Source organism: Mycolicibacterium sp. XJ662 (assembly GCF_053484035.1).
The window spans coordinates 1-57,671 of record NZ_JBEFTL010000016.1 but is presented as its reverse complement, the minus strand read 5'-3'; the positions used below and the strand labels follow the sequence as shown (position 1 = coordinate 57,671).

Annotated in this window: 52 protein-coding genes, 1 tRNA gene and 1 rRNA gene (1 of these 54 running past the window's edge); 36 read left to right on the top strand and 18 right to left on the bottom strand. The window is 64.6% G+C overall.

Annotated elements, in window-relative coordinates; translation table 11 throughout:
• The 8 genes from pknH to ABQE93_RS26245 form a co-directional block, all read right to left on the bottom strand.
• Window positions 1-1,614 carry the 5' portion of a serine/threonine protein kinase PknH gene (gene pknH / locus ABQE93_RS26280; protein WP_003898799.1) on the bottom strand. Its footprint begins 267 nt before the window's first position, so the window shows 1,614 of its 1,881 coding nt (coding positions 1-1,614); the start codon lies at window positions 1,612-1,614; the stop codon falls past the left edge of the window.
• Window positions 1,615-1,954: 340 nt separating this feature from the next.
• Window positions 1,955-3,121: an ATPase/transcriptional regulator EmbR gene (embR, locus tag ABQE93_RS26275; RefSeq protein WP_003406553.1), complete on the bottom strand. Its 1,167-nt coding sequence runs from the start codon at window positions 3,119-3,121 to the stop codon at window positions 1,955-1,957.
• Window positions 3,122-3,431: 310 nt separating this feature from the next.
• On the bottom strand, window positions 3,432-4,130 hold the full coding sequence (locus ABQE93_RS26270; RefSeq protein WP_003898800.1) for a C39 family peptidase: 699 nt from the start codon (window positions 4,128-4,130) through the stop codon (window positions 3,432-3,434).
• Between the two features lie 222 nt (window positions 4,131-4,352).
• Window positions 4,353-4,727, bottom strand: coding sequence for a DUF4189 domain-containing protein (locus ABQE93_RS26265; RefSeq protein ID WP_003406558.1), 375 nt, complete (start codon window positions 4,725-4,727; stop codon window positions 4,353-4,355).
• 60 nt (window positions 4,728-4,787) lie between these two features.
• Complete coding sequence (gene lprA / locus ABQE93_RS26260) at window positions 4,788-5,522, bottom strand: TLR2 agonist LprA (RefSeq protein WP_003406562.1); 735 nt, start codon at window positions 5,520-5,522, stop codon at window positions 4,788-4,790.
• A gap of 212 nt (window positions 5,523-5,734) precedes the next feature.
• Window positions 5,735-6,076: a DUF732 domain-containing protein gene (locus ABQE93_RS26255; RefSeq protein ID WP_003406566.1), complete on the bottom strand. Its 342-nt coding sequence runs from the start codon at window positions 6,074-6,076 to the stop codon at window positions 5,735-5,737.
• Between the two features lie 107 nt (window positions 6,077-6,183).
• Window positions 6,184-8,079 carry a fatty acid ABC transporter ATP-binding protein/permease gene (locus ABQE93_RS26250; protein WP_003406569.1) on the bottom strand — a complete coding sequence of 632 codons (1,896 nt, stop codon included), beginning with the start codon at window positions 8,077-8,079 and terminating at the stop codon, window positions 6,184-6,186.
• Window positions 8,076-9,824: an ABC transporter ATP-binding protein gene (locus ABQE93_RS26245; protein ID WP_015629902.1), complete on the bottom strand. Its 1,749-nt coding sequence runs from the start codon at window positions 9,822-9,824 to the stop codon at window positions 8,076-8,078. The genes ABQE93_RS26250 and ABQE93_RS26245 overlap by 4 nt, the downstream gene beginning before the upstream one ends.
• 146 nt (window positions 9,825-9,970) lie before the next feature.
• On the opposite strand from ABQE93_RS26245, the gene ABQE93_RS26240 reads away from it, so the two are divergent.
• Both ABQE93_RS26240 and ABQE93_RS26235 read left to right on the top strand, forming a co-directional pair.
• Window positions 9,971-10,528 carry a DUF3558 domain-containing protein gene (locus ABQE93_RS26240; RefSeq protein WP_003901123.1) on the top strand — a complete coding sequence of 186 codons (558 nt, stop codon included), beginning with the start codon at window positions 9,971-9,973 and terminating at the stop codon, window positions 10,526-10,528.
• Entirely contained in the window at window positions 10,525-11,067 is a 543-nt protein-coding gene (locus ABQE93_RS26235; RefSeq protein WP_003900308.1) for a DUF3558 domain-containing protein, read from the top strand. The genes ABQE93_RS26240 and ABQE93_RS26235 overlap by 4 nt, the downstream gene beginning before the upstream one ends.
• Before the next feature lie 144 nt (window positions 11,068-11,211).
• Here the strand turns inward: ABQE93_RS26235 and ABQE93_RS26230 are convergent, their stop codons facing one another.
• Complete coding sequence (locus ABQE93_RS26230; RefSeq protein WP_003898805.1) at window positions 11,212-11,718, bottom strand: SixA phosphatase family protein; 507 nt, start codon at window positions 11,716-11,718, stop codon at window positions 11,212-11,214.
• Between the two features lie 321 nt (window positions 11,719-12,039).
• Here ABQE93_RS26230 and ABQE93_RS26225 point away from each other — a divergent pair, with 321 nt between their 5' ends.
• From ABQE93_RS26225 to ABQE93_RS26215, 3 genes are read left to right on the top strand one after another with little or no spacing between them, the layout of a single operon-like run.
• Window positions 12,040-13,191, top strand: coding sequence for a metallophosphoesterase family protein (locus tag ABQE93_RS26225; RefSeq protein ID WP_003911418.1), 1,152 nt, complete (start codon window positions 12,040-12,042; stop codon window positions 13,189-13,191).
• Window positions 13,188-15,815 (top strand): AAA family ATPase, encoded by a 2,628-nt coding sequence (locus tag ABQE93_RS26220; RefSeq protein WP_003898806.1) that lies wholly within the window; start codon window positions 13,188-13,190, stop codon window positions 15,813-15,815. Before ABQE93_RS26225 ends, ABQE93_RS26220 begins: the two co-directional genes overlap by 4 nt.
• Before the next feature lie 20 nt (window positions 15,816-15,835).
• Complete coding sequence (locus ABQE93_RS26215; protein WP_003406598.1) at window positions 15,836-17,422, top strand: GMC family oxidoreductase; 1,587 nt, start codon at window positions 15,836-15,838, stop codon at window positions 17,420-17,422.
• Window positions 17,423-17,438: 16 nt separating this feature from the next.
• Here the strand turns inward: ABQE93_RS26215 and oppA are convergent, their stop codons facing one another.
• Genes oppA through ABQE93_RS26195 form a run of 4 tightly spaced genes read right to left on the bottom strand, consistent with a single transcriptional unit; the run spans window position 17,439 to window position 22,891 of the window.
• Window positions 17,439-19,214 carry an oligopeptide ABC transporter substrate-binding protein OppA gene (oppA, locus tag ABQE93_RS26210; RefSeq protein WP_003900310.1) on the bottom strand — a complete coding sequence of 592 codons (1,776 nt, stop codon included), beginning with the start codon at window positions 19,212-19,214 and terminating at the stop codon, window positions 17,439-17,441.
• A complete protein-coding gene (locus tag ABQE93_RS26205) occupies window positions 19,207-21,045 on the bottom strand; it encodes an oligopeptide ABC transporter ATP-binding protein OppD (RefSeq protein ID WP_003406602.1) in 1,839 nt (612 codons plus the stop codon). Before ABQE93_RS26205 ends, oppA begins: the two co-directional genes overlap by 8 nt.
• Window positions 21,042-21,917: an oligopeptide ABC transporter permease OppC gene (locus ABQE93_RS26200; RefSeq protein WP_003406607.1), complete on the bottom strand. Its 876-nt coding sequence runs from the start codon at window positions 21,915-21,917 to the stop codon at window positions 21,042-21,044. The genes ABQE93_RS26205 and ABQE93_RS26200 overlap by 4 nt, the downstream gene beginning before the upstream one ends.
• On the bottom strand, window positions 21,914-22,891 hold the full coding sequence (locus ABQE93_RS26195; RefSeq protein ID WP_003406613.1) for an oligopeptide ABC transporter permease OppB: 978 nt from the start codon (window positions 22,889-22,891) through the stop codon (window positions 21,914-21,916). Before ABQE93_RS26195 ends, ABQE93_RS26200 begins: the two co-directional genes overlap by 4 nt.
• Before the next feature lie 206 nt (window positions 22,892-23,097).
• Between ABQE93_RS26195 and canA the strand changes: the two genes are divergently transcribed.
• The 6 genes from canA to ABQE93_RS26165 all read left to right on the top strand — a co-directional run bounded on the left by canA (window position 23,098) and on the right by ABQE93_RS26165 (window position 29,020).
• Complete coding sequence (gene canA, locus ABQE93_RS26190) at window positions 23,098-23,589, top strand: beta-carbonic anhydrase CanA (protein ID WP_003406616.1); 492 nt, start codon at window positions 23,098-23,100, stop codon at window positions 23,587-23,589.
• A gap of 93 nt (window positions 23,590-23,682) precedes the next feature.
• The gene (gene cysD, locus ABQE93_RS26185) at window positions 23,683-24,681 is read left to right on the top strand and encodes a sulfate adenylyltransferase subunit CysD (RefSeq protein ID WP_003406618.1); all 999 of its coding nucleotides are present in this window, start codon (window positions 23,683-23,685) and stop codon (window positions 24,679-24,681) included.
• A complete protein-coding gene (gene cysC, locus ABQE93_RS26180) occupies window positions 24,681-26,525 on the top strand; it encodes a sulfate adenylyltransferase subunit CysN (protein ID WP_448438082.1) in 1,845 nt (614 codons plus the stop codon). Before cysD ends, cysC begins: the two co-directional genes overlap by 1 nt.
• 53 nt (window positions 26,526-26,578) lie before the next feature.
• Window positions 26,579-27,064, top strand: a complete 486-nt coding sequence (locus ABQE93_RS26175; protein WP_003406624.1) for an Rrf2 family transcriptional regulator — start codon at window positions 26,579-26,581, stop codon at window positions 27,062-27,064.
• A 57-nt stretch (window positions 27,065-27,121) separates the two neighbouring features.
• Entirely contained in the window at window positions 27,122-28,339 is a 1,218-nt protein-coding gene (locus tag ABQE93_RS26170; RefSeq protein ID WP_010950518.1) for an alpha/beta hydrolase-fold protein, read from the top strand.
• Window positions 28,340-28,387: 48 nt separating this feature from the next.
• Entirely contained in the window at window positions 28,388-29,020 is a 633-nt protein-coding gene (locus ABQE93_RS26165; protein ID WP_003406626.1) for an Rv1289 family protein, read from the top strand.
• 138 nt (window positions 29,021-29,158) lie between these two features.
• Here the strand turns inward: ABQE93_RS26165 and ABQE93_RS26160 are convergent, their stop codons facing one another.
• A complete protein-coding gene (locus ABQE93_RS26160; protein WP_003406627.1) occupies window positions 29,159-30,724 on the bottom strand; it encodes a DUF2254 domain-containing protein in 1,566 nt (521 codons plus the stop codon).
• A gap of 10 nt (window positions 30,725-30,734) precedes the next feature.
• Here ABQE93_RS26160 and ABQE93_RS26155 point away from each other — a divergent pair, with 10 nt between their 5' ends.
• Window positions 30,735-31,049 carry a hypothetical protein gene (locus ABQE93_RS26155; RefSeq protein WP_003406628.1) on the top strand — a complete coding sequence of 105 codons (315 nt, stop codon included), beginning with the start codon at window positions 30,735-30,737 and terminating at the stop codon, window positions 31,047-31,049.
• A gap of 126 nt (window positions 31,050-31,175) precedes the next feature.
• Here the strand turns inward: ABQE93_RS26155 and ABQE93_RS26150 are convergent, their stop codons facing one another.
• On the bottom strand, window positions 31,176-31,511 hold the full coding sequence (locus ABQE93_RS26150) for a DUF732 domain-containing protein (protein WP_003406629.1): 336 nt from the start codon (window positions 31,509-31,511) through the stop codon (window positions 31,176-31,178).
• 358 nt (window positions 31,512-31,869) lie between these two features.
• Window positions 31,870-31,942: transfer RNA gene (locus tag ABQE93_RS26145), tRNA-Arg, on the bottom strand.
• A 113-nt stretch (window positions 31,943-32,055) separates the two neighbouring features.
• On the opposite strand from ABQE93_RS26145, the gene argS reads away from it, so the two are divergent.
• From argS to ABQE93_RS26035, 22 genes are all read left to right on the top strand, one after another.
• A complete protein-coding gene (gene argS, locus ABQE93_RS26140) occupies window positions 32,056-33,708 on the top strand; it encodes an arginine--tRNA ligase (protein WP_003406630.1) in 1,653 nt (550 codons plus the stop codon).
• Window positions 33,705-35,048 carry a diaminopimelate decarboxylase gene (gene lysA, locus ABQE93_RS26135; RefSeq protein WP_003406632.1) on the top strand — a complete coding sequence of 448 codons (1,344 nt, stop codon included), beginning with the start codon at window positions 33,705-33,707 and terminating at the stop codon, window positions 35,046-35,048. The genes argS and lysA overlap by 4 nt, the downstream gene beginning before the upstream one ends.
• Before the next feature lie 3 nt (window positions 35,049-35,051).
• On the top strand, window positions 35,052-36,377 hold the full coding sequence (locus ABQE93_RS26130; protein WP_003406648.1) for a homoserine dehydrogenase: 1,326 nt from the start codon (window positions 35,052-35,054) through the stop codon (window positions 36,375-36,377).
• On the top strand, window positions 36,374-37,456 hold the full coding sequence (gene thrC / locus ABQE93_RS26125; protein ID WP_003406652.1) for a threonine synthase: 1,083 nt from the start codon (window positions 36,374-36,376) through the stop codon (window positions 37,454-37,456). The genes ABQE93_RS26130 and thrC overlap by 4 nt, the downstream gene beginning before the upstream one ends.
• Window positions 37,457-37,559: 103 nt before the next feature.
• Complete coding sequence (gene thrB, locus ABQE93_RS26120) at window positions 37,560-38,510, top strand: homoserine kinase (RefSeq protein WP_003406654.1); 951 nt, start codon at window positions 37,560-37,562, stop codon at window positions 38,508-38,510.
• 152 nt (window positions 38,511-38,662) lie between these two features.
• Entirely contained in the window at window positions 38,663-38,770 is a 108-nt protein-coding gene (locus ABQE93_RS26115; protein ID WP_009936573.1) for a hypothetical protein, read from the top strand.
• Complete coding sequence (gene rho / locus ABQE93_RS26110; RefSeq protein WP_003898814.1) at window positions 38,767-40,575, top strand: transcription termination factor Rho; 1,809 nt, start codon at window positions 38,767-38,769, stop codon at window positions 40,573-40,575. Before ABQE93_RS26115 ends, rho begins: the two co-directional genes overlap by 4 nt.
• Before the next feature lie 150 nt (window positions 40,576-40,725).
• On the top strand, window positions 40,726-40,968 hold the full coding sequence (gene rpmE / locus ABQE93_RS26105; RefSeq protein WP_003406668.1) for a 50S ribosomal protein L31: 243 nt from the start codon (window positions 40,726-40,728) through the stop codon (window positions 40,966-40,968).
• An 89-nt stretch (window positions 40,969-41,057) separates the two neighbouring features.
• Entirely contained in the window at window positions 41,058-42,131 is a 1,074-nt protein-coding gene (prfA, locus tag ABQE93_RS26100) for a peptide chain release factor 1 (RefSeq protein ID WP_003406670.1), read from the top strand.
• A gap of 59 nt (window positions 42,132-42,190) precedes the next feature.
• Complete coding sequence (gene prmC / locus ABQE93_RS26095; RefSeq protein WP_003917449.1) at window positions 42,191-43,105, top strand: peptide chain release factor N(5)-glutamine methyltransferase; 915 nt, start codon at window positions 42,191-42,193, stop codon at window positions 43,103-43,105.
• 15 nt (window positions 43,106-43,120) lie between these two features.
• On the top strand, window positions 43,121-43,774 hold the full coding sequence (locus tag ABQE93_RS26090) for an L-threonylcarbamoyladenylate synthase (protein ID WP_003898815.1): 654 nt from the start codon (window positions 43,121-43,123) through the stop codon (window positions 43,772-43,774).
• 83 nt (window positions 43,775-43,857) lie between these two features.
• Window positions 43,858-45,072, top strand: a complete 1,215-nt coding sequence (rfe, locus tag ABQE93_RS26085; RefSeq protein ID WP_003898816.1) for a UDP-N-acetylglucosamine--decaprenyl-phosphate N-acetylglucosaminephosphotransferase — start codon at window positions 43,858-43,860, stop codon at window positions 45,070-45,072.
• 256 nt (window positions 45,073-45,328) lie between these two features.
• Window positions 45,329-45,814, top strand: a complete 486-nt coding sequence (locus ABQE93_RS26080) for an ATP synthase subunit I (protein WP_003406680.1) — start codon at window positions 45,329-45,331, stop codon at window positions 45,812-45,814.
• Complete coding sequence (gene atpB, locus ABQE93_RS26075) at window positions 45,807-46,559, top strand: F0F1 ATP synthase subunit A (RefSeq protein ID WP_003406681.1); 753 nt, start codon at window positions 45,807-45,809, stop codon at window positions 46,557-46,559. Before ABQE93_RS26080 ends, atpB begins: the two co-directional genes overlap by 8 nt.
• Window positions 46,560-46,607: 48 nt before the next feature.
• Window positions 46,608-46,853, top strand: coding sequence for a F0F1 ATP synthase subunit C (locus ABQE93_RS26070; RefSeq protein ID WP_003406686.1), 246 nt, complete (start codon window positions 46,608-46,610; stop codon window positions 46,851-46,853).
• Between the two features lie 30 nt (window positions 46,854-46,883).
• Window positions 46,884-47,399 (top strand): F0F1 ATP synthase subunit B, encoded by a 516-nt coding sequence (locus ABQE93_RS26065; RefSeq protein ID WP_003898818.1) that lies wholly within the window; start codon window positions 46,884-46,886, stop codon window positions 47,397-47,399.
• A 6-nt stretch (window positions 47,400-47,405) separates the two neighbouring features.
• Window positions 47,406-48,746 (top strand): F0F1 ATP synthase subunit B/delta, encoded by a 1,341-nt coding sequence (locus tag ABQE93_RS26060; RefSeq protein WP_003406697.1) that lies wholly within the window; start codon window positions 47,406-47,408, stop codon window positions 48,744-48,746.
• Between the two features lie 44 nt (window positions 48,747-48,790).
• Window positions 48,791-50,440: a F0F1 ATP synthase subunit alpha gene (gene atpA, locus ABQE93_RS26055; RefSeq protein ID WP_003406699.1), complete on the top strand. Its 1,650-nt coding sequence runs from the start codon at window positions 48,791-48,793 to the stop codon at window positions 50,438-50,440.
• Between the two features lie 6 nt (window positions 50,441-50,446).
• Entirely contained in the window at window positions 50,447-51,364 is a 918-nt protein-coding gene (locus tag ABQE93_RS26050) for a F0F1 ATP synthase subunit gamma (RefSeq protein ID WP_003898819.1), read from the top strand.
• A gap of 39 nt (window positions 51,365-51,403) precedes the next feature.
• Window positions 51,404-52,864: a F0F1 ATP synthase subunit beta gene (gene atpD / locus ABQE93_RS26045; protein ID WP_003406701.1), complete on the top strand. Its 1,461-nt coding sequence runs from the start codon at window positions 51,404-51,406 to the stop codon at window positions 52,862-52,864.
• 13 nt (window positions 52,865-52,877) lie between these two features.
• Window positions 52,878-53,243, top strand: a complete 366-nt coding sequence (locus ABQE93_RS26040) for a F0F1 ATP synthase subunit epsilon (RefSeq protein WP_003406708.1) — start codon at window positions 52,878-52,880, stop codon at window positions 53,241-53,243.
• A gap of 7 nt (window positions 53,244-53,250) precedes the next feature.
• Complete coding sequence (locus ABQE93_RS26035) at window positions 53,251-53,694, top strand: DUF2550 domain-containing protein (protein WP_003406722.1); 444 nt, start codon at window positions 53,251-53,253, stop codon at window positions 53,692-53,694.
• A 39-nt stretch (window positions 53,695-53,733) separates the two neighbouring features.
• Here the strand turns inward: ABQE93_RS26035 and ABQE93_RS26030 are convergent, their stop codons facing one another.
• Together ABQE93_RS26030 and ABQE93_RS26025 are read right to left on the bottom strand one after the other, a co-directional pair.
• Complete coding sequence (locus ABQE93_RS26030) at window positions 53,734-55,068, bottom strand: ISL3-like element IS1557 family transposase (protein ID WP_003900311.1); 1,335 nt, start codon at window positions 55,066-55,068, stop codon at window positions 53,734-53,736.
• Window positions 55,069-55,233: 165 nt separating this feature from the next.
• On the bottom strand, window positions 55,234-55,815 hold the full coding sequence (locus tag ABQE93_RS26025; protein WP_003406839.1) for a cob(I)yrinic acid a,c-diamide adenosyltransferase: 582 nt from the start codon (window positions 55,813-55,815) through the stop codon (window positions 55,234-55,236).
• A gap of 68 nt (window positions 55,816-55,883) precedes the next feature.
• On the opposite strand from ABQE93_RS26025, the gene murA reads away from it, so the two are divergent.
• Entirely contained in the window at window positions 55,884-57,140 is a 1,257-nt protein-coding gene (murA, locus tag ABQE93_RS26020; RefSeq protein WP_003406845.1) for a UDP-N-acetylglucosamine 1-carboxyvinyltransferase, read from the top strand.
• Between the two features lie 271 nt (window positions 57,141-57,411).
• Window positions 57,412-57,671, top strand: a 16S ribosomal RNA gene (locus ABQE93_RS26015); the annotation flags it as partial.

Below are 57,671 nucleotides of genomic sequence, written 5' to 3'. Positions count from 1 at the left end.
CGAAGTCTGCACGAACGCGCGGGCTTTGTCGGCGGTCGGAAAGGCGACGACGGCTTGGTTCACCCAATGTTCGTAGTTGTCGCCCGGCTCGGATGAAATCAAGCCGTTGATGGCGGTGTAGCCGGTGCCGGCATACACCGGATCCTGGCTGGTATACAGCGCGCCCTGGCAGTCCGGCAGGGACACCGTCACCGGCGAAGAGTCCATCGATGTGATCGGTTTGCCCGGCTGCATGGACGACGAGCCCATCACGGCGTTGACTTCTGAGGAGTTCAGCAGTAGGGCGCTAAGGCGCTCCTCCGCAACCGGCTGAGGCGGCTGTACCGGCTTGGGCCGGATGGCGATCCAGATGCCGATGGCGCCCAACACGAGGACGAGCACGACGGCGGCGGCGCCGGCCACTAAGGGCCACGGGTTGGTTTTGCGCGGGGTCTGGGCCCAGGGGCTGGGGCCGCCGGACGGCGGTGCGCCCCAGCCGCCGCCCTGGTAGTACTGCGGGGTGGGAGTGGGTCCGCTGGCCGGCATCGGGCCGCTATTGGGCGCCCAGGACGGCTGGCCGGTGGGGCCAGGCCGCTGTCCGGCAGGCCCCGGCTGGGCCGGGGGCGTGTAGGACGGCTTTGGTGCCGGCTGGACACCCGGCGGGGTGACGGGGGGTGCGGGTGGCTGCCGAGGAGCCATGGCGGTGGCCGGCATGGTCGGAGGCGGGACGGGCTTAGGCGGCGCGGGCAGGGTGGATTCTTGGCTGCGGCGCAGGATGTCGGCGGCGTGGTCTTGGTCGGGGTCGCTGAGCGCTTCGTGGGCGGCCAGGGCCAGGTCGCCGGCGCTGGCGTAGCGGTCTTCGGGCTTTTTGGCCATGCCGCGGGCGACCACCGCGTCAAAGGCTTTGGGGATGCCCGGGCGGATGGCGCTGGGCTGGGGGATGGGTCCCATCAGGTGGGAGCTGACCAGTGTGCCGGCGCTGTCGGCGCGATACGGCGGGGCCCCGGTCAAGCATTCGTGCAGCACGCAGGCCAGCGCGTAGATGTCGGCGCGGTAGGTTACCTCGTCGTTGGAGAACCGTTCGGGGGCCATGTATTTCCAGGTGCCCACCGCGGTGCCTAACTGGGTCAGTTTCTCGTCGGTGGTCGCACTGGCGATCCCGAAGTCGACCAGATAGGCAAAGTCGTCGCGGGTGATCAGAATGTTTTGCGGTTTGACGTCGCGGTGCATCACCCCGTCGGCGTGTGCGGCATCGAGCGCCGAGGCGATCTGGGTGATGATGGCCACCGCGCGCGGTGGGGTCAGCGGGCCGAAGCGTTTGAGCACGCTGTCAAGGTCGGTGCCCTCCACCAGGCGCATCTCCAAAAACATTTGGCCGTCGACTTCGCCGTAGTCGTGGATGGGCACCACGTGAGGTTCCTGCAACCGGCCGGCGATGCGGGCTTCGCGTTTCATCCGCTCGCGAAACACCGGGTCCTTGCTGAATTCCGCGGTCATCAGCTTGACGGCGACGGTCCACTCCTTGACGGTGTGCTCGGCCTCGTAGACCTCGCCCATCCCGCCCCGGCCCAACAGCCGTTTGAGGTGGTAGGGCCCAAACATCGAGCCCACCCGCGAGTCCTGTGCGTCGCTCATCGCTGATCCTCCCAACCAACCCGCTGCCGCCGACACTATCAACAACGGTCAGGTATCACGTCGGCTGCGATCGCCGGGCCCAGCAACCTTGCCAGGCAACAATGACGCTAGGCCTTCGCCGGCTCGACCGCACGAAAATCTGCCACATCTTCGCGGGATGTCGGCGACTGCGGTGGCTGTGCCATTCGCTGGTACGCGCCGCTGTTCGGCTACCGAAAAGTGTTGTGGTAATTGGTTACCGCAGCCCAGCGCCGGCGGCCAGCGCGCGACGTTGCCACGAAAAGCTTTGTGTAGCAGTCATATCCGTGGACATCGGTGTTAAGGGCTTGTGTCCACGGATCTACGTGCCGCCATGCGTCCCCGCGCTGATCTGGAACGTGAATTCATGGTCACAGATGCGAATGTGGTCGCCGTCGTTCAGCGTGACCGCGGAGCGGATTCGCTCGTGCTGCACATGCACGCCGTTGGACGATCGGAGGTCGTTGATGACGTAGTTGGTGCCCGTGTCGACGATGACGGCGTGGTGGCGGCTGACGTTGGCGCTGTCTAGGACGATGTCGTTGTCATGCAGACGCCCGATCCGGGTCGCCGCGGCTTGCAGTGGGTAGCCGCGACCCGAGGCGATGTCGTGCAGGTAGGCCACCGCCTGCTGGCCCGACGCCATGGTGCGCTGATCGAGCACCGTGACGGTGCCGGCAGCGGTGGTTTTGGCGGACTTCTTGGCATCCAGCGGTTGCTGACGCAGAATCCGCTCGTTGAGAGCGCGCAACGTCGGACCGGGGTCGATGCCGAGGTCGTCGGCCAGTGTTGTCTTCACCCGGCGATAGGCGCCCAGCGCATCGGATTGCCGGTCGGAGAGGTAGTAGGCGGTGATCAGCTGTGTCCACAGCGGCTCCCGGTAGGGGTGTTCGAATGTCAGAGCCTCGAGCTCGGCGATCACTGCGCTGGCCCGCCCACACGCGATTTCGGCCTCCGCCTTGGCGGTATGGGCAAGAACCTTGTCTTCTACCAGCGCCGTGGCAAAGGGTTCGACGAACTGGAAGTCGCGCAGGTCATCGAGCACCGGCCCACGCCATTCTCTCAATGCGGCCGACAGGTGGCGGCTGGCTTGTTCGAACCGGCCGGCGGCGGCCGCGTGCACGCCCGCGGTTTTTTCGGCAACAAACCGCCCCAGATCGCAAGTGTTGTCGGGGATGCTGAGCCGATAACCCGGCGGCGCTGCGGCCAACACCACCCGTGGGTCGATCCCGGCGCCACCGAGGAGCTTACGCAGATTAGACACGTAGGAGTGGATACTCGCGCGTGCGCCCGAGGGTGGCCACTCCTCCCAGAGGGCGGTGATTAGGGCGTCGACTCCTACGGGCCTGTTGCGGTTGATGACCAACATGGCTAGCACAGCCCGTTGCTTGGGGGTGCCCGATGGCACCGGGGTGCCGTCGATAGTCATCTGCAATGGTCCAAGCAGGCCGAAGTCGAGCCGCTTCTCCACTGTCGCGCTACCAGCCATTGCGGGTCCTCCGTGGCTTGCGGTGCCAAGGTGCCAATAGGGTGTCGCTACCGGTCATTGTGATACCACGTTTCGCCGATGCGGTAAGAACCCAGGATCTCGGCACGCCGTGCGATGTACCGGGTCGGTGGCCCTTGACAGCGGCATCGGCTGTTTCCATGCGGGTGAAATGCTGGCCCTGTAAAGATGATCGTGAATGTCCCACGGGAATCCTGTTGGTGCTCATCCAAACATGCGATCGGCGGGCAGCCGACCCGGTGTTCTTGCAACGAGTGGCTGCCCGCTGTGGTGATCGACATTCGAGCGCGGTTCAGGTGGTGACGGCCATGAAGTCGTGGCTGGTGGCCCACGCCTCGACGAAGGTTTCCATCGGGATCTGCTCGTCGCGGCCCGTGGGGGTACCGCTGTCGTTGAGGTGAACAATGCCGTTTTCGGTATCGACACCGGTCACCACCACGGCGTGGTCAGACCGCGGGTTGCCGGCACTGTCGGTTTCCTCGACGGGCTGGCCCCAGATCATCTCGGCGTTGATGCTGACGATCACGGCGTGCCCGCTGCCCAGATACTGCTCGAGGGCGGCCATGCCGGTGGCGACTCCGGTGGCTGTGGCGTGGTCCTCGTCGGTGATAACGGCGTCGACGCCGTAATGCGCCAGCAGCGTCGGTATGTCGGCCACGCTGGTACCCATTCCCGAGTTCGGGTGCTCGGCGTCGGCCGGCTTTGTGTAGATGGACCCGGGGTGCACGACGCTGGGTGTCGACTGGGCCACTTTGATGATGGCGCGCTCGGAAGGCTCCCTGCCGGTCACTTGACCGATCACGTCCGCGGCCGACATCAGGACGCAGTCGTCGTATGTCTGCTGGCGCCAGTACTTGGCGGCGGCTGCCGGGTCGCCATACATGGTGCCCGCCGCTGCGTCGGCGGGGCTGGCCAATCCCAGTGCAACGGCACCGGCGGCCAGCGCGAAGGTGGCGGTCTTGAAGGCGGTGGCGATTTTGCTGGTCGTCATCGTCGGTCCTTTTCTCGTTCCGCTATGCGGAGTGGATGTTGAGAAAAGGTTCCGATGGTGACCTTTTTGTTATCTCTAGGAATTCTTGGAGTGATCTGCAGTGGTCAGCCGAGGTTCACCGGTCGCGGGCAGGCCGATCTGCGCGGGCGCAGTCGACAGCGTTGCTACCGGGATGCACGGCGGTACCGACGATCGGTCGGCTGCCTAAGCGGGCGTGCGGGATTAGTTGCAGGCCCAGGTGTCGATGTAGCCGCCGCCGAGCTTGGTCAGGGCGTCCTTCATGGCGGCGGCCAAGGTGGGTCCAACTCCTCCCTGGTATGCCCTATCGTTGGCGGCGACGGCGCCGCAGGCGGTGAAACTGGTGAGCACCTTGCAGTCGGAGTAGCCACACGACTTGACGGCGGTGGCTTCGGCAGCCGCCCGGGTTGGGTAGTCCCACGATCGGCCCCACGAGCCGTTGCCGGAGTAGGCAATTGCGCCATAGACATCGGCGGCATTTGCTGGTGCGGGAGCCAGGGTGACGGTCGTCGCGGCGGCAGTGGCGACGCCGGCGACGGCCACCGCGAACCGTCGCCGAAGAGTAATCATCGTCGTCATTGGTGAGTCCTTTCCGAATGCCGGCGGTGCGGCGGTTTCAACAAGCAATTAGGACGATGGCTAGACCGGTTTGGTGGCGGTGACCTGCTTACCCCAGTCGGACATCGTCAACGTCACCGACGTGTCTTTGGTGGGAGCGATCTGGATCTGGACCAAGTGCGAGGATCCATCCGAAGCGATCCAGACGGTGGTGGGCACCGTTTTGACGTCTTCGGAGGTCAGACGTGAGCCGGCCAGCGTCGCGATGTCGTCAGCAGACGAGTTCCCGGTGATCTTGGTGGTCGCGACACCGTCCGCCTGCTGGCTGCCGGCAACCGACGCGTCCTTGAGGTTAGCCAACAGGTTGGCCAGGCCCTTGTTGGGGTCGAGGAGCACCGACACGTTGTAGATCGAGGCGCCGTTGCCGAAATCGGTGTAGGTGCCGGGCTGGCCTAGGTCGGAGTACAGGTGACCGTCAACATAGACGAACTTCGCGTCTTCGCTCTTGTTGCCGACGAGCAATGTCGCGCTACCGGTGGCAACCGTCTGCGGTGTGTTGGAGATATCGCCTTCGAGCTTGGTCACCCGCAGGTTTGGCACGTCGCCTGTCACCGCAAGTCTGACGTGCATTCCGGTGACCTTGCGCATCGCATCGGTGGCCTGCTTGAGTAGCATGGCCGCATCGCCGTTGGATGCCGTGGCCGCGGTGTCAGACGCTTTGCCGGCGTCCCCTTCGGTTGAGCAGCCGCCGATCGCCAGGACGACGGCGAGTATGGCGGTGGCGGCGGCAACAACGGAACAAGGTGGATGCTTCATCGAAATCTCCTCATGTTGGCCCACAGCTTCGTACTGCATAGCAATCCCGTTGCGGCAGAGTCAACAGCCGACACCGAGTCCGAGTGAGCGCCGCACGGCACCGCGAGTCGAATCGGCCGAATTGAATGGCGTTTCAAACGCTTTCGTTGTCCGGCGGCAAAGCGAATGCGGGGATCCCGGTTGACGGGATCCCCGCATCGGGTGGGCAGCGGCTAGGTGAGCTGGCTGGCGTATTGCGGGCAGTAGGCCTTGGTTGCGTCGACGACGAAGTAGGCTGCCTGCTTAGTGGTCAGGTTGGTTTGGCTGAGGACCTCCTCGGCGATCTCGGTGCCGGTTTCGCCGCTGGCCAGCTTCTTGCAGACCAGCTGGGCTTGCTGGGTGGCCACCTGCGGTGAGGAGAAGGTGACGCCAATGGACTCCATCTGAGCAATGAAGGCTTCGTCTTTGGTGTTGGCGCCGGCGGTGCCGGCGGTGGCGACGGCAAGTCCGATGGCGGCGGCGCCGACTGCAGTGGTGAACGCTGCGATAATGCGAGGCGATAACGGCGATAACATGGTCAAGATCCTTCGCGGTCGGGATTTCCCTGGATGACCTCAGCTTGCGGGGGGCGCCTTGGCGGATTCTCAACAACTTCTTGGTAACCTCGTGGGCCCGCGTCGGGCTAGGCCCGCGTCATCTGGTAATAGACCCCGCGCCGGGCCAACAGCTCGGCGTGGTTGCCGCGTTCGACGATCTGGCCGGTCTGGACCACCAGGATGTGGTCGGCATCGCGAATCGTCGAAAGTCGGTGGGCGATAATGAAACTCGTACGATCCCGGCGAAGCTCGCGCATCGCTCGCTGGATGAGCAGCTCGGTGCGGGTATCGACCGAGCTGGTCGCCTCGTCCAGGATCAACAGCTGCGGGCGGGCAAGAAAGGCGCGGGCGATGGTAATGAGTTGCTTCTCGCCGACGCTGATGCTGCCGCCGTCGCCGCTGACCCGTGTCTGGTAGCCAGCAGGCAGTGTGTTCACAAACCGGTCGACATGGGCCGCCCTGGCGGCTTCTACTATCTCGTCTGTGGTGGCCTCCGGCCGTCCGTAGGCGATGTTCTCCGCGATGGTCCCGTCGTAGAGCCAGGTGTCTTGCAACACCATGCCGATTCGCGATCGCAGCGACTGCCGGCTTACCGAGGCGATATCCACCCCGTCGATCAGGATTCGTCCGGAACCGATCTCGTAGAACCGCATTAGCAGGTTCACCAGCGTGGTCTTGCCGGCTCCCGTCGGTCCGACGATCGCCACCGTGCTACCCGGTTCGGCCACCAGCGACAGGTCGCGGATCACCGGCGTGCCCGGGAGGTAAGCAAAGTTCACGTGCTCAAACTCGACCCGTCCGGTTAGGTTCGGCAGCTCCGGCTCAGGCTCCGGCGACTCCTCGGGCTCGTCGAGCACGTCGAACACCCGCTCCGCGCTGGCCACCCCGGACTGCAGGGCGTTGTACATCCCGGCCAGCTGGCTCAGCGGCATGTTGAACTGGCGGATGTACTGGATGAACGCCTGGATGCTGCCGAGCGTGATCTGCCCGGTGGCTACCTGCAGGCCACCGGCCACCGCGACCGCGACGTAGCCGAGGTTGCCGATGAACGCCGTCGCCGGCTGCACGAGACCAGAGAGGAACTGGGCGCCGAAACCGGCCTGGTAGACGTCGTCATTCAACTCGTGGAACCGTTCTCGTGCGGCCGCTTGGTGGCCGAACGTCTTGACTACCGTGAACCCGCTGTAGGTCTCTTCGAGATGGGCGTTGAGGCGCCCGGTGCTGGTCCAGTGAGCTACGAATAGGGGCTGTGACCGCCGGGTGATCGCGCGTGTCACCAGCAGCGACAGCGGCACCGTCAGCAGTGTGATCAGCGCCAGCAGGCCCGAGATCGACACCATCATGGCCAGCACCGCCACCATGGTCAGAATCGACGTCACCAGCTGGCTGATCGTCATTGACAGCGACGACTGGAGGTTGTCGATGTCATTGGTGACCCGGCTCAGCAGCTCACCGCGCTGTTGTCCGTCGAAGTAGGACAGCGGCAGCCGGTGCACCTTGTCTTCGACATCGGTCCGCAACCTGACCATCGTTTTCTGCACGGTGAGGTTGAGCAGCCGGGCTTGTGCCCAAATCATCAGCGCTGCAGCCAGATACAGCGCCAACGCCAGCGCCAGTGTTCGCTCCACCGCGGCGAAGTCCACACCTTGGCCCGGCACCACGTTCATCCCGGACAGCAGGTCGGCGAAGGTGTTGTCACCACGGGCCCGAGCCGAAGCGACGGCCTGTGCCTTGGTGATTCCCCCCGGTAGCCCTCGCCCGATCACGCCGTTGAACAGCAAATCGGTGGCATGGCCGAGGATCCGTGGAACGATGACGCCGATCGTCGTGCCGGCGATTCCCAGTGTGATCACCGCGATGCTCAGCCGGCGTTGTGGCGCCAGCCGTTTCACCAGTCGGGCTGCCGATCCCCAGAAGTCGCGGGACCGCATGTTCGGGGGCGGGCTTGCGGCACGGGGGCGTGCGCCCGGTGGCGCGGTCACCCTACACCCCCGACCGTGGCGCTCAGCGATTGTGAGGCGGCGAATTCGGCATAGGTGGGGCAATCGGCCAGCAGCGTTTCGTGGGTGCCCGTGCCGACGATCTTACCGTTATCGACAACGATGACCTGGTCGGCCTGAGCGGCATTCGAAATCCGTTGTGTAACAACAATGATGGTTGCATCACCAGATACCTGTCGCAGCGATGCGTGGACTTTGGCGTCGGTGTGCACGTCAAGTGCGGAGAACGCGTCGTCGAACACATAGATGGCCGGACGTCGGATGACCGCTCGGGCTATCGCCAGCCGTTGGCGCTGCCCGCCGGAGAAGTTGACACCACCTTGGGCGACACGCGTCTGCAGCTTGTCTGTTTGTACAAAGCCGTCGGCCGCGGCGACCCGCAGCGCCTCCCACATCTCCTGCTCGGTGACTACCTGGTCTGGGCCCCCGCCGTAGCGCAGGTTGTCCGCGACGGTTCCGGAGAAGAGGTAGCTGCGCTGGGGCACCAGCCCGATCGCTGACCAGAGCCGCTCGGTGTGGTACTCGCGGACGTCGATACCGTCAACCAAGACCGCGCCAGCGGTGACGTCGTAGAGCCGGCAGATCAACGACACCAGTGTCGACTTGCCCGAACCGGTACTGCCGACGATCGCGGTGGTGGTACCGGGCCGCGCAGTCAACGAAATGTCCTGCAGCACCGGGCAGTCGGCGCCAGGATAGGTAAAGGTTGCGCCAGCCAAGCGCACTACGCCCGTGACCCCGTCCGTCGGGAACTTGGGATTGTCGGGGTTACCGAGTGCGGCGGGCGTGGAAAGCACCTCGGTGATGCGTTCGGCGCAGACCGACGCTCGTGGCAGCACGGCCAGCGTCATGGTCGCCATCAACACCGCCATCAGGATCTGGGCGAAGTAGGACAGGAAGGCGATCAGGGAGCCGACCTGCATCTGGCCGCTGTCGATGCGTAGCCCACCGAACCAGATCAGTGCGACGCTGGATGCGTTGATGGTCAGCGTGGTCACCGGCAGCATCAGTGCTTGCCAGTTGCCGGCGCTCAGTGCGGCATTCGACAGCGCCGTATTGGCCTGCGCGAACTTGTCGCGTTCATAGCCTTCGCGGGTGAAGGCGCGGACCACTCGCACCCCGGACAGCTGATCGCGCATCACCCGGTTGATGCCGTCGATCAGGCTCTGCATGCGGCGGAAGAGCGGCAGCATGTGGGAGATGATCCAGTAGTTTGCTACGGCCAGAATCGGAACGCTGACCAGCAGCAGCCATGTCAGCGCGGCCTCCTGGTGGATGGCCATGATGATTCCGCCGACGCACATGATCGGTGCGGTGACCAGCACGGTGGCGGTCATCTGGACCAGGAACAGGATCTGCCGGACGTCGTTGGTGCTGCGGGTCAACAACGTCGGAGCGCCGAATCGGGCGGTCTCGCGTTCCGAGAAGGTGATGATGTGTTCGAACATTGCCGAGCGCAGGTCACGGCCGAAACCCGCCCCGGTCCGGGAGCCCAGATAGACCGCCCCGATCGCGCACAGCACCTGCAATCCGGTCACCCCAAGCATCACCGCACCCAGCCGTACGATGGTGGCGGTGTCGCCCTTGGCGACGCCGTCGTCGACGATTGCGGCGTTGACCGTCGGGAGGTATAGCGAAGCCAGGGTGCTGACCAGCTGCAGCATCATCAGCATCGCGACCAGCCGGCGGTACGGTCGGATGTGCTGGCGCAGCAGGGCCAGGAGCATTGGGTAACTGTCGCACACTGCGCATGCTGCCTACCCGCGCCAGGCATGAGTCTTAGGCCGAAATGCCTGGTTAACTGGCGTGTCGTGGTTGACCCGCGGGCCTGCGGCTACAGTGCATGCTGTGATCGGCAGTGGGAGAGGTAGCGGTGCGGCGTAAGGTGCGGAGGTTGACTCTGGCGGTGTCGGCGTTGGTGGCTTTGTTCCCGGCGGTCGCGGGGTGCTCCGATTCCGGCGACAACAAACCGGGAGCGACGATCCCGTCGACACCGGCAAACGCTGAGGGCCGGCACGGACCCTTCTTCCCGCAATGTGGCGGCGTCAGCGATCAGACGGTGACCGAGCTGACAAGGGTGACCGGGCTGGTCAACACCGCCAAGAATTCGGTGGGCTGCCAATGGCTGGCGGGCGGCGGTATCTTGGGCCCGCACTTCTCCTTCTCCTGGTACCGCGGCAGCCCGATCGGGCGGGAACGCAAGACCGAGGAGTTGTCGCGCGCGAGTGTCGAGGACATCAACATCGACGGCCACAGCGGTTTCATCGCCATCGGTAACGAGCCCAGTTTGGGTGACTCACTGTGTGAAGTCGGAATCCAGTTCTCCGACGACTTCATCGAATGGTCGGTGAGTTTCAGCCAGAAGCCGTTCCCGCTGCCGTGCGACATCGCCAAAGAACTGACCCGCCAATCGATTGCGAATTCGAAATGAGACGTGTCCTGGTCGGTGCGGCCGCCTTGATCACCGCACTGCTTGTCTTGACCGGCTGCACGAAGTCGATTTCGGGTACCGCCGTCAAGGCGGGTGGGGCCGGTGTCCCGCGCAACAATAACTCCCAGGAGCGCTACCCCAACCTGCTCAAGGAATGTGAGGTCCTGACCACCGACATCCTGGCCAAGACCGTCGGTGCCGATCCGCTCGACATCCAGAGCACGTTCGTCGGCGCGATCTGCCGGTGGCAGGCGGCCAACCCGGCCGGTCTGATCGATATCACCCGGTTCTGGTTCGAGCAGGGCAGTCTGAGCAATGAGCGCAAGGTCGCCGAGGGCCTGAAGTACCAGGTCGAGACCCGCGCGATCCAGGGCGTGGACTCGATTGTGATGCGGACGGGCGATCCCAACGGCGCCTGCGGCGTCGCCAGCGACGCGGCGGGAGTGGTCGGCTGGTGGGTCAATCCCCAGGCTCCTGGTATCGACGCCTGCGGGCAGGCGATCAAGCTGATGGAGCTGACGCTGGCAACCAACGCCTAGCGCTGGGCGAGGCGGGAGCGTGGGCGTGAGCGCGCGCAGTTGTACGGCACTAACGGCGTGTCGGGGTACAGACACGCGCGCTCGCGGGTTCGGCTGCCTTCAAAAGGAAGTACGCGGCTGACGGTTTGCGGAGCAAGAGCACCTCTACCGTGGCACGTGAAAGCCGACCAGCGCGGCACACCCCGGTTCGACGTCTGCCCAGTGTCCGGCGACGCGTAGCACGGCGATCCCCGACGTCGGGAACTTCTCCGAGATGCGTTCCGCGACAGCGGCGTCGGTGCCGCTGATGCTGGCCAGGACGATGGCAAGGGCCGACGTCGTTGGCTCGTGCCCGACCACAAGCAGTGTGGTGACGTTGTCGCCAACCCGGTTGATCTCCTCGATCACTGTTCCGGGTGCCGCGCCGTAGAGCCGCTCGGCGTAGCGAGCGGGTGCGTCGATGCCGGTGTGCGCCAAGGTCTGCCGGGCGCGCGTAGCCGTGGAGCACAGCACGGCATCGACGGCCGGCAGGTTGGCGCGCAGCCAGCCACCGGCCAGCCCGGCCTCCCGGATACCCCGCGGCGCTAGCGGCCGGTCATGGTCGGCGATCCCGTCCGGGTACGCAGACTTCGCGTGTCGCATCAGCACCAGGTTGCGGTATTGCTCATTCACTGGGCTGACGTTAGTTCAGTGACGTGCCCGGGATCGCTACGGTTGGTCGTCGTCCTGGTCCCCGCCGCGCTCCGCTGGCATGGGACAGACTTCGTTGCGATCGCCTAGCTCGAGCCGAGGCGTCAGCCATAGGGCGCTGATAGGTAGGGCGAGCATTCTGTGCCCAAAGGATAGGGCTGGCATCGCCCGGGCAAGCACGGGCGGCATGCTGCCCCGCCGGTGAGTCCGCGCCCGGGACCTGCCGGGCGAGGTCCCGCGCCTTGTCGGTGTGCAGACCTACACTCGCTTTGCGTTGACAGCCACGCACTCAGGAGGGATGGGATGCGATTCCTGCACACTGCCGACTGGCAGCTCGGCATGACGCGTCACTTTCTCGCCGGTGACGCCCAGCCGCGATATTCTGCTGCCCGCCGTGACGCAGTCGCTGGACTAAAAGCGCTGGCCGCCGATGTGGGCGCCGAATTCGTCGTAGTCGCCGGTGACGTCTTCGAACACAATCAGCTCGCGCCACAGATAGTCGGTCAATCCTTGGAAGCCATGCGCGTGATCGGCCTTCCGGTCTATCTGCTGCCGGGTAACCATGACCCGCTGGACGCTTCGTCGGTGTACACCAGCACGCTGTTTCGAGCCGAACGGCCGGACAACGTTGTGGTGCTCGACCGAGCTGGCGTCCACGAGGTCCGGCCGGGAGTCCAGATCGTCGCGGCGCCGTGGCGGTCCAAGGCGCCCACCACCGACCCGGTTGCCGAGGTGCTGGCCGGCCTGCCCACAGACGCCGCTATTCGGCTGCTCGTCGCCCATGGGGGTGTCGACGCGCTGGACCCCGACCACGACAAACCGTCGCTGATCAGGCTCGCCGCACTCGACGACGCGCTGACTCGACAGGCGATTCATTATGTGGCCCTAGGTGACAAACATTCGCTTACCCAGGTCGGCAGCAGCGGGCGGGTCTGGTACTCCGGTGCACCGGAAGTCACCAACTTCGACGACGTCGAACCGGACCCCGGTCACGTCCTAGTGGTCGACATCGACGAAAGCGACCCGCGACATCCCGTCACCGTCGACGCCCGTCGCATCGGCCGCTGGCGGTTCGTTACGTTGCACCACCAGGTCGACACCAGCCGGGACATCGCCGACCTGGACCTGAACCTGGATCTGATGACGGACAAGGACCGCACCGTGGTGCGGCTGGCCCTGACCGGTTCGCTGACGGTCACTGACCGCGCCGCATTGGATACCTGTCTGGACAAGTACGCGCGGTTGTTCGCCTGGCTGGGTCTGTGGGAACGTCACACCGACCTAGCGGTGATACCCGTCGACGCCGAGTTCACCGACCTCGGCATCGGGGGGTTCGCCGCCGCGGCCGTCGACGAGCTAGTCGCGACCGCGCGCGGGGGTGACGACGAGTCCGCCGTCGATGCCCAGGCGGCGCTGGCACTGTTGCTGCGGCTCGCTGACCGGGGAGCGGCGTGAAGCTGCACCGGCTGGCCCTGACCAATTACCGCGGCATCGCACACCGTGACGTCGAATTCCCCGATCATGGAGTGGTGGTGGTGTGCGGCGCCAACGAGATCGGCAAGTCCTCCATGGTCGAGGCGCTGGACCTGCTGCTCGAGTACAAGGACCGCTCGACGAAGAAGGAAGTCAAGCAGGTCAAGCCGACCAACGCTGATGTCGGCTCCGAGGTCATTGCCGAAATCAGCAGCGGCCCTTATCGTTTCGTCTACCGCAAGCGTTTCCACAAGCGGTGCGAGACGGAGTTGACCGTGCTGGCACCGCGCCGCGAGCAGCTGACCGGCGACGAAGCGCACGAGCGGGTCCGGACGATGTTGGCCGAAACGGTCGACACCGAACTGTGGCATGCCCAGCGGGTGCTGCAGGCCGCCTCGACGGCCGCGGTGGATCTGTCTGGCTGCGACGCGCTCTCGCGTGCGCTCGATCTCGCCGCCGGTGATGACGCCGCGCTGTCGGGCACCGAGTCGCTGCTCATCGAGCGGATCGAGGCCGAGTATGCGCGCTACTTCACCCCGACCGGGCGCCCCACCGGAGAATGGTCCGCGGCGGTCTCTAGGCTGGCGGCCGCCGAGGCCGCGGTGGCCGACTGCGCGGCGGCGGTAGCCGAGGTCGACGACGGGGTTCGTCGCCACACCGAGCTCACCGAGCAGGTGGCTGAGCTGTCGCAGCAACTACTTGCTCACCAGCTGCGGCTCGAAGCTGCGCGAGTCGCCGCCGAGAAGATCGCCGCAATCACCGACGACGCCCGCGAAGCCAAGCTGATCGCTACTGCCGCGGCCGCGACCAGCGGCGCTTCCACCGCCGCACACGCCGGACGGCTGGGCCTGCTCACCGAAATCGACACGCGCACTGCGGCCGTCGTTGCTGCGGAGGCAAAAGCGCGGCAGGCCGCAGACGAGCAGGCGACGGCGCGCGCGGAGGCCGAGGCCTGCGATGCCGCGCTCACGGAGGCAACCCAGGTATTGACGGCCGTCCGCCTTCGCGCCGAGTCGGCCCGGCGCACCCTCGACCAGCTCGCCGACTGCGAGGAGGCCGACCGGTTGGCCGCCCGGCTGGCCAGGATCGACGACATCGAGGGTGATCGCGACCGGGTCTGCGCGGAGCTGTCCGCGGTCACGCTGACCGAGGAGCTACTGAGTCGGATCGAACGTGCTGCGGCAGCCGTCGATCGCGGCGGTGCACAGCTGGCGTCGATCTCCGCGGCGGTGGAGTTCACCGCCGCCGTCGACATCGAGCTCGGCGTCGGCGATCAACGGGTGTCGCTGTCCGCGGGCCAAAGCTGGTCGGTCACTGCCACCGGCCCCACCGAGGTCAAGGTTCCCGGCGTCCTGACCGCACGGATCGTCCCGGGCGCGACCGCACTCGACTTTCAAGCCAAATATGCTGCAGCACAACAGGAATTGGCTGATGCGCTGGCGGCTGGAGAGGTCGCTGACCTAGCCGCCGCACGCTCCGCCGATCTGTGCCGACGCGAACTGCTGAGCCGCCGCGATCAGCTGACCGCCACTCTGGCCGGCCTGTGTGGCGATGAACAGGTCGACCAACTGCGTTCCCGCCTGGAACAGTTGTGTGCCGGTCAACCGGCCGAGCTCGATCTGGTTTCGACGGATACCGCTACGGCCCGCGCTGAATTGGATGCGGTCGAGGCGGCTCGAATCGCCGCGGAGAAGGACTGCGAGACCCGCCGTCAGATCGCTGCTGGCGCCGCTCGCCGGCTCGCGGAGACATCCACGCGGGCAACGGTTCTACAGAACGCAGCGGCCGCCGAAAGCGCCGAGCTCGGTGCGGCCATGACTCGGTTGGCCTGTGAGCGGGCGTCCGTGGGCGACGATGAGCTCGCCGCCAAGGCCGAGGCCGACCTGCGGGTACTGCAGACGGCCGAGCAGCGAGTGATCGACCTGGCCGACGAGCTCGCAGCTACGGCGCCGGACGCGGTAGCCGCCGAGCTGGCCGAGGCCGCCGACGCCGTCGAGTTGCTGCGCGAACGTCACGACGAGGCCATTCGCGCGTTGCACGAGGTCGGCGTCGAACTCTCGGTGTTCGGCACCCAGGGCCGCAAGGGCAAGCTTGATGCCGCCGAAACCGAGCGTGAGCACGCCGCCAGCCACCACGCGCGGGTCGGGCGCCGGGCCCGGGCCGCCAGGCTGCTCCGCTCGGTGATGGCACGCCACCGCGACACCACCCGGCTGCGCTACGTCGAGCCATACCGGGCGGAGCTACATCGGCTCGGCCGCCCAGTGTTCGGGCCCTCTTTCGAGGTCGAGGTCGATACCGATTTGCGCATCCGCAGCCGCACCCTGGACGACAGAACCGTGCCCTACGAGTGCTTGTCGGGCGGGGCCAAAGAACAGCTTGGCATCCTGGCGCGATTGGCCGGCGCGGCGCTGGTCGCCAAGGAGGACGCCGTTCCGGTGCTGATCGACGACGCGCTGGGGTTCACCGATCCGGAGCGACTAGCCAAGATGGGGGAGGTCTTTGACACCATCGGCGCCGACGGACAGGTGATCGTGCTGACGTGCAGTCCCACCCGATACGGCGGTGTCAAAGGAGCGCACCGCATCGATCTGGACGCCATACAGTGAGCCCGAAACGGGGACATGCGATGGACACTCAGAGCGACTACGTCGTGGTCGGTACCGGCTCAGCCGGGGCGGTTGTGGCCAGCCGGCTTAGCACCGATCCGGCCACGACGGTGGTGGCCCTGGAGGCGGGGCCGCGTGACAAGAACAGATTCATCGGCGTCCCAGCGGCGTTTTCCAAGCTGTTCCGCAGCGAGATCGACTGGGATTACCTAACCGAACCGCAGCCGGAGCTCGACGGCCGCGAAATCTATTGGCCTCGTGGCAAGGTGCTCGGTGGCTCGTCGTCCATGAACGCAATGATGTGGGTGCGTGGATTCGCATCAGACTACGATGAGTGGGCCGCGCGAGCCGGTCCGCGGTGGTCGTACGCCGACGTGCTCGGCTACTTTCGCCGCATCGAGAACGTCACCGCTGCCTGGCACTTTGTCAGCGGTGACGACAGCGGAGTAACCGGTCCGTTGCATATTTCCCGGCAACGCAGCCCAAGATCGGTGACCGCAGCGTGGCTGGCAGCCGCACGTGAGTGCGGATTTGCCGCTGCGCGGCCGAATTCCCCTCGACCGGAAGGCTTTTGCGAGACCGTCGTCACCCAGCGCCGCGGTGCTCGATTCAGTACTGCCGACGCCTATCTGAAGCCCGCGATGCGCCGTAAAAACCTCCGTGTGCTTACCGGCGCCACTGCTACCCGGGTGGTCATCGACGGCGACCGGGCCGTCGGCGTGGAATACCAAAGCGACGGTCAAACCCGCATCGTCTACGCCCGCCGCGAGGTGGTGCTCTGCGCTGGTGCCGTCAACAGCCCTCAGCTGCTGATGCTCTCCGGCATCGGCGACCGCGACCACCTCGCCGAACACGACATCGACACCGTTTACCACGCGCCCGAGGTCGGGTGCAACCTGCTCGATCATCTCGTCACGGTGCTGGGTTTCGACGTCGAAAAGGACAGCTTGTTTGCCGCCGAGAAGCCCGGCCAGTTGATCAGCTACTTACTGCGACGCCGCGGCATGCTCACCTCCAACGTCGGCGAGGCGTACGGATTTGTCCGCAGCCGACCCGAACTGAAGCTGCCCGATTTGGAGTTGATTTTTGCCCCGGCGCCGTTTTACGACGAAGCGCTGGTTCCACCGGCTGGTCACGGTGTGGTATTCGGCCCGATTCTGGTCGCGCCGCAAAGCCGTGGCCAGATCACGCTGCGGTCCGCCGATCCGCATGCCAAGCCTGTCATCGAACCGCGTTACCTGTCCGATCTCGGTGGCGTAGACCGGGCCGCCATGATGGCGGGCCTGCGGATATGCGCGCGGATCGCGCAGGCCCGCCCGCTCAGAGATCTCCTTGGGTCCATCGCGCGACCGCGCAACAGCACCGAGCTGGACGAGGCCACTCTCGAGTTGGCGCTGGCCACTTGTTCGCACACCCTGTACCACCCGATGGGCACCTGCCGCATGGGCAGCGACGAGGCCAGCGTGGTGGATCCGCAGCTGCGGGTCCGCGGTGTCGACGGACTCCGCGTCGCCGACGCGTCGGTGATGCCCAGCACGGTTCGTGGGCATACGCATGCGCCGTCGGTGCTGATCGGGGAGAAGGCCGCCGACTTAATCCGCAGCTGAGCTGGTCGCCGCCGGCTCAGCGTCGCATGAACCCGATGGCGGTGTAGTCCAGGTCTGCCAGACCCGTCGCGCCGAAGTTGGCCAGCGTGCTGCGGACCGCAACGGTGCCGGGCGACTGGGTAAGCGGCAGGCTGAATCCTTCGGCCCAGATCAGCTCGTCGACCTGGTTGGCCAAGGCCCTCGCCTTGCCGGGATCGAGTTCTGCCAGCGTTCGCTCGATCGCGGCGTCGATTTGCGGGCTACCGATCTTGCCGAAGTTGCTTTCCCCGTCCGAAGCGTAGATCTGGGTGAGCGATGACAGCGGAAACGCGTCGCCCACCCAGCCGAACTGTGCGATGTCGAAAGCCCCCACGTTGACGTAGTCGCTGAAGAAACCGCTGCCGGACTTGGCCTGAAGTTCGAGTTTGACGCCGATCTGCGCCAGGGTGTGTTGGGCGATCTGGGCGAACTGCCGGGTGCTTTGTGCGTCGTAGAACAGATCGCGGATGACGAGCTGGCGACCGTCCTTCTCCCGGAACGCGCCGCTTCGCCTCCAGCCCAGGGCGTCCAGCTCCCGTTTCGCTTGTTCCGGGTTGTAGGCGACAACGCCGCTGTTGTCCTGGTAGCCGTCTTGGCCGGCGACGAAGACGTGGTTGTTCAGTGGCACCGGGTCGCTGGTGAGGCCGTATTGGGCGACCCTGGCGATGGTGTATCGGTCGATGCCCTTGGCGATCGCCAGGCGCAGCGCCTTGTCGGCGAGGATCGACCCAGGCGCACCGTTGAGGGTGAAGTGATACCAGCTGGGCCCGGGGGCGCGCCGGATCGAGATGCCCTTGGTGCGCGCCGCGATGGTCAGCTGGTCCAGTGTGCCGACGCCGGTGGCGTCGATTGTGTTGTTCTGCAGCGCCGGCAGCCGGGCGGCATCATCGAGCACCAGGTATGTGATGCTGTCCAGGCGTGGCCGTGCCCCCCACCATCTCGGGTTACGGGTCAACACGATTCGCTGCGCGGTGCGGTCCAGGGCAGACACGACGAACGGACCCGCCGACGGACCGGGCCCATCGAGTTGACCCTTATTGAATGCCTCGGGTGTGGCGGTCATACTGGCCGGCAGCAGCATGCCGTTGCCCGCGAACATACCGCGCCACTCCGCGTACGGCTTGGCGAACGTCACCACGGCCTGCCGGTCGTCGACCCCTCTGGTTACCGACGCCACACGCTCGGCGCCGCTGCTAGAAGCGATCTCGAATGCCTTGTCGGCGCCGCTGATCGCATGAATCTGGCTGGCGATGTCCCGCCAGGTGATCGGGGTCCCGTCGGACCACACCGCCTCGGGATTGATGGTGTAGGTGACCACCTGCGGGGCGGTCCTGGTCAGCTCGATGCTGGTGAAGTAGTTGGTGTCGACCGTCGTCGAGCCGTCCGGTCCGATGATGAACGCGCGCGGCAAGGTGGCTTTCATCATCGCCGCGACCTCGGCGTTGTTGCCGTCGATGTGCAAGATGTTGAAGTTGGGCGGAAAGTCGGTGAGCGACAGGCGAAGATTGCCGCCGTCTTGCAACGTGGCGGGATCCTGCTGATTGATGTCGCTGGTGGTGCCAACCGCGGCCCTGCGGTCCGCAGTGGGCGCGAGTTCGAGTTGGGTACCGGAGGCCGAGCATCCGGTGAGCACCATAGCCACGACGAGCGGTGTTAATAACGCGAAAGCCCAATATCGAGTCTGCGTCCAGGGTCTGGATTTCCCCTGAAACGACGCCCTGAGCGCAGACGCGATGCCCGGGGCGCAGCCTCGTCGCTGGCCACGGTCAGCCACGACGGGCCGGATCCGGTTGCGGTACCGCGCCCAGCAGTCGCCTGGTGTACTCGTGTTTCGGATTGCCGAAGACCTCCTCACTGTCGCCCTGCTCAACAACGGTACCGGCAAGCATGACCGCCACCTGGTGGGCGAGGTGTTTGACCACCGAAAGATCGTGGGAAACAAATAAATATGACAACCCGAACTGCTCTTGGAGGTCGAGCAGCAGGTTGATGATCCCGGCCTGAATGGAGACATCGAGTGCCGACACCGGTTCGTCGAGTGCCAGGATCTTGGGTTGGAGCGCCAGTGCCCGCGCGATGCCGATGCGCTGCTTCTGACCGCCGGAGAACTCGGCGGGATAACGACTGGCGTCGCCGTGGCGCAGTCCGACGATATCGAGCAGCTCGGCGACCCGCGCGTGAGTCTCGTTCTTGCCGAACCCATTGGCCTGCAATGGTTCGGCAATCAGATCGAAGACCGGCAGCCGCGGGTCTAAGGACGCCACCGGGTCTTGGAAGACCACCTGGATGTCGCGGCGCAGCGATCGGCGTTCCGCTGTCCCCAGCGTGGCGACGTCAGTGCCGAGGACTTCGATCGATCCCGATTGCGGCGCAGCCAGCTCCAGGATCTCGTGCAGGGTGGTCGACTTGCCCGAACCGGATTCGCCGACGATACCCAACGTGCGGCCCTGCCGGAGTTCGAGACTGATGCCGTCGACCGCGCGGACCTCGCCGATCGCCCGGCGCAGCACCACGCCCTTGGCCAGCCGGTAGGTTTTGACTAGATGACGTACCCGCACGACCACCGAGGCGTCGCCGAGTGCAGCCGGGCGGGCCTCGGTTTTGACCCGGTAGATGTCGGCGGCGCTGCGCCCGGTGACCAGCTCGGTGCGGATGCAGGCCGCCCGGTGATCGGTAGCGACGTCAAGCAATTCGGGTTCCGCGGTAAGGCATTCGTCGATGACTAGCGGGCAGCGCGGCGCGAACGGGCAACCCGGTGCCAAGCCCGCCAGCGACGGGGGCGCACCCGGTATCGGCACCAGCCGGGTGCCCTGCGCGGCATCCAGCCGGGGGACCGAGCCTAAAAGCCCCACGGTGTAGGGCATCCGGCGATCGCGGTACAGATCATTCACCCCGGCCGACTCGACGACCCGTCCGGCGTACATCACCAGCGCCCGGTCGGCGAACTCGGCCACGACGCCGAGGTCGTGGGTGATGATCAGCACCCCGGCGCCGGTGACGTCGCGCGCCGCCTTGAGGACGTCGAGGATCTGCGCCTGCACCGTGACGTCGAGCGCCGTGGTCGGTTCGTCGCAGATCAACAGGTCGGGATCGTTGGCGATCGCGATGGCGATCACCACGCGTTGGCGTTCGCCACCTGAAAGCTCATGCGGAAACGCACGGGAACGCCGCTGCGGCTGCGAAATACCGACCAGGTCAAGCAGTTCCACCGCACGCCGACGAGCGGCCTTCTTGCCAACACGGGGCTGGTGCACCTCGATGGCCTCGGCGATTTGGTCGCCGACGGTGTAGACAGGGGTGAGCGCAGACATCGGATCCTGGAACACCGTGCCGATCGCCTTGCCTCGAAACCGGGACATCGCGTTGTCGGCAAGCCCCAACAGTTCGGTACCCTGTAGCCGAACCGAACCACGCACCTGCGCGTACTCGGGCAGCAGGCCCACCACCGCCATCGCCGCTGCGGACTTACCTGAACCCGATTCGCCCACCATCGCGACCACCTCGCCGGGCTCGACGCGGTAGCTGATCCCGCGCACCGCGGTCACCGGATCGCCATCGGTCCTGAAGGTGACGGCCAAATCGGTCACCTCGAGCAGGGGGCTCATCGCACACCACGGCGCAGGGATCTGCTGGCTGGGTCCAGCGCGTCGCGCAGGCCATCGCCGGTCAGGTTGGCGCACACCAGAATCAACACCAGGATACTGGCGGGAAACAAGAACACCCACGGGAACGCGGTCGCGGATGCGGTGCCGTCGGCGATCAGGGTGCCCAGCGACACATCCGGCGGTTGAATACCGAAACCAAGGAAGCTCAACCCGGTTTCGGCCAGGATGGCGGCGGCAACATTGAGGGCGGCGTCGATGATCAAGATGGATGCGACGTTGGGCACCACATGGCCGACGATGATCCGGCGGCTGGAGACACCCATATATCGTGCGGCCCTGATGAATTCGCGTTCTCGCAAGCTCATCGTCATCCCGCGCACCATGCGAGAGCTGATCATCCAGCCGAAGCCGGCCAACAACAAGACAAGAAACATGATGTTTGCCGAGTTCTTGGTTCGCGGGGTAACGATGGCGATCAGGATGAAGCTGGGCACTACTAGCAGCAGATCGACCACCCACATCAGTGTCCGGTCCCGCCAGCCGCCGAAATATCCCGAGATCGCTCCAACCGTGGCAGCGATACCAGTCGAGATCACCGCAACGCAAACACCAATCAGCATCGACTTCTGCATGCCACGCAGCGTCTGCGCCAGCAGATCTTGGCCCAGCGCGTTAGTGCCCAGCCAGTGCTTGGTGCCCGGCGGCTGCAGCAATGCGTTGAAATCAAGGTCGTCGTAGGAGTAGGGCAATAGTGGGGGCAGCGCATAAGCGCTGACGAACAGCAGGAGCAGCGCCGCCAGCGACGCCACCGCGGCCCGATTGCGTAGGAACCTGCGCACCACTAGGGTGCGCCGCGAGGCGAATTCCGTCATGACACCCGTACCCTCGGGTCCAAAGCCGCGTAGATCACGTCCGAGAGCAAACCGGCCAGCAACACGACCGCGCCGGAGAACACGGTAATTGCCGCGACGATGTTGGTGTCCTGAGTCGAGATACCGCGGACCATCCATTCACCCATGCCGTGCCAGCCGAAGATCTTCTCGACGAAAACCGCTCCGGTGACCAACCCGGCCACCCCGTAGGCGAACAGCGTGGCCATCGGTATTAGCGCCGTTCGCAGGCCATGCTTGAGTAGGGCCCGTCGTCGGGTCAGCCCCTTGGCGCGGGCGGTGCGAATGAAATCCTGGCCGAGGACATCCAGCATCGCGTTGCGCTGGTAGCGGCTGAACCCGGCGGCGGCCGCCAGCGCCAACGTCAGCGATGGCAGGATCAAATGCTGCAACCGGTCGCCTAGCCGATCCCACACCCCGCCGGCAACGCCGGGTGACGTCTCCCCGGTGTAGTCGAAAAGCTGGATGCCCACTGCCCAGTTGACCCGCAGGGCGCCCAGGATCAACAGGTTGGCCACCACAAACGTCGGTGTGCTCAACACCAGCAGCGCCAGCGTGGTCATGACGCGGTCGCTGAGCCGGTACTGCCGGATGGCACCCCACGCCCCGATCACCACACCGGCCACCGTGCCGAATACCGATCCAACGACCAGCAGCCGCAGGCTGACTCCGATCCGGCGCCCCAGTTCGGTACCGACAGGCTGGCCGGTGATGGTGGTTCCGAAGTCGCCACGGACGGCATGCGATACCCAGTTGGCGTAGCGGGCCAGTATGGGTCTGTCCAAGCCGAGATCGTGTGCCTTGGCATCGATAACCGCTTGCGGTGGGCGCGGACTGCGTTGCATCAGGCTTTCCAGCGGCGAGAACGCCAGCGAGGTCAGGCAGTACGTCAAAAACGACGCCAGCGCCAGCAGCACCAGGTAGTTGAGCAACCGGCGGGCCAGATAGCGCGTCATGCCCAACCACCGCGTCGCATTGGGACAGGGTAGCGAGCCCGGCGATGGCGTGCCGCCAGCGCGCCGGTTGATGGGGTCACCCGTGATCCGGATGGTTCCGCTCGGGCCGATTCTGATGCGTGAAAACTGGGTAACCGGTTGTTAAAATTCACCGCGGCGTCGATCTGAGTAGCAAAGTCCACACCGCGATACCCGAGGAGGCCCGCGTGACGGTTACCGACGACTACCTGGCCAACAACGTGGACTACGCGAGCGGTTTCAAGGGCCCGCTACCGATGCCGCCGAGCAAACACATCGCAATCGTGGCGTGCATGGACGCCCGGCTGGACGTCTACCGCATGCTGGGCATCAAGGAGGGCGAGGCACACGTCATCCGCAACGCCGGATGCGTGGTCACCGACGATGTGATCCGTTCACTGGCCATCAGCCAGCGGCTGCTGGGAACCCGCGAAATCATCCTGCTGCACCACACCGACTGTGGGATGCTGACTTTCACCGACGACGACTTCAAGCGCGCCATCCAGGACGAGACCGGCATCAGACCCACGTGGTCGCCCGAGTCGTACCCCGACGCCGTCGAGGACGTCCGTCAGTCGCTGCGCCGCATCGAGGTCAACCCGTTCGTCACCAAGCACACGTCGCTGCGCGGCTTCGTCTTCGATGTCGCCACCGGCAAACTCAACGAGGTCACGCCCTAGCAGCCCGAGCCGTCAGCCTAGGGCGCACTGGCGCACCGGCAGCCCGCCGAGATGGGGCTGCGTTGACAGCGATAGGGAAGCCTGGTTGCATAGATGGCAATAACCATAAATATGGTCAATCCTACCGGATTTATCAGGTATGAGGACGTGGAACAGGAAGCCATGACCAGCGATGTGACGGTGGGCCCCGCACCCGGCCAGTACCAACTGAGCCATCTGCGCTTGCTGGAGGCCGAAGCCATCCACGTCATCCGGGAGGTGGCCGCCGAGTTCGAGCGGCCAGTGCTGTTGTTCTCGGGGGGCAAGGACTCCATCGTCATGCTGCACCTGGCGCTGAAGGCGTTTCGGCCCGGGCGACTGCCGTTCCCGGTCATGCACGTCGACACCGGTCACAACTTCGACGAAGTTATCGCTACCCGAGACGAGTTGGTCGCCGCGGCCGGGGTGCGGCTGGTGGTGGCGTCGGTGCAGGACGATATCGATGCCGGTCGGGTCGTCGAGACCATCCCGTCGCGAAATCCGATACAGACCGTGACGCTGCTGCGGGCCATCCGGGAGAACCAATTCGACGCGGCATTCGGGGGAGCCCGGCGCGACGAGGAGAAGGCCCGCGCCAAGGAGCGGGTGTTCAGCTTCCGCGACGAGTTCGGCCAGTGGGACCCGAAGGCTCAGCGGCCGGAACTGTGGAACCTCTACAACGGACGGCACCACAAGGGCGAGCACATCCGGGTCTTCCCGCTGTCCAACTGGACCGAATTCGACATCTGGTCCTACATCGGCGCCGAGCAGGTCAGGCTGCCGTCCATCTATTTCGCCCACCGGCGCAAGGTGTTTCAGCGCGACGGCATGTTGCTGGCCGTGCACCGGCACATGCAACCGCGAGCCGACGAGCCGGTGTTCGAGGCCACGGTGCGATTCCGCACCGTCGGGGATGTTACCTGCACCGGGTGCGTCGAGTCGTCGGCATCGACGGTCGCGGAAGTCATCGCCGAAACTGCGGTGGCCCGCTTGACGGAGCGCGGGGCGACCAGGGCTGACGACCGGATCTCGGAGGCTGGAATGGAAGACCGCAAGCGGCAGGGATACTTCTGATGACGACGCTATTGCGGCTGGCGACAGCGGGTTCCGTCGACGATGGCAAGTCCACGCTGATTGGGCGGCTACTCTACGACTCCAAGGCTGTGATGGAAGACCAGTGGGCGTCGGTGGAGCAAACGTCCAAGGACCGGGGCCACGACTACACCGACCTGGCTCTGGTCACCGACGGCCTGCGGGCCGAGCGGGAACAGGGCATCACCATCGACGTTGCCTACCGCTACTTCGCCACTCCCAAGCGGAAATTCATCATTGCCGACACCCCGGGACACATCCAATACACCCGCAACATGGTGACCGGTGCGTCCACCGCCCAACTGGTGATCGTACTGGTGGATGCCCGGCACGGCTTGCTGGAGCAATCCCGCCGGCACGCCTTCATGGCGTCGCTGCTGGGCATCCGCCACCTGGTGCTCGCGGTCAACAAGATGGACTTGCTTGGCTGGGACCAAGAGAAATTCGACGCGATTCGAGACGAATTCCACGCCTTCGCGGCCCGCCTCGACGTGCAGGACGTCACCTCCATCCCAATCTCCGCGCTGCACGGCGACAACGTGGTGACCAAATCCGACCAGACGCCCTGGTACGAGGGACCGTCGCTGCTGTCGCATCTCGAAGACGTCTACATCGCCGGTGACCGCAACATGGTCGACGTGCGATTCCCGGTCCAGTACGTCATCCGGCCGCACACCCTCGAGCATCAAGACCACCGCAGCTACGCGGGCACCGTGGCCAGTGGGGTAATGCGTTCAGGCGACGAAGTTGTCGTGCTGCCGATCGGTAAGACCACCCGGATCACCGCGATCGACGGCCCGAACGGCCCGGTGGCAGAAGCGTTTCCGCCGATGGCGGTTTCGGTGCGGCTCGCCGACGACATCGATATCTCGCGTGGTGACATGATCGCTCGCACCCACAACCAGCCCAGGATCACACAAGAATTCGACGCGACCGTGTGCTGGATGGCCGACAACGCGGTGCTAGAGCCCGGCCGCGACTACGTTGTCAAGCACACCACCCGAACCGTCCGCGCGAGGATAGCCGGGCTGGATTACCGGCTCGATGTCAACACCCTGCATCGCGACAAGACCGCAACGGCGTTGAAACTCAACGAACTGGGCCGTGTTTCGCTGCGCACCCAGGTGCCGTTGCTGCTTGACGAGTACACCCGCAACGCTAGCATCGGCTCGTTCATCCTCATTGACCCCGACACCAACGGAACGGTGGCGGCGGGCATGGTGTTACGCGACGTCTCGGCCCGCACGCCTAGCCCGAACACGGTGCGGCACAGATCGCTCGTCACTGCGCAAGATCGGCCGCCCAGGGGCAAGACGGTGTGGTTTACCGGACTGTCCGGCTCCGGCAAGTCGTCGGTGGCCATGCTGGTTGAGCGGAAGCTACTCGAAAAGGGCATCTCCGCTTACGTTCTGGACGGCGACAACCTACGGCATGGCCTCAACGCCGACCTGGGCTTTTCCATGGCCGACCGCGCGGAGAACCTGCGCCGGCTGTCGCATGTGGCCACACTGCTCGCCGATTGTGGCCACCTGGTGCTGGTGCCGGCGATCAGCCCCCTTGCTGAGCACCGTGCCCTGGCTCGTAAAGTGCACGCTGATGCGGGAATCGACTTTTTCGAGGTGTTCTGTGACACCCCGCTGCAGGACTGTGAGAGGCGTGATCCCAAAGGGTTGTACGCCAAAGCGCGTGCGGGTGAGATCACGCACTTCACCGGGATCGACAGCCCATATCAGCGGCCCAAGAACCCAGACCTACGGCTTACGCCGGATCGCAGCATAGACGAGCAGGCGCAGGAGGTTATCGACCTGTTGGAGTCATCGTCTTAGGCCGGCCTGGTTGCTCTGCTGTCCCTGGCAAGCGGGTGGCACAATCCTGAAGCATGCGGATGTCAGCTAAGGCGGAGTACGCGGTGCGGGCGATGGTCCAGCTCGCCACGGCCGCCAGTGGCACCGTGGTCAAGACCGACGATCTGGCTGCGGCCCAAGGCATACCACCGCAGTTTCTCGTCGATATCCTGACCAACCTGCGCACCGACCGCCTGGTGCGAAGCCACCGCGGTCGCGAGGGTGGTTATGAATTGGCGCGTCCGGGCACCGAGATCAGCATCGCCGACGTATTGCGCTGCATCGACGGACCGCTGGCTAGTGTCCGCGATATCGGACTTGGCGACCTGCCCTACTCGGGCCCCACTACCGCGCTGACCGACGTTTGGCGCGCGCTGCGCGCCAGTATGCGGTCGGTGCTGGAGGAGACCACGCTGGCTGACGTTGCCGGTGGCGCGCTGCCCGAGCACGTCGCCCAGCTCGCCGACGACTATCGCGCGCAGGAGAGCACGCGGCACGGCGCCTCGCGCCATGGTGACTAGCCGCCAGAGCCATCGGCAGGGCCTGCCTGAGCCAGGTGCAACCGAAGGAGTCAACGAATGGTCAGCACACATGCGGTTGTCGCGGGGGAGACGCTGTCGGCGTTGGCGTTGCGCTTCTATGGCGACGCGGAACTGTATCGGCTGATCGCCGCCGCCAGCGGGATCGCCGATCCCGACGTCGTCAATGTGGGGCAGCGGCTGATTATGCCTGACTTCACGCGATACACCGTTGTTGCCGGGGACACGCTGTCGGCATTGGCTGCGCGCTTCTATGGCGACGCCTCCCTATATCCGCTTATCGCCGCCGTCAATGGCATCGCCGATCCTGGCGTCATCGACGTCGGGCAGGTACTGGTCATATTCATCGGGCGTAGCGACGGGTTCGGCCTAAGGATCGTGGACCGCAACGAGAACGATCCCCGCCTGTGGTACTACCGGTTCCAGACCTCCGCGATCGGCTGGAACCCCGGAGTCAACGTCCTGCTTCCCGATGACTACCGCACCAGCGGACGCACCTATCCCGTCCTCTACCTGTTCCACGGCGGCGGCACCGACCAGGATTTCCGCACGTTCGACTTTCTGGGCATCCGCGACCTGACCGCCGGAAAGCCGATCATCATCGTGATGCCCGACGGCGGGCACGCGGGCTGGTATTCCAACCCGGTCAGCTCGTTCGTCGGCCCACGGAACTGGGAGACATTCCACATCGCCCAGCTGCTCCCCTGGATCGAGGCGAACTTCCGAACCTACGCCGAATACGACGGCCGCGCGGTCGCCGGGTTTTCGATGGGTGGCTTCGGCGCGCTGAAGTACGCAGCAAAGTACTACGGCCACTTCGCGTCGGCGAGCAGCCACTCCGGACCGGCAAGTCTGCGCCGCGACTTCGGCCTGGTAGTGCATTGGGCAAACCTGTCCTCGGCGGTGCTGGATCTAGGCGGCGGCACGGTTTACGGCGCGCCGCTCTGGGACCAAGCTAGGGTCAGCGCCGACAACCCGGTCGAGCGTATCGACAGCTACCGCAACAAGCGGATCTTCCTGGTCGCCGGCACCAGTCCGGACCCGGCCAACTGGTTCGACAGCGTGAACGAGACCCAGGTGCTAGCCGGGCAGAGGGAGTTCCGCGAACGCCTCAGCAACGCCGGCATCCCGCATGAATCGCACGAGGTGCCTGGCGGTCACGTCTTCCGGCCCGACATGTTCCGTCTCGACCTCGACGGCATCGTCGCCCGGCTGCGCCCCGCGAGCATCGGGGCGGCCGCAGAACGCGCCGATTAGCCGCACCACGTATACCCCGCGGGCAGGTGGCCGCTGGCCGATAGCCTCATGTGTGTGAGCGTGGGCGAGTCAGTTGCGCAGTCGCTGCAACAGTGGGATCGCAAGCTGTGGGACGTGGCGATGCTCCACGCGTGCAACGCCGTCGACGAGACCGGCAGGAAGCGCTATCCCACGCTGGGCGTCGGCACTCGATTCCGGACGGCGCTACGGGATTCACTCGACATTTACGGAGTGATGGCCACGCCTGGCGTCGACCTGGAAAAGACTCGCTTCCCTGTCGGGGTGAGATCGGACTTGCTGCCGGATAAGCGCCCCGACATCGCCGACGTCCTGTATGGAATTCACCGGTGGTTGCACGGTCATGCTGACGAATCCTCGGTTGAATTCGAAGTAAGCCCGTACGTGAACGCCAGTGCCGCACTCCGCATTGCCAATGACGGCAAAATTCAGCTGCCAAAGTCCGCAATACTGGGTTTGCTGGCCGTTGCCGTGTTTGCGCCGGAGAACAAGGGCGAGGTCATTCCCCCGGACTATCAGCTCAGCTGGTATGACCACGTGTTCTTCATCAGTGTTTGGTGGGGGTGGCAAGACCATTTCCGCGAAATCGTCAACGTCGACCGGGCATCGCTGGTCGCCCTCGACTTCGGCGACCTGTGGAATGGCTGGACGCCAGTTGGGTAATCCTGGTCGCTTGTCGCCCCGCCGGGCTGGGTTAGATTGCCCGGCTCCTCAACCCGCCGTTTCGGCGTGCATCGTCGCCGGGCTAGGTTAGATTGCCCGGCTCCTCAACCCGCCGTTTCGGCGTGCATCGTCGCCGGGCTAGCCGTCTCGGTCAGCGGACCGGATCGTCGACGCCGCCGCCTGCGCGGCGGCTACCTGGCCGAACGTGGACGGCGGCGGCGCTAGAGTCCCGGGGCGCTCGACGACCTCGGTCGCCCGCGCCGCGGCACCGAGAACCATGGCCCGGTCGGATTCGTCCGCGAACTCGCGCTGTGCTGCCCGCACGACCAGGGCAATTTGGGTTTGCACCGCTACACGGCGCGACGGGTCGACGCAGTTCTGGGCGACCGCGCTGAGCAGCTGCAGCAGCGCAGTGAGCACCAGCGGCTCACGCGAGCCGTAGCGGCGGATCTGGGCACATCCGACGTGCAGGTAGGTGGCGAAGCTGGGGTACGGCAGCCAGAAGAGGAGCTCCCCGGCGCGGTCGCGGCGCACGTCGTCCGGCAGCGCCCGCGATGCCAGCACCGACTCCACGGCCGAAAGATGGTGCACGACTTGGATCGCCGTGTACGGGTCGTTGAGTGCGGGCGATAGTGCCCGCAGCGCGATATCCACCATCTGCCGCAATCCGAAGCGGATGTCCTGCTGCAGGGTGCGCTCGAATCCGATGTGCACATGACGTAAGCAGCGTTGCGGGAAGTCAGACCCTGGCGCGCCCGGCGCGGTGCCCCTGCGCCAGCACCAGCCGAGCAGGCCCCCGGCGGTGACGTAATCGCCGACGAAGGTAACCAGCAGCGCCGTATACCGGCTGGCTGCCGCCAATTCGGCGATGTCGTCGACGTCGACGGTTTGTAGGTAACCCGAGTGCGGGGCCAACAGCGGCACCGCATCAGCCGGGGGGCTGGGCGGTGTCTCTACTTGTCGATCCGCCGTATCCGATTCCGGATACAACTGGTCAACCAGCCCCAGCGTGCGCAGCCGCACCTTGTCCATGATCGTGTCTATCTGGATCGAGTGCATGAGGTGGTGCAGGAAGTAGATCAGCGCGGCGATGCTGACGAATGCCAGCGCGAGTGACCCGGTGACCGCGACTTTGGGAATGAACGCCCCGCCGTCGCGGTGCTCCCCGACGGTGTGTAGCCCACCGGTGCTGTAGGCGAAGGTGCAGGCAAAGATCGCCAGCACCACCTGGTTGGGCACATCGCGCAGGAAGGTTCGTAGCAACCGCACCGAGAACTGGCTGGAGGCGATCTGTAGGGACAGCACCGTCAGCGAGAAGACGATGCCGATGGTGGTGATCATCGTGGCCGACACCACGATCAGCACGCCTCGGGCGTCGCCTGGGGTGCCCTGAAACATCAGCTTGTCGATCAGCGTGCCGGATTTCACGGGAATCATCGACAGGACCGCTCCCGACCCCAGACCGATCGCAACGCCGAATGTCGGCAGCACCCAGACTGCGCCCTGTAAGTAATCCAGTATGGCTTTGCGACGGTTGAGCATGCTGGTTGCGGTCACCGAATAAGCATGCACCCATCCGCGAGCACTAGGCGGAACTACGTAACACTTCGATGCGGCAGTAGAAGCATTTTTCCGCTCTCGCTTCGCCGAGCGTGCACTCATGGCGAGTTTCCGGCCGTTAACCCCAAGTGATCGCTGCAACACTTGGCCAGAGGTGTTGGCGCTGCATGGGTTATCAGAAGGGGTTTCGGGGTCGGGGGGATCGGGTGGCCGATGGGGTGCAGGGGAAGTTCTGGAAGGCGCTCGAATCGGGGTTATCGCCGACGGTGTGTCCTGCTTTCCTACCAAGGCCGACTGCAGGCGGATCCGTGGCGTGCCGGTGTTCGACGGCTATACGCGGATGGTCGCCCGGCTGATGGGATCGCTCGCCGTGTTGCGGTCGGTGAGCATTCCAAAGGGCTACCGGGACTTCGGCTTTGGCAGTCTACGTGCGGTGGCGCCGAAAAACTGCCCGGACGTGAGTGGCTGAGGCGGCCCAATTTCGGACTAGGATTTCTGGCCGCTGGAAGTCACTGATGACACCGTACGTCACCCTTGATCGACAAGTGCGGATGTGGGGACCCGTCCGGGGTCCCCACATCGTGGTGGTCGCTGTTTAGCTCGAGGTCACGTACTGCGGGCAGTAGGCCGACGCGGCGTCAACGGCGAACGTCTTGGCGCCCTTGGCGCTCAGACCGGTCGCCTTGGCCACCGCCTTGATGACCGCTTTGGCCGAGTGACCCTCGTCGAGGGCGTCGCAGACGGCGTGCGCGTCCTTGATGGCGCGCGCTGCGCTCGGCGGAGTGATCCCGTCCGCCTGCAGCTGCGCGAGGAACGCTTCGTCGGTCGAGCTTGCGCTGGCGGTCCCGGCGAAGCCGAGTGCGGCCAGGCCCAAAGTGGCGGCAGTCAAGGTGGTGCCAACCATGGAGGCGGCGAAACGGCGAGTGAACATTGATGATCTCCTTGTGCTGATGTCATCGGAGGTTGCGCTGGTTTGCGTGCCCTCAGAATCAGCACCGGGCCTTGACAGATTCTCAATAAATCCTTGGCAATATCGATACCGGTTCGACGGTGTCCCGACAGTGCAAGGAGAACGGTCCGCCATGGCTGTGCCGGAGCGCGTCAGGCGAATGAGACAACACGGAACGTGCACTCGGCGCACCGGGTCGCCAGCAACGCGGCACGCGGGGCGCCCTGGTTCTTACCCCGACGAATTTGAGAGCGAGACCACGAAGCCAACTATGCGGCCGCCCTCGCGGGTGGCGCCGATCACATTGTTGTAGCCATGCGTGAGGCTAGATCAACCCTTGTGCCCCCGGCAGGATTCGAACCTGCGGCCTTCTGCTCCGGAGGCAGACGCTCTATCCCCTGAGCTACGGGGGCGCACGACGACACGTTGCGCCATGGGGCCCCGCCAGAGTAGCGCATCGCGGCTACCCACTGACCACCGCAACGGATTCGAAGCCCAACCACCTCAGCCCATAGGATGGACGTTCGTGACCCCCGCTGACCTGGCTGAGCTGCTCAAAGCGACCGCGGCCGCGGTGCTGGCCGAGCGCGGCCTCGATGCCTCCGCGTTGCCGCAGATGGTCACGGTGGAACGCCCGCGCATTCCCGAGCACGGCGACTATGCCAGTAACCTGGCGATGCAGCTCGCCAAGAAAGTCGGCACCAACCCGCGTGAGCTGGCCGGATGGCTTGCCGAGGCACTGACAAAGGTCGACGGTATCGCCTCGGCGGAGGTGGCCGGGCCGGGCTTTATCAACATGCGGCTGGAAACCGCCGCCCAGGCTAAAGTCGTTACCAGCGTTATCGACGCCGGCCACAGCTACGGTCACTCGCTGCTGCTGGCCGGGCGCAAGGTCAACCTGGAATTCGTCTCCGCCAACCCCACCGGACCGATCCACATCGGCGGTACCCGTTGGGCCGCGGTCGGTGACGCGCTGGGCCGTTTGCTCACCACCCAGGGCGCCGACGTGGTCCGCGAATACTATTTCAACGACCACGGCGCCCAGATCGACCGATTCGCCAACTCCCTGATCGCCGCGGCCAAGGGCGAACCCACGCCCCAAGACGGCTACGCGGGCAGCTACATCACCAACATCGCCGAGCAGGTGCTGCAGAAGGCGCCTGACGCGCTGAGTCTGCCAGACGCAGAGTTGCGCGAGACCTTCCGCGCAATCGGCGTCGACTTGATGTTCGACCACATCAAACAGTCTCTGCACGAGTTCGGTACCGACTTCGACGTCTACACCCACGAAGACTCGATGCACACCGGCGGCCGGGTCGAGAACGCCATCGCCCGACTCCGCGAAACCGGCAACATCTACGAGAAGGACGGCGCAACCTGGTTGCGCACCAGCGCATTTGGTGACGACAAGGACCGCGTCGTGATCAAGAGCGACGGCAAACCGGCATATATCGCCGGTGATCTCGCCTACTACTTGGACAAACGCCAACGCGGTTTTGACTTGTGCATCTACATGCTCGGCGCCGACCATCACGGCTACATCGCCCGGCTAAAGGCCGCGGCCGCCGCCTTCGGTGACGACCCGGCCACCGTCGAGGTGCTCATTGGGCAGATGGTGAACCTGGTCCGCGACGGCCAACCGGTCCGGATGAGCAAACGTGCAGGCACCGTGCTCACCCTCGACGACCTGGTCGAGGCGATCGGCGTGGACGCCGCACGTTACAGCCTGATCCGCTCCTCGGTGGACACCGCGATCGACATCGACCTGGCGCTATGGTCCTCGGCGTCGAACGAAAACCCGGTCTATTACGTGCAATACGCGCATGCCCGGCTCTCAGCGCTGGCTCGCAACGCCGCCGAACTCGCCCTGATCCCGGATACAAACCACCTCGAACTGCTTAACCACGACAAGGAGGGCACGCTGCTGCGCACCCTCGGCGAATTCCCGAGGGTGCTCGAGACCGCGGCCTCCCTGCGGGAACCGCACCGGGTCTGCCGCTACCTGGAAGACCTGGCCGGCGACTATCACCGGTTCTACGACTCGTGCCGAGTGTTGCCGCAAGGCGACGAGCAGCCCACCGACCTGCACACCGCGCGCCTAGCGTTGTGCCAGGCCACCCGTCAGGTCATCGCCAACGGGCTGGCGATCATCGGCGTCACCGCACCGGAGCGAATGTGAACGAGCTGCTGCACTTAGCGCCGAATGTGTGGCCGCGCAATACTACTCGCGATGAAGTCGGTGTGGTCTGCATCGCAGGAATTCCACTGACGCAGCTCGCCCAGGAGTACGGGACCCCGCTGTTCGTCATCGACGAGGACGACTTTCGCTCGCGCTGCCGAGAAACCGCCGCGGCCTTTGGAAGTGGGGCGAACGTGCACTATGCCGCCAAGGCGTTCCTGTGCAGCGAAGTAGCCCGGTGGATCAGCGAAGAAGGGCTCTGTCTGGACGTTTGCACCGGTGGGGAGTTGGCGGTCGCGCTGCACGCTAGCTTTCCGCCCGAGCGAATTACCTTGCACGGCAACAACAAATCGGTCTCAGAGTTGACCGCTGCGGTCAAAGCCGGAGTCGGCCATATTGTCGTCGATTCGATGACCGAGATCGAGCGCCTCGACGCCATCGCGGGCGAGGCCGGAATCGTCCAGGATGTCCTGGTGCGTCTCACCGTCGGTGTCGAGGCGCACACCCACGAGTTCATCTCCACCGCGCACGAGGACCAGAAATTCGGGTTATCGGTGGCCAGCGGCGCGGCCATGGCAGCGGTGCGGCGCGTTTTCGCCACTGATCACCTGCGCCTGGTTGGGCTACACAGCCACATCGGTTCGCAGATCTTCGACGTGGACGGCTTCGAACTCGCCGCGCACCGTGTCATCGGCCTGCTACGCGACGTCGTCGGCGAGTTCGGTCCCGAAAAGACGGCACAGATCGCGACCGTCGATCTCGGTGGCGGCTTGGGCATCTCGTATTTGCCGTCCGACGACCCACCGCCGATAGCCGAGCTCGCGGCCAAGCTGGGTACCATCGTGAGCGACGAGTCAACGGCCGTGGGGCTGCCGACGCCCAAGCTCGTTGTGGAGCCCGGACGCGCCATCGCCGGACCGGGCACCATCACGTTGTATGAGGTCGGCACCGTTAAGGACGTCGATGTCAGCGCCACAGCGCATCGACGTTACGTCAGTGTCGACGGCGGCATGAGCGACAACATCCGCACCGCGCTCTACGGCGCGCAGTATGACGTCCGGCTGGTGTCTCGAGTCAGCGACGCCCCGCCGGTACCGGCCCGTCTGGTCGGAAAGCACTGCGAAAGTGGCGATATCATCGTGCGGGACACCTGGGTGCCCGACGATATTCGGCCCGGCGATCTGGTTGCGGTTGCCGCCACCGGCGCTTACTGCTATTCGCTGTCGAGTCGTTACAACATGGTCGGCCGTCCCGCTGTGGTAGCGGTGCACGCGGGCAACGCTCGCCTGGTCCTGCGTCGGGAGACGGTCGACGATTTGCTGAGTTTGGAAGTGAGGTGACCCGTGCCCGGTGACGAAAAGCCGGTCGGCGTAGCGGTACTCGGTTTGGGCAACGTCGGCAGCGAGGTTGTCCGCATCATCGAGAACAGCGCCGAGGATCTCGCGGCTCGTGTCGGTGCCCCATTGGTCCTGCGGGGCATCGGCGTGCGCCGCGTGACGACCGATCGCGGCGTGCCGATCGAATTGTTGACCGACGACATTGAAGAGCTCGTGGCCCGCGAGGATGTCGATATCGTGGTGGAAGTGATGGGGCCGGTGGAACCGTCGCGCAAGGCGATCCTGGGCGCCCTTGAGCGCGGCAAGTCCGTCGTTACGGCGAACAAGGCTTTACTCGCCACCTCCACCGGCGAATTGGCACAGGCCGCCGAAAGCGCCCATGTTGATCTGTATTTCGAGGCGGCCGTGGCGGGCGCCATTCCGGTCATCCGTCCGCTCACCCAGTCGCTGGCCGGCGACACGGTGCTGCGAGTGGCCGGGATCGTCAACGGCACCACCAACTACATCCTCTCGGCGATGGACAGCACCGGCGCTGACTATGCCAGCGCCCTGGCCGACGCAAGTGCGCTGGGCTATGCGGAGGCTGATCCCACCGCAGACGTCGAAGGCTACGACGCCGCGGCCAAGGCAGCGATCCTGGCATCCATTGCCTTCCACACCCGGGTGACCGCAGACGACGTGTATCGCGAAGGCATCACCAAGGTCACTCCGGCCGACTTCGGATCCGCGCACGCGCTGGGTTGCACCATCAAACTGCTGTCGATCTGTGAGCGCATAACCACCGACGAAGGTTCGCAGCGGGTATCGGCCCGCGTCTATCCGGCCCTGGTACCTCTGTCGCATCCGCTTGCCGCGGTCAACGGCGCGTTCAATGCCGTGGTGGTCGAGGCCGAGGCCGCGGGCCGGCTGATGTTCTACGGCCAGGGCGCGGGCGGCGCGCCGACCGCTTCTGCGGTGACCGGTGACCTAGTGATGGCCGCCCGCAACCGGGTACTCGGCAGCCGCGGCCCCCGTGAGTCTAAATACGCTCAACTTCCGGTGGCACCAATGGGTTTCATTGAAACGCGCTATTACGTCAGCATGAACGTCGCCGACAAGCCGGGCGTCTTGTCCGCGGTGGCGGCGGAATTCGCCAAACGCGAGGTGAGCATCGCCGAGGTGCGCCAGGAGGGCGTTGTGGACGAAGGTGGTCGACGGGTGGGAGCCCGAATCGTGGTGGTCACGCACCTCGCCACTGACGCCGCACTCTCGGAAACCGTTGATGCACTGGACGACTTGGATGTCGTGCAGGGTGTGTCCAGCGTGATACGACTGGAAGGAACCGGCTTATGACCGTCCCGCCGACGGCCACTCACCAGCCGTGGCCGGGAGTGATTGCCGCGTACCGTGACCGGCTGCCGGTGGGTGACGACTGGACTCCGGTGACCCTGCTCGAGGGTGGTACTCCCCTCATCGCGGCAACTAATCTCTCCAAGCAGACGGGCTGCACGATCCACCTCAAAGTGGAGGGCCTCAACCCCACCGGCTCCTTCAAGGATCGTGGCATGACGATGGCGGTCACCGATGCCCTTGCCCATGGTCAGCGGGCGGTCTTGTGCGCATCGACCGGAAATACCTCGGCGTCGGCGGCGGCCTATGCCGCCCGGGCCGGCATCACCTGCGCGGTGCTGATACCGCAGGGCAAGATCGCGATGGGCAAGCTCGCACAGGCGGTCATGCACGGCGCCAAGATCATCCAGATCGACGGTAACTTCGACGACTGCCTGGAACTGGCGCGCAAGATGGCCGCGGACTTCCCGACGATTTCGTTGGTCAACTCGGTAAACCCGGTGCGCATCGAGGGCCAGAAAACGGCAGCGTTCGAGATCGTCGACGTGCTAGGTACCGCGCCGGACGTGCATGCTCTGCCGGTTGGCAACGCCGGCAACATCACCGCGTACTGGAAGGGCTACACCGAGTATCACCAGCTGGGCCTGATCGACAAGTTGCCCCGCATGCTGGGCACTCAGGCCGCGGGCGCGGCGCCCCTGGTGCTCGGCGAACCGGTGAGCCACCCGGAGACCATCGCAACCGCGATCCGCATCGGCTCGCCGGCGTCGTGGACTTCGGCCGTCGAGGCACAGCAGCAGTCCAAGGGCCGCTTCTTGGCCGCCTCCGACGAGGAGATACTGGCCGCATATCACCTGGTGGCTCGTGTCGAAGGCGTATTCGTGGAGCCCGCGTCCGCAGCCAGCATTGCGGGTCTCCTCAAAGCGATCGACGACGGCTGGGTGGCGCGTGGTTCGACGGTGGTGTGCACGGTAACCGGCAACGGTCTTAAGGATCCCGACACCGCGCTCAAAGACATGCCGAGCGTGTCTCCGGTTCCCGTGGACCCGGTAGCCGTCGTCGAGAAGCTAGGGCTGGCCTAGTGGCGATCGCAAGCGCGGCGGAGCCGGGTGCGGCGGGTCGGCACGGTTTGGATTGGGTGGCGATCGCAAGCGCGGCGGAGCCGGGTGCGGCGGGTCGGCACGCATGGTGACTCAAGCATTGTTGCCTTCTGGGCTGGTGGCCAGTGCGGTGGTGGCGGCGTCCAGTGCAAACCTGGGCCCGGGCTTCGACAGTGTCGGTTTGGCGCTGAGTCTCTACGACGAGATCATCGTCGAGACAACAGATTCCGGCTTGACGGTGACTGTAGACGGCGAGGGCGGCGACCAGGTGCCGCTGGGCCCCGAGCACCTCGTGGTCCGCGCCGTGCAGCACGGGTTACAGGCAGCGGGGGTCAGCGCCGCCGGCCTGGCGGTGCGCTGCCGCAACGCCATCCCGCACTCCCGCGGCCTCGGCTCCTCCGCGGCAGCAGTTGTGGGCGGTCTTGCGGCCGTTAACGGTCTTGTCGTACAAACGGATTCGTCACCATCGAGCGATGCTGAGCTGATTCAGTTGGCTTCGGAGTTCGAGGGTCATCCCGACAACGCGGCGGCCGCGGTTTTGGGTGGTGCCGTGGTTTCGTGGACTGACCACAGTGGTGACCGGCCCAACTATTCGGCCGTATCACTGCGGCTTCATCCCGATATCCGCCTGTTCACTGCGATTCCCGAGCAGCGTTCGTCGACCGCGGAAACGCGGGTGCTATTGCCCGCGCAGGTTAGTCACGACGACGCACGGTTCAATGTCAGTCGCGCGGCGCTGCTGGTGGTTGCGCTCACCGAACGGCCCGATCTGCTGATGGCGGCCACCGAAGATCTGCTTCATCAGCCGCAACGTGCCGCGGCAATGACAGCCTCCGCGGAATATCTTCGGCTGTTGCGGCGTCATAACGTGGCAGCAGCACTGTCCGGGGCAGGTCCTTCGTTGATCGCCCTGAGTACAGATTCAGAGTTGCCGACCGACGCCGTGGAGTTCGGAGCCGCAAAGGGATTTGCCGTTACCGAGCTGACTGTTGGCGAGGCGGTTCGCTGGAGCCCGACAGTAAGAGTTCCCGGTTAATCCGCAAGGTTGCGGGGGTTTGCTTGCTTCCGGCCAGGAAGCGGGCTATCCTCGGAGCCGTCCAGCAATCGCAGCATCTGCATACGTACTGCCTTGCCGCTAGGACAGCCACCAATTCTTCTTGTGGACGAGGTTCGCCGTATTCGCCGCTGATGGCGATCACCGTTGCAAAGTCGATGATTGGCGCACTCGGCGATTTGGCTGACTGCAACAAAACCCCGTATGACGTGATCAGCGGGGGAAGGAAAGGAAATCCGTGACCGATACGGACCTCATTACGGCTGGCGAAAGTACCGACGGCAAGCCGTCGGATGCCGCTGCCACAGATCCCCCAGACCTCAACGCCGACGAGCCGGCCGGCTCGCTGGCCACCATGGTGCTGCCCGAACTGCGTGCGCTGGCTAATCGAGCCGGCGTGAAGGGAACATCGGGTATGCGGAAGAACGAACTGATCGCTGCGATTGAGGAGATCAGGCGACAGGCCAACGGCGCCCCAGCCGTTGACCGGTCGGCTCAAGAGCACGACAAGGGCGACCGGCCGCCCAGTTCCGAGGCACCGGCCACCCAGGGGGAACAGACCCCGACCGAACAGATCGATTCCCAAAGCCAACAGGTCCGCCCGGAGCGGCGCAGCGCCACCCGTGAAGCGGGACCCTCCGGCTCCGGTGAGCGTGCGGGCACAGCCGCAGACGACACCGACAACCGCCAAGGCGGTCAACAGGACGCCAAGACCGAGGAGCGTGGCACCGACGCGGGTGGCGACCAAGGGGGTGACCAGCAGGCTTCGGGCGGTCAGCAGGCGCGCGGCGACGAGGACGGAGAAGCGCGTCAGGGCCGGCGCGGACGCCGGTTCCGCGATCGGCGGCGCCGCGGTGAACGATCCGGCGACGGCGCCGAGGCTGAACTGCGTGAGGACGACGTCGTCCAGCCGGTAGCCGGCATACTCGACGTCCTGGACAACTACGCGTTTGTGCGCACCTCCGGCTACCTACCCGGTCCGCACGACGTGTATGTGTCGATGAACATGGTGCGCAAGAACGGCATGCGCCGTGGTGATGCGGTGACCGGTGCGGTGCGGGTGCCCAAGGAAGGGGAGCAACCCAACCAGCGGCAGAAGTTCAACCCGCTGGTCCGCCTGGACAGCATCAACGGCGGATCGGTCGAAGACGCCAAGAAGCGGCCCGAGTTCGGCAAACTGACGCCGTTGTACCCCAACCAGCGGCTTCGTCTGGAAACCAGTACCGAGCGGCTGACCACCCGGGTCATCGACCTCATCATGCCGATCGGCAAGGGTCAACGCGCGTTGATTGTGTCGCCGCCCAAAGCGGGCAAGACAACGATCCTGCAGGACATCGCCAACGCGATCACCAGGAACAACCCGGAATGCCACCTCATGGTCGTGCTCGTCGACGAGCGGCCTGAGGAGGTCACCGATATGCAGCGCTCGGTCAAAGGCGAGGTCATCGCTTCAACTTTCGACCGGCCGCCGTCGGACCACACGTCGGTCGCCGAGCTGGCGATCGAACGCGCCAAGCGGCTGGTGGAGCAAGGCAAGGACGTCGTGGTGCTGCTCGATTCAATCACCCGGCTAGGCCGCGCTTACAACAACGCGTCGCCGGCGTCGGGCCGGATCCTGTCCGGTGGTGTCGATTCCACGGCGTTGTACCCGCCCAAGCGCTTCCTGGGGGCCGCGCGCAACATCGAAGAGGGCGGGTCGCTGACCATCATCGCCACTGCGATGGTCGAGACCGGGTCCACTGGTGACACGGTCATTTTCGAGGAGTTCAAGGGCACCGGCAACGCCGAGCTCAAGCTGGACCGCAAGATCGCCGAGCGGCGGGTTTTCCCTGCGGTCGACGTGAACCCTTCTGGAACCCGCAAGGACGAGCTACTGCTGTCGCCCGACGAGTTCGCTATTGTGCACAAGCTGCGCCGCGTGCTATCGGGCCTGGATTCCCACCAGGCCATCGACCTGCTGATGTCGCAGCTGCGTAAGACGAAGAACAACTACGAATTCCTTGTTCAGGTGTCCAAGACCACGCCAGGGTCCATGGACAGCGACTGATCCGGCGAGACGGCTCGCCGGGAATGTCCGCACGCATCTCGGTGTTTGGGGTGATAGCGGTTGACCTGGCATAATCGATGCTCAACGAGTTGGAACCGGACCAGGTTCTCGGCACGCCACGACGGGCGGCCACCGATCACAGAGGGCAGCATGAAATCTGACATTCATCCGGCATATGAGGAGACCACCGTGGTCTGCGGATGCGGCAATACCTTCCAGACGCGTAGCACCAAGCCGGGAGGTCGTATTGTGGTTGAGGTTTGTTCGCAGTGTCATCCGTTCTACACCGGCAAGCAGAAGATCCTCGACAGCGGCGGCCGGGTGGCTCGCTTCGAGAAGCGGTACGGCAAGCGCAAGGTCGGAGCTGACAAGGCGGTTTCAACCGGCAAATAGCTGGCTTACCGACGCCCGAACTGTGCACCAGCGGTACAGGACGGGCGTCGGTTCGCGTTAGGGTCCGCGCTCGCGGGAAGAAGGTTGACATGACGCAGCCAGTGCAGACGATTGACGTGTTGCTCGCCGAACACGCCGAGCTCGAGCTTGCGCTGGCAGATCCCGCGCTGCACAGCAATCCGGCCGAGGCGCGCAGAGTCGGGCGCCGGTTTGCCCGATTGGCCCCGATCGTCGCAACCCACCGCAAGCTGACGTCCGCGCGCGACGACCTCGAGACCGCGCGCGAGCTGGTGGCTTCCGACGAGTCGTTCGCCGCCGAGGTTGCCGCATTGGAGGCTCGGGTGGGCGAACTGGATGCCCAACTCACTGACATGTTGGCACCGCGTGACCCGCACGATGCCGATGACATTGTGCTGGAAGTCAAATCCGGCGAGGGGGGCGAAGAATCCGCGTTGTTCGCCGCCGATTTGGCCAGGATGTATATCCGCTACGCCGAGCGGCACGGCTGGGCGGTGACGGTGTTGGACGAGACCACCTCGGATCTGGGTGGGTACAAGGACGCGACGTTGGCGATTGCCAGCAAAGCCGACACCCCCGACGGGGTGTGGTCGCGCATGAAGTTCGAGGGCGGGGTGCACCGCGTACAACGGGTCCCAGTGACGGAATCCCAAGGCCGCGTGCATACTTCGGCGGCGGGTGTGCTGGTCTATCCGGAGCCCGAGGAAGTCGGCCAAGTGCAGATCGACGAGTCGGATCTGCGTATCGACGTTTTCCGGTCGTCCGGCAAGGGCGGGCAGGGAGTGAATACCACCGACTCCGCGGTGCGTATCACCCATCTGCCCACTGGAATCGTCGTCACCTGTCAGAACGAACGGTCGCAGCTGCAGAACAAGACGCGTGCGTTGCAGGTGCTGGCCGCTCGGTTGCAGGCAATGGCCGAGGAGCAGGCGCTGGCCGACGCGTCGGCCGACCGGGCTAGCCAAATCCGCACTGTGGACCGTAGTGAACGCATTCGCACCTACAACTTCCCGGAGAACCGGATCACCGACCACCGGATCGGTTACAAGTCACACAATCTCGATCAGGTGCTGGATGGCGATCTTGACGCGTTGTTCGACGCTCTGTCCGCCGCGGACAAGCAATCCCGGTTGCGACAATCATGACCTCCGCGCCGGCGACGATGCGGTGGGGGAACCTCCCGCTTGCGGGGGAGAGCGGCACAATGACCCTGCGTCAGGCGATCGACTTGGCTGCTGCGCTATTGGCCGAAGCGGGGGTCGACTCGGCGCGTTGCGACGCTGAGCAGTTGGCCGCTCACCTAGCGGGCACAGACCGCGGTAGGCTACCCCTGTTCGAGCCGCCCGGCGACGAGTTCTTCGGGCGCTATCGCGACATCGTCACCGCTCGTGCGCGGCGGGTGCCGTTGCAGCATCTCATCGGGACTGTGTCGTTTGGGCCCGTGGTGCTGCATGTCGGCCCGGGTGTGTTTGTACCGCGTCCGGAGACCGAAGCCATTTTGGCCTGGGCCACCGCGCAGTCGCTGCCGGCGCGGCCGCTGATTGTCGACGCATGCACGGGATCTGGCGCGTTGGCGGTCGCATTGGCCCAGCACCGGGCCAACCTTGGACTAAAGGCCCGCATCATCGGCATTGACGACTCCGACTGCGCCCTTGACTATGCCCGCCGCAATGCGGCGGGTACCCCGGTAGAGTTGGTGCGTGCCGACGTCACCACGCCCTGCCTGCTCCCCGAACTCGACGGACAAGTCGACCTGATGGTTTCCAACCCGCCCTACATCCCTGATGCTGCTGTTTTGGAACCTGAAGTAGCGCAACATGACCCGCATCACGCGTTGTTCGGCGGTCCCGACGGGATGACGGTGATATCCGCGGTCGTCGGGCTTGCTGGGCGCTGGCTGCGTCCCGGTGGCCTGTTCGCCGTCGAACACGACGACACCACGTCGTCGTCAACTGTCGATTTGGTCAGCAGCACAAAACTTTTCGTGGACGTACAAGCCCGGAAAGATCTGGCCGGACGGCCGAGGTTTGTGACGGCGATGAGGTGGGGGCACCTCCCGCTTGCAGGGGAGAACGGCGCCATTGACCCGCGCCAGCGACGATGCAGAGCGAAGCGATGAGGAGAAGCGGCGCCATTGACTGAGACGTTCGACTGCGCCGACCCCGAGCAGCGTTCGCGTGGAATCGTCTCTGCGGTAGGGGCAATCAAGGCGGGCCAACTGGTGGTGATGCCTACGGACACGGTGTATGGGATCGGCGCCGACGCCTTCGACAGCTCCGCGGTGGCCGCGTTGCTGTCGGCAAAGGGGCGGGGTCGCGATATGCCGGTAGGTGTGCTGGTCGGCTCTTGGCACACGATCGAGGGGCTGGTCTACTCTATGCCCGACGGTGCCCGCGAACTGATTCGCGCATTCTGGCCCGGCGCGCTCAGCCTGGTGGTCGTGCAAGCGCCGTCGCTGCAATGGGATCTTGGCGATGCCCATGGCACCGTGATGCTGCGAATGCCGCTGCACCCGGTCGCCATCGAGTTGTTGCGTGAGGTGGGTCCGATGGCGGTATCCAGCGCCAACATCTCGGGCCACCCACCCCCGGTCGACGCCGAACAGGCACGCTCTCAACTCGGCGACCACGTCGCGGTCTATCTCGACGCGGGTCCATCCGAACAGCAGGCCGGCTCCACGATCGTCGATCTGACCGGAGCCACCCCACGCGTCCTGCGGCCGGGGCCGGTCAGCACCGAGCGGATCGCCGAGGTACTTGGTGTGGACGCGGCCAGCTTGTTCGGCTAGCCGCCGAACGTGCACGCACTGCGAAGATTCGGCCAATTGTTCGCAGCTGTTGCACGTTCGGCGAGTGTTCAGCTCTCAGGTTGGTGCAGTACGGTCTCGAGGTGTCCAGCGATGTGGCCGGCGTTGCCGGTGGCTTGCTCGCCCTGTCCTATCGCGGCGCCGGTGTCCCGCTGCGTGAGCTTGCGCTGGTCGGGCTGACCGCGGCGATCATCACCTATTTTGCGACCGGTCCGGTGCGGATGCTGGCCAGTCGCCTGGGAGCCGTCGCCTACCCGCGGGAGCGAGATGTGCACGTCACGCCTACCCCTCGGATGGGTGGGTTGGCGATGTTCCTGGGCATTGTCGGCGCCGTCTTTCTTGCCTCCCAGCTTCCGGCACTCACCCGGGGGTTCGTCTATTCCACCGGCATGCCCGCGGTGCTGGTGGCCGGTGCGGTGATCATGGGCATCGGCCTGATCGATGATCGTTGGGGTCTGGATGCACTGACGAAGTTCGCCGGCCAGATCACGGCGGCGAGCGTTCTGGTCACCATGGGTGTCGCCTGGAGTGTCCTGTACATCCCGGTGGGTGGTGTGGGCACTATCGTCTTGGACCAGGCTTCCTCGATCCTGCTTACCCTGGCGCTGACCGTTTCGATCGTCAACGCGATGAACTTTGTCGACGGTCTCGACGGGCTGGCCGCCGGCCTGGGCCTGATAACGGCGCTGGCAATCTGCATGTTCTCGGTGGGTTTGCTTCGTGACCACGGTGGTGACGTTTTGTACTACCCGCCGGCGGTGATTTCGGTGGTCCTGGCCGGGGCCTGCCTGGGCTTTCTGCCACACAACTTCCACCGGGCCAAGATCTTCATGGGCGATTCCGGGTCGATGCTGATCGGCCTGATGCTGGCCGCCGCTTCCACCACCGCGGCCGGGCCGATCTCGCAGAACGCCTACGGCGCTCGTGATGTATTTGCTTTGCTGTCGCCGTTCCTGCTGGTGGTGGCGGTCATGTTTGTGCCAATGCTCGACCTGCTGCTAGCGATCGTCCGTCGCACCCGCGCCGGCCGCAGCGCGTTTAGCCCGGACAAAATGCACCTGCATCACCGGCTGCTGCAGATCGGTCATTCCCATCGGCGCGTGGTCCTGATCATCTACCTGTGGGTGGGCATCGTTGCCTTCGGCGCCGCGAGCTCGATCTTCTTTAACCCGCGCGACACCGCGGCGGTGATGCTGGGCGCGATCGTGGTCGCCGGCGTCGCGACACTGATCCCCCTGTTGCGCCGCGGCGACGACTACTACGACCCGGACCTGGACTAGCCCGGAGCCGAGAACTACGACAAGGAGTAGTAGTGGTGTCTACCTTGTGGTACGGTGCGGCTAGAACCCCGAAGGAGACCTCGCGGGTTGCCGGCCCCCGGCCCATCGGATGCGTATCCGGTCGCGCCGATTCACGACCGACATAGGGAGCTACCCCTTGGGTGATTCCGGTGCGACGACTGCGATACGCTCGGCGGGCCACCGATCAGTCGATCGGGTGGTTTCCGCTCCATCAGCCCGGAATTGAGGTGCCGCAGTGACGACACCAGCGCAGGACGCGCCGTTGGTGTTTCCCTCTGTTGCTTTCCGTCCGGTTCGCCTTTTTTTCATCAACGTTGGACTGGCCGCAGTGGCGATGTTGGTCGCCGGCGTGTTCGGTCACCTGACGGTCGGGATGTTCTTGGGTCTCGGGTTGCTGCTGGGTTTGCTCAATGCCCTGCTGGTGCGGCGTTCGGCCGAGTCGATCACCGCCAAAGAGCACCCGTTAAAACGGTCGATGGCCCTCAACTCGGCATCGCGACTGGCGATTATCACCATCCTCGGGCTGATCATCGCCTACATTTTCCGGCCCGCTGGATTGGGCGTCGTGTTCGGGCTGGCATTCTTCCAGGTGCTGCTGGTGGCAACGACGGCCCTGCCGGTCCTGAAGAAGCTGCGCACTGCGACCGAGGAACCGGTCGCAACTTATTCTTCCAATGGCCAGACCGGGGGATCGGAAGGAAGGAGCGCCAGCGATGACTGAGACCATCCTGGCCGCCCAAATCGAGGTCGGCGAGCACCACACGGCCACCTGGCTCGGTATGACGGTCAACACCGACACCGTGTTGTCGACGGCGATCGCCGGGTTGATCGTGATCGCGTTGGCCTTTTACCTGCGCGCCAAAGTGACTTCGACGGATGTGCCAGGCGGGGTGCAGTTGTTTTTTGAGGCGATCACCATTCAGATGCGCAATCAGGTCGAAAGCGCCATCGGGATGCGGATCGCACCCTTCGTGCTGCCGCTGGCGGTGACCATCTTCGTGTTCATCCTGATCTCCAACTGGCTGGCAGTCCTCCCGGTGCAGTACACCGATAAACACGGGCACACCACCGAGTTGCTCAAATCGGCAGCAGCGGACATCAATTACGTGCTGGCGCTGGCGCTTTTCGTGTTCGTCTGCTACCACACGGCCGGTATTTGGCGGCGCGGTATTGTCGGACACCCGATCAAGTTGCTGAAAGGGCACGTGACGCTCCTCGCGCCGATCAACCTTGTCGAAGAAGTCGCCAAGCCAATCTCGTTGTCGCTCCGACTTTTCGGCAACATTTTCGCCGGCGGCATTCTGGTCGCACTGATCGCGCTCTTTCCCCCCTACATCATGTGGGCGCCCAATGCGATCTGGAAAGCATTTGACCTGTTCGTCGGCGCAATCCAGGCCTTCATTTTTGCGCTGCTGACAATTTTGTACTTCAGCCAAGCGATGGAGCTCGAAGAGGAACACCACTAGTACCGGATGCTGGTAACGGCTACCAGAGCCATCAAGGAGGATAAGGAAATGGACCCCACTATCGCTGCCGGCGCCCTCATCGGCGGTGGACTGATCATGGCCGGTGGCGCCATCGGCGCCGGTATCGGTGACGGTGTCGCCGGTAACGCGCTTATCTCCGGTGTCGCCCGGCAACCCGAGGCGCAAGGGCGGCTGTTCACACCGTTCTTCATCACCGTCGGTTTGGTTGAGGCGGCATACTTCATCAACCTGGCGTTTATGGCGCTGTTCGTCTTCGCTACACCCGTCAAGTAATTCGACGGCAAATGGTTGCAATAGGTAGCAATGGGTGAAGTGAGCGCGATTGTCCTGGCCGCCAGTCAGGCGGCAGAGGAAGGCGGCGAGTCCAGCAACTTCCTCATTCCCAACGGCACGTTTTTCGTTGTGCTGGCCATCTTCCTGGTGGTGCTCGCTGTCATTGGCACTTTCGTGGTGCCGCCGATCTTGAAGGTCTTGCGGGAACGTGACGCTATGGTCGCCAAAACGCTGGCCGACAACAAGAAGTCGGACGAGCAGTTCGCCGCCGCACAGGCCGATTACGACGAAGCCATGACGGAAGCCCGAGTCCAGGCGTCGTCCTTGCGCGACAATGCCCGGGCAGATGGCCGTAAAGTCATCGAGGACGCACGCGTCCGGGCCGAACAACAGGTGGCATCGACGTTGCAGACCGCCCATGAGCAATTGAAGCGGGAGAGGGACGCCGTGGAACTCGATCTGCGTGCCCACGTGGGCACCATGTCGGCGACTCTGGCCAGTCGAATTCTCGGTGTTGACCTCACCGCTTCAGCCGCGACGAGGTAACCACGAATGTCGACGTTTATCGGACAGCTGTTCGGGTTCGCGGTCATCGTTTATCTGGTGTGGCGATTTATCGTGCCGCTCGTAGGGCGTTTGATGTCCGCACGGCAGGACACGGTGCGCCAACAGCTGGCGGATGCGGCGGCGGCCGCCGACCGGCTGGCGGAGGCGAGTCAAGCTCACACGAAGGCGCTGGAAGACGCCAAGTCGGAAGCGCACCGTGTTGTGGAAGAGGCCAGGACAGATGCCGAACGCATCGCAGAACAACTAGAGGCCCAGGCCGACGTCGAGGCGGAGCGCATCAAAATGCAGGGTGCCCGTCAGGTCGACCTCATCCGGGCACAGCTGACCCGTCAGCTTCGCCTCGAGCTCGGTCACGAATCGGTGCGCCAGGCAAGGGAATTGGTACGCAATCACGTGGCCGATCAGGCACAACAATCGGCCACCGTCGACCGCTTCCTGGATCAGCTCGATGCGATGGCGCCGGCTACGGCCGATGTCGATTACCCACTGCTGGCCAAGATGCGCTCAGCCAGCCGGAGGGCATTAACCAGCCTGGTGGATTGGTTCGGCACCATGGCCCAGGACCTCGACCATCAAGGTCTGACCACCCTCGCCGGCGAGCTGGTGTCGGTAGCAAGACTGCTGGACCGCGAGGCCGTCGTCACCCGCTATCTCACCGTGCCAGCCGAAGATGCGACGCCCAGGATCCGGCTGATCGAACGGCTGGTGTCCGGCAAGGTCGGCGCGCCAACGCTCGAGGTGTTGCGCACAGCCGTATCGAAGCGCTGGTCGGCCAATTCCGATTTGATCGATGCGATCGAACACGTGTCGCGGCAGGCGCTGTTAGAACTCGCCGAACGTGCGGGTCAGGTCGACGAGGTGGAAGACCAGTTATTCCGGTTTTCCCGCATTCTCGACGTGCAGCCCCGGCTTGCCATCCTGTTGGGTGACTGTGCCGTTCCGGCCGAAGGCCGAGTCCGGTTGCTGCGCAAGGTGCTTGAGCGTGCCGACAGTACCGTCAACCCGGTCGTGGTCGCGCTGTTGTCTCACACCGTCGAGCTGCTGCGGGGTCAGGCAGTTGAGGAAGCGGTGCTGTTCCTGGCCGAAGTTGCGGTGGCTCGCCGCGGCGAAATCGTCGCGCAGGTCGGCGCGGCGGCCGAGCTCAGCGATGCTCAGCGCACTCGCCTCACCGAAGTGCTGAGCCGTATCTACGGTCACCCCGTGACCGTGCAGCTGCATATCGACGCCGCGCTGCTGGGCGGATTGTCCATCGCGGTCGGTGACGAAGTGATCGACGGTACGCTCTCGTCTCGTCTAGCTGCGGCCGAGGCACGACTGCCCGACTGAACCCGAACTAGTCAGCACAAACCGAAGTAGGAAGACGAAAAGCTATGGCTGAGTTGACAATCCCCGCTGATGACATCCAGAGCGCAATCGAAGAGTACGTAAGCTCTTTCACCGCCGACACCAGTAGAGAGGAAGTCGGTACCGTCGTCGATGCCGGGGACGGCATCGCACACGTCGAGGGTTTGCCATCGGTGATGACCCAAGAGCTGCTCGAATTCCCGGGCGGAATCCTCGGCGTCGCCCTCAACCTCGACGAGCACAGCGTCGGCGCGGTGATCCTCGGTGACTTCGAGAACATCGAAGAAGGTCAGCAGGTCAAGCGCACCGGCGAAGTCTTATCGGTTCCGGTTGGCGACGGGTTTTTGGGGCGGGTGGTTAACCCGCTCGGCCAGCCGATCGACGGGCGCGGAGACGTCGACTCCGATACTCGGCGCGCGCTGGAGCTCCAGGCGCCCTCGGTGGTGCACCGGCAAGGCGTGAAGGAGCCGTTGCAGACCGGGATCAAGGCGATTGACGCGATGACCCCGATCGGCCGCGGCCAGCGCCAGCTGATCATCGGCGACCGCAAGACCGGCAAAACCGCCGTCTGCGTCGACACCATCCTCAACCAGCGGCAGAACTGGGAGTCCGGTGATCCCAAGAAGCAGGTGCGCTGTGTATACGTGGCCATCGGGCAGAAGGGAACTACCATCGCCGCGGTACGCCGCACACTGGAAGAGGGCGGTGCGATGGACTACACCACCATCGTCGCGGCCGCGGCGTCGGAGTCCGCCGGTTTCAAATGGCTTGCGCCGTACACCGGTTCGGCGATCGCCCAGCACTGGATGTACGAGGGCAAGCATGTGCTGATCATCTTCGACGACCTGACTAAGCAGGCCGAGGCATACCGGGCGATCTCGCTGCTGCTGCGCCGTCCGCCCGGCCGTGAGGCCTACCCCGGCGATGTGTTCTATCTGCATTCGCGGCTTTTGGAGCGCTGCGCCAAACTGTCCGACGATCTCGGTGGCGGCTCGCTAACGGGTCTGCCGATCATCGAGACCAAGGCCAACGACATCTCGGCCTACATCCCGACCAACGTCATCTCGATCACCGACGGGCAATGTTTCCTGGAAACCGACCTGTTCAACCAGGGCGTCCGGCCGGCCATCAACGTCGGTGTGTCGGTGTCCCGAGTCGGCGGCGCGGCGCAGATCAAGGCTATGAAAGAGGTCGCCGGAAGCCTCCGCTTGGACCTTTCGCAATACCGCGAGCTAGAAGCTTTCGCCGCTTTCGCTTCTGATTTGGACGCCGCATCGAAGGCGCAGTTGGAGCGCGGCGCCCGGCTGGTCGAGCTGCTCAAGCAGCCGCAATCCCAGCCCATGCCCGTTGAGGAGCAAGTGGTTTCGATCTTCCTGGGCACCGGCGGTCACCTGGACTCGGTGCCCGTCGAGGACGTCCGGCGGTTCGAAACCGAATTACTGGACCACATGCGGGCCTCCGAAGAAGAGATTTTGACTGAGATCCGGGACAGCCAAAAGCTCACCGAGGAGGCCGCCGACAAGCTCACCGAGGTCATCAAGAACTTCAAGAAGGGCTTCGCGGCCACCGGTGGCGGCTCTGTGGTGCCCGACGAACATGTCGAGGCCCTCGACGAGGATAAGCTCGCCAAGGAAGCCGTGAAGGTCAAAAAGCCGGCGCCGAAGAAGAAGAAATAGCTAACCATGGCTGCCACACTTCGCGAACTACGCGGGCGGATCCGCTCGGCAGGGTCGATCAAAAAGATCACCAAGGCCCAGGAGCTGATTGCGACATCGCGCATCGCCAGGGCGCAGGCTCGGCTCGAGTCCGCTCGGCCCTACGCTTTTGAGATCACCCGGATGCTTACCACCCTGGCCGCTGAAGCCGCACTGGACCATCCGTTGCTCGTCGAGCGCCCGGAGCCGAAACGAGCCGGCGTGCTGGTGGTGTCGTCCGATCGTGGTTTGTGCGGCGCATACAACGCCAATATTTTCCGTCGCTCCGAGGAGCTGTTCTCCCTGCTGAGGGAGGCCGGAAAGCAGCCGGTGCTGTATGTGGTGGGCCGTAAGGCGCAGAACTACTACAGTTTTCGGAACTGGAACATCACCGAGTCGTGGATGGGTTTCTCCGAGCAACCCACGTACGAGAACGCCGCCGAGATCGCTTCGACCTTAGTGGATGCGTTCCTGCTCGGCACCGACAACGGCGAGGATCAACGGTCCGACAGCGGCGAGGGCGTCGACGAACTGCACATCGTTTACACCGAGTTCAAGTCGATGCTGTCGCAATCGGCGGAGGCTCACCGGATCGCCCCCATGGTGGTGGAGTACGTCGAGGAAGACATCGGACCGCGCACGCTGTACTCGTTCGAGCCCGACGCGACGATGCTGTTCGAGTCATTGTTGCCGCGCTACCTGACTACCCGGGTGTACGCGGCGCTGCTGGAGTCCGCGGCGTCGGAGCTTGCCTCGCGGCAACGTGCGATGAAGTCGGCCACCGACAACGCCGATGACCTCATCAAGGCCCTGACGCTGATGGCAAACCGCGAGCGGCAGGCCCAGATCACCCAGGAGATTAGTGAAATCGTCGGTGGCGCAAATGCGCTCGCCGAAGCCCGCTAGGCCCAAGCTAGGTTAGCCCCACGAGGAAGCGAAGAAGATATGACTACCACTGCCGAAAAGACCGACCGGCCGGGAAAGCCGGGAAGCTCCGACACCAGCGGCCGCGTGGTACGGGTCACTGGGCCCGTCGTCGACGTCGAGTTTCCTCGCGGTTCCATCCCCGAGCTGTTCAATGCACTGCACGCTGAGATCACCTTCGAGTCGCTGGCGAAAACCCTCACCTTGGAGGTGGCGCAGCACCTCGGCGACAACCTGGTGCGCACCATCTCGCTGCAGCCGACCGACGGCTTGGTGCGCGGCGTCGAGGTGATCGACACCGGGAGGTCGATCTCGGTGCCGGTCGGTGAGGGTGTGAAGGGCCACGTCTTCAATGCGCTGGGAGATTGCCTGGACGAGCCGGGATATGGCGAAAAATTCGAACACTGGTCGATTCACCGCAAGCCGCCGGCGTTCGAGGAGCTGGAGCCTCGGACCGAGATGCTCGAGACCGGTCTGAAGGTGGTCGACCTGCTGACTCCGTATGTTCGTGGCGGCAAGATCGCACTGTTCGGCGGTGCCGGGGTGGGCAAGACGGTGCTGATTCAGGAGATGATCAACCGCATCGCCCGTAACTTCGGTGGTACGTCGGTGTTCGCCGGAGTGGGCGAGCGCACCCGCGAGGGCAACGATCTGTGGGTCGAGCTTGCCGAAGCCAACGTGCTCAAGGACACCGCGCTGGTATTCGGACAGATGGACGAGCCGCCGGGCACCCGTATGCGTGTTGCGCTGTCTGCGCTGACGATGGCGGAGTGGTTCCGTGACGAGCAGGGTCAAGACGTATTGCTGTTCATCGACAACATCTTCCGGTTCACCCAGGCTGGGTCGGAAGTGTCGACGCTTCTCGGCCGGATGCCGTCGGCCGTGGGATACCAGCCCACGCTGGCCGACGAGATGGGCGAGCTGCAGGAGCGCATCACCTCGACGCGGGGACGCTCGATCACGTCGATGCAAGCCGTCTACGTGCCCGCCGACGACTACACCGACCCAGCGCCGGCGACCACGTTCGCCCACCTGGACGCCACGACCGAGCTATCCCGTGCGGTGTTCTCCAAGGGCATCTTCCCCGCCGTGGACCCGCTGGCGTCCAGCTCGACCATCCTGGACCCCAGCGTTGTCGGGGATGAGCACTACCGCGTGGCCCAGGAAGTCATCCGGATCCTGCAGCGTTACAAGGACCTTCAGGACATTATCGCGATCCTCGGTATCGACGAGTTGTCGGAGGAGGACAAGCAGCTGGTGAACCGCGCCCGGCGTATCGAGCGGTTCCTATCGCAGAACATGATGGCAGCCGAACAGTTCACCGGCCAGCCGGGTTCGACCGTCCCGGTGAAGGAGACCATTGAAGCGTTCGACCGCTTGTGCAAGGGCGATTTCGATCACGTACCCGAACAGGCCTTCTTCTTGATCGGTGGCCTTGATGACCTGGCCAAGAAAGCCGAGAGTCTCGGCGCCAAGCTGTGACGGGAGTTGTGGCATGGCCGAATTGAACGTTGAGATCGTCGCCGTCGACCGGAACATCTGGTCGGGTACGGCGAAGTTTCTGTTCACCCGCACCACCGTCGGTGAGATCGGCATCCTGCCCCGCCACATTCCGTTGGTGGCCCAATTGGTCGATGACGCCATGGTGCGGGTCGAGCGGGAGGGAGAAAAGGACCTGAGGATCGCGGTCGACGGCGGGTTCCTGTCGGTGACCGAGGAGGGCGTCAGCATTCTCGCCGAATCTGCCGAGTTCGAGTCGGAGATCGACGAGGCCGCCGCCAAGCAGGATTCCGAATCCGACGATCCCCGCATCGCTGCCAGGGGCCGCGCCAGATTGCGCGCCGTCGGCGCGATCGACTAACCCGCCGATGAGCGCGCCCATGATCGGCATGGTCGTGCTCGTCGTTGTCCTGGGGTTGGCCGTTCTCGCACTGAGTTATCGTCTGTGGAAGCTGCGCCAGGGGGGAACGGCTGGGATCATGCGGGACATCCCTGCGGTTGGAGGTCACGGCTGGCGCCACGGCGTAATCCGCTATCGCGGCGGCGAAGCCGCGTTCTACCGGCTTTCTAGTCTGCGCTTGTGGCCGGATCGCCGGCTCAGTAGACGGGGTGTGGAGATCATTTCCCGGCGCGCGCCCCGTGGCGACGAATTCGACATCATGACCGACGAGATTGTCGTTGTGGAACTGTGCGACAGCACCCAGGACCGAAGGGTAGGTTACGAGATCGCGCTCGACAGGGGCGCGTTGACCGCATTTCTGTCGTGGTTGGAGTCCCGGCCGTCGCCGCGCGCGCGCCGCCGTAGTATGTGACGCACTGGTCAGCAGACGCAAAAGCCCCCATTTCGGGCTCTACTGACTGATCTGTGGGTGGTTGTGTCGGCCTGGCCGGGTGGGGCGGTGGCCGGCGAGGGTGAGCATGGCTAGGGCGATGAGGGCTTGTGGTGAGCGGAATCCGAACGCGATCCGGGTCAGTAGGCGGATCTTGGTGTTGGTGGATTCGATCAGGCCTTGGGATAGGCCGTGGTCGAGGGCGGCGTCGATGGCCACCCGGTGGCGTTTGATGCGGGCGGCAAGCTCGACGAATACCGGGATGCGACAGCGCTGGGCCCAGGAGATCCACCGGTCCAGGGCCTGTTTACCTTCCTCGCCCTTGACCGAAAACACATGCCGAAGGCTCTCTTTGAGCAGGTAGGCGCGATACAGACGGGGATCGGTCTTGGCGATCCAGGCCAGTTTGGCGCTTTGGCGTTCGGTGAGGTCCTCGGGGTTCTTCCACAGCGCGTAGCGGGCGCCCTTGAGCCGCCGTGCCCGCTCGCGGCCCGGACGTGGTGCGGCGTTCTTACCGGGCCGGCCCCGGCCCCACTTGGGTTCGGTGCGCGCGATCGCCCGTGCGTCGTTCCAGGCTCGGCGCCGCTCGACGTCGAGCGCCTCGGTGGCCCAGGCCACCACATGAAACGGATCGGCGCATTGAATCGCATCCGGGCAGCGCTCGGTGACCACGTCAGCGATCCAGTCCGCGGCATCGGCCGAAACGTGAGTAATCTGGGCGGCCCGCTCAGCGCCCAGGGCATCGAAGAACAAGCCCAGGGTGGCCTTGTCGTGGCCCGGGGCGGCCCACACCAACCGGCCGCTGTCGTGATCGACGACCACCGTCAGGTACCGGTGGTGGCGCTTGTAGGAGATCTCATCGATACCGATGCGGCGCAAGTTCGCGAACCGGTCAATGCGCTTTTCGGTGTCGGCCCAGACCCGGGCCACGATCGCCCCGACGGTGCGCCAGGCGATCCGCATCAACTCGCACACCGCGGTCTTCGAACACGCCACCGCCAGCCAGGCCACCGTGTCATCGAAAGCATACGTGTGCCCGGCATGATGACGCGCCCACGGCACCGCCACCACCGTCGGCCCATGGGTGGGGCAGTTCACCCGCGGCGCCTCGGCCTCCAAGAACACCTCGACGGTGCCCCAATCCAGACTGCGCCATTGGCGCAGGCCCGCACCGCGGTCATACCAGGACGCCTTGCGACCGCAGCGACCACAGCGGCGCAACACTGCACTTCGTGGCCGCACCCGGGCGATCACCCGCGCACCGTCTCCGGCGTCATCCTCCTCGAATTCGATGTCCTCAATCACGGTGCGCTTGTCGACACCCAGCAGCGCACGAAATAGCCTCACATTGCGCACGTCGTTGTCGGCTCCTTGTGTTTCTGATCCTTGACAAGCCAGAAACCTTAAGCCACAACGACGTGCGCCTACTCAGGACACAAACTCACCCACGGAAGTGTCAGAAGAGCCCAAAAACCGTGGGTATTGGGGGCTTTCGCGTCTGCTCGCACGCGGAAGGTGCCGCTAGCTCGCCGTCCTATCACCACCGGGCCGCCACAGCACGTCACCGTCGGGATTGGCTACCCGCGACAGGATGAACAGCAGATCCGACAGCCGGTTCAGGTATTTCGCCGGCAGTACGCTGACGCCTTCCGGGTGAGCGTCGACCGCGGCCCACGCGGATCGCTCGGCCCGGCGAACGACGGTGCGAGCGACGTGCAACAGCGCCGACAGCGGTGAACCACCAGGTAGTACAAAGGATTTTAGTGCAGGCAGGCCCGCGTTGTATGCGTCGCACCACCCTTCGAGCCGATCGATATAGGACTGTGCGATTCGCAGCGGAGGGTGCTTCGGGTTTTCCACTATCGGAGTCGACAGATCCGCACCGGCATCGAACAAGTCGTTCTGGATCTGCCGCAGCACATCCGTGATTTGAGTGTCCGGGTGGCCCAGCGCCAGGGCGGCCCCGATCGCGGCGTTGGCCTCGTCGCAATCCGCGTATGCCACCAGTCGGGCGTCGGTTTTGGCGACACGGGACATATCGCTCAATCCCGTCGTTCCGTCATCGCCGGTTCGGGTATAGATGCGGGTCAGGTGGACTGCCATGAGCAAACGGTACTCGCTGACTGGCTTGGCTCACTGACAAGGCAAAACCCCTTTACTACACTGACCGGGTGGCCGAGCGTTTCGTCGTGACTGGGGGCAACCGGTTATCAGGCGAAGTGGCCGTCGGCGGCGCCAAGAACAGCGTGCTCAAGCTCATGGCTGCGACGTTGTTGGCCGAGGGCACCAGCACGATCACCAACTGTCCCGACATCCTCGATGTGCCGCTGATGGCGGAGGTACTGCGTGGTCTGGGCGCCACCGTCGAACTCGACGGTGACGTGGCCCGGATCACCGCACCTGACGAGCCGAAGTACGATGCCGACTTCGCTGCGGTGCGGCAATTCCGCGCCTCGGTCTGTGTGCTGGGACCGCTGGTCGGGCGGTGCAAACGGGCCAGGGTCGCGCTGCCGGGCGGTGACGCGATCGGGTCGCGTCCGTTGGATATGCACCAGGCGGGCCTACGGCAATTGGGTGCCCACTGCAACATCGAGCACGGCTGCGTGGTAGCCCGAGCGGAAACGTTGCGCGGTGCGGAGATTCAGTTGGAGTTCCCCTCGGTGGGAGCCACCGAGAACATCTTGATGGCCGCCGTGGTGGCCGAGGGAGTCACCACTATTCACAATGCGGCTCGAGAACCCGACGTCGTCGACTTGTGCACGATGTTGAACCAGATGGGCGCACAGGTCGAAGGTGCGGGTTCGCCGACAATGACCATCACCGGTGTCCCGCGGCTGCATCCAACCGAGCACCGGGTGATCGGAGACCGTATCGTTGCCGCCACATGGGGCATCGCTGCCGCAATGACCCGTGGTGATATATCAGTGGCGGGCGTAGACCCGGCGCATCTGCAGCTGGTGCTGCACAAATTGCACGACGCGGGCGCAACCGTCACCCAGACTGACGCCAGCTTCCGGGTGACCCAGTACGAGCGTCCGAAGGCTGTCAACGTTGCGACCTTGCCGTTCCCCGGGTTTCCCACGGATCTGCAGCCGATGGCTATCGCTTTGGCGTCGATCGCCGACGGCACATCGATGATCACGGAGAACGTGTTCGAGGCGCGGTTCCGCTTCGTTGAAGAGATGATCCGGCTCGGTGCAGACGCTCGGACCGACGGGCACCACGCCGTGGTGCGGGGCCTCCCGCAGCTGTCGAGCGCTCCGGTGTGGTGTTCGGACATCCGTGCCGGGGCCGGCTTGGTGCTGGCGGGGCTCGTTGCCGACGGCGACACCGAGGTCCACGATGTATTCCACATCGATCGCGGATATCCGTTGTTCGTGGAGAACCTGGTGAGTCTCGGTGCCGAGATCGAACGGGTATGCTGTTAGGCGACGGTCACCTATGGATATCTATGGATGACCGAACCTGGTCTTGACTCCATTGCCGGATTTGTATTAGACTGGCAGGGTTGCCCCGAAGCGGGCGGAAACAAGCAAGCGTGTTGTTTGAGAACTCAATAGTGTGTTTGGTGGTTTCACATTTTTGTTGTTATTTTTGGCCATGCTCTTGATGCCCCGTTGTCGGGGGCGTGGCCGTTTGTTTTGTCAGGATATTTCTAAATACCTTTGGCTCCCTTTTCCAAAGGGAGTGTTTGGGTTTTGTTTGGAGAGTTTGATCCTGGCTCAGGACGAACGCTGGCGGCGTGCTTAACACATGCAAGTCGAACGGAAAGGTCTCTTCGGAGATACTCGAGTGGCGAACGGGTGAGTAACACGTGGGTGATCTGCCCTGCACTTCGGGATAAGCCTGGGAAACTGGGTCTAATACCGGATAGGACCACGGGATGCATGTCTTGTGGTGGAAAGCGCTTTAGCGGTGTGGGATGAGCCCGCGGCCTATCAGCTTGTTGGTGGGGTGAC

Coding starts and splice junctions, on each gene's coding strand:
- cysC (WP_448438082.1), top strand. CDS start 24,681: ATGACGACGCTATTGCGGCTGGCGACAGCGGGTTCCGTCGACGATGGC.
- ABQE93_RS26205 (WP_003406602.1), bottom strand. CDS start 21,045: ATGAGCCCCCTGCTCGAGGTGACCGATTTGGCCGTCACCTTCAGGACC.
- ABQE93_RS26050 (WP_003898819.1), top strand. CDS start 50,447: ATGGCTGCCACACTTCGCGAACTACGCGGGCGGATCCGCTCGGCAGGG.
- atpB (WP_003406681.1), top strand. CDS start 45,807: ATGACTGAGACCATCCTGGCCGCCCAAATCGAGGTCGGCGAGCACCAC.
- embR (WP_003406553.1), bottom strand. CDS start 3,121: ATGGCTGGTAGCGCGACAGTGGAGAAGCGGCTCGACTTCGGCCTGCTT.
- ABQE93_RS26195 (WP_003406613.1), bottom strand. CDS start 22,891: ATGACGCGCTATCTGGCCCGCCGGTTGCTCAACTACCTGGTGCTGCTG.
- ABQE93_RS26270 (WP_003898800.1), bottom strand. CDS start 4,130: ATGACGACCAGCAAAATCGCCACCGCCTTCAAGACCGCCACCTTCGCG.
- lprA (WP_003406562.1), bottom strand. CDS start 5,522: ATGAAGCATCCACCTTGTTCCGTTGTTGCCGCCGCCACCGCCATACTC.
- ABQE93_RS26040 (WP_003406708.1), top strand. CDS start 52,878: ATGGCCGAATTGAACGTTGAGATCGTCGCCGTCGACCGGAACATCTGG.
- ABQE93_RS26065 (WP_003898818.1), top strand. CDS start 46,884: ATGGGTGAAGTGAGCGCGATTGTCCTGGCCGCCAGTCAGGCGGCAGAG.
- ABQE93_RS26255 (WP_003406566.1), bottom strand. CDS start 6,076: ATGTTATCGCCGTTATCGCCTCGCATTATCGCAGCGTTCACCACTGCA.
- ABQE93_RS26235 (WP_003900308.1), top strand. CDS start 10,525: ATGAGACGTGTCCTGGTCGGTGCGGCCGCCTTGATCACCGCACTGCTT.
- ABQE93_RS26165 (WP_003406626.1), top strand. CDS start 28,388: ATGTGTGTGAGCGTGGGCGAGTCAGTTGCGCAGTCGCTGCAACAGTGG.
- rpmE (WP_003406668.1), top strand. CDS start 40,726: ATGAAATCTGACATTCATCCGGCATATGAGGAGACCACCGTGGTCTGC.
- ABQE93_RS26245 (WP_015629902.1), bottom strand. CDS start 9,824: ATGCTCCTGGCCCTGCTGCGCCAGCACATCCGACCGTACCGCCGGCTG.
- ABQE93_RS26060 (WP_003406697.1), top strand. CDS start 47,406: ATGTCGACGTTTATCGGACAGCTGTTCGGGTTCGCGGTCATCGTTTAT.
- ABQE93_RS26175 (WP_003406624.1), top strand. CDS start 26,579: ATGCGGATGTCAGCTAAGGCGGAGTACGCGGTGCGGGCGATGGTCCAG.
- ABQE93_RS26215 (WP_003406598.1), top strand. CDS start 15,836: ATGGACACTCAGAGCGACTACGTCGTGGTCGGTACCGGCTCAGCCGGG.
- ABQE93_RS26115 (WP_009936573.1), top strand. CDS start 38,663: ATGGCGATCACCGTTGCAAAGTCGATGATTGGCGCACTCGGCGATTTG.
- ABQE93_RS26225 (WP_003911418.1), top strand. CDS start 12,040: ATGCGATTCCTGCACACTGCCGACTGGCAGCTCGGCATGACGCGTCAC.
- ABQE93_RS26170 (WP_010950518.1), top strand. CDS start 27,122: ATGGTCAGCACACATGCGGTTGTCGCGGGGGAGACGCTGTCGGCGTTG.
- ABQE93_RS26200 (WP_003406607.1), bottom strand. CDS start 21,917: ATGACGGAATTCGCCTCGCGGCGCACCCTAGTGGTGCGCAGGTTCCTA.
- ABQE93_RS26265 (WP_003406558.1), bottom strand. CDS start 4,727: ATGACGACGATGATTACTCTTCGGCGACGGTTCGCGGTGGCCGTCGCC.
- ABQE93_RS26035 (WP_003406722.1), top strand. CDS start 53,251: ATGAGCGCGCCCATGATCGGCATGGTCGTGCTCGTCGTTGTCCTGGGG.
- atpD (WP_003406701.1), top strand. CDS start 51,404: ATGACTACCACTGCCGAAAAGACCGACCGGCCGGGAAAGCCGGGAAGC.
- atpA (WP_003406699.1), top strand. CDS start 48,791: ATGGCTGAGTTGACAATCCCCGCTGATGACATCCAGAGCGCAATCGAA.
- ABQE93_RS26150 (WP_003406629.1), bottom strand. CDS start 31,511: ATGTTCACTCGCCGTTTCGCCGCCTCCATGGTTGGCACCACCTTGACT.
- prmC (WP_003917449.1), top strand. CDS start 42,191: ATGACCCTGCGTCAGGCGATCGACTTGGCTGCTGCGCTATTGGCCGAA.
- ABQE93_RS26025 (WP_003406839.1), bottom strand. CDS start 55,815: ATGGCAGTCCACCTGACCCGCATCTATACCCGAACCGGCGATGACGGA.
- thrB (WP_003406654.1), top strand. CDS start 37,560: ATGGTGACTCAAGCATTGTTGCCTTCTGGGCTGGTGGCCAGTGCGGTG.
- cysD (WP_003406618.1), top strand. CDS start 23,683: ATGGCAATAACCATAAATATGGTCAATCCTACCGGATTTATCAGGTAT.
- thrC (WP_003406652.1), top strand. CDS start 36,374: ATGACCGTCCCGCCGACGGCCACTCACCAGCCGTGGCCGGGAGTGATT.
- ABQE93_RS26070 (WP_003406686.1), top strand. CDS start 46,608: ATGGACCCCACTATCGCTGCCGGCGCCCTCATCGGCGGTGGACTGATC.
- prfA (WP_003406670.1), top strand. CDS start 41,058: ATGACGCAGCCAGTGCAGACGATTGACGTGTTGCTCGCCGAACACGCC.